44 protein-coding genes, 1 pseudogene and 1 CRISPR repeat array are annotated in these 50,283 nt (G+C 48.2%); of the genes and pseudogenes, 33 read left to right on the top strand and 12 right to left on the bottom strand.

Annotated elements, in window-relative coordinates:
* On the bottom strand, positions 1 to 316 hold a 316-nt coding region (locus J7439_RS18655), incomplete at its 3' end, for a hypothetical protein (protein WP_209203463.1).
* 118 nt (positions 317 to 434) lie between these two features.
* Here J7439_RS18655 and J7439_RS18650 point away from each other — a divergent pair.
* From J7439_RS18650 to J7439_RS18625, 6 genes and pseudogenes are all read left to right on the top strand, one after another.
* Positions 435 to 758, top strand: a pseudogene (locus J7439_RS18650) (IS1595 family transposase); the annotation flags it as partial.
* 64 nt (positions 759 to 822) lie between these two features.
* A complete protein-coding gene (locus J7439_RS18645) occupies positions 823 to 999 on the top strand; it encodes a hypothetical protein (protein ID WP_163370786.1) in 177 nt (58 codons plus the stop codon).
* Entirely contained in the window at positions 989 to 4,108 is a 3,120-nt protein-coding gene (locus J7439_RS18640; protein ID WP_209203462.1) for an ATP-binding protein, read from the top strand. The genes J7439_RS18645 and J7439_RS18640 overlap by 11 nt, the downstream gene beginning before the upstream one ends.
* Positions 4,105 to 5,478: a sigma-54-dependent transcriptional regulator gene (locus tag J7439_RS18635; RefSeq protein ID WP_209203461.1), complete on the top strand. Its 1,374-nt coding sequence runs from the start codon at positions 4,105 to 4,107 to the stop codon at positions 5,476 to 5,478. Before J7439_RS18640 ends, J7439_RS18635 begins: the two co-directional genes overlap by 4 nt.
* Before the next feature lie 597 nt (positions 5,479 to 6,075).
* The gene (locus tag J7439_RS18630) at positions 6,076 to 6,558 is read left to right on the top strand and encodes a hypothetical protein (protein ID WP_209203460.1); all 483 of its coding nucleotides are present in this window, start codon (positions 6,076 to 6,078) and stop codon (positions 6,556 to 6,558) included.
* A gap of 222 nt (positions 6,559 to 6,780) precedes the next feature.
* Complete coding sequence (locus tag J7439_RS18625; protein ID WP_209203459.1) at positions 6,781 to 7,122, top strand: hypothetical protein; 342 nt, start codon at positions 6,781 to 6,783, stop codon at positions 7,120 to 7,122.
* A gap of 92 nt (positions 7,123 to 7,214) precedes the next feature.
* On the opposite strand, the gene J7439_RS18620 is transcribed toward J7439_RS18625, so the two are convergent.
* On the bottom strand, positions 7,215 to 8,624 hold the full coding sequence (locus J7439_RS18620) for an MFS transporter (protein WP_209203458.1): 1,410 nt from the start codon (positions 8,622 to 8,624) through the stop codon (positions 7,215 to 7,217).
* A 255-nt stretch (positions 8,625 to 8,879) separates the two neighbouring features.
* On the opposite strand from J7439_RS18620, the gene J7439_RS18615 reads away from it, so the two are divergent.
* On the top strand, positions 8,880 to 9,068 hold the full coding sequence (locus tag J7439_RS18615; protein ID WP_209203457.1) for a hypothetical protein: 189 nt from the start codon (positions 8,880 to 8,882) through the stop codon (positions 9,066 to 9,068).
* Between the two features lie 420 nt (positions 9,069 to 9,488).
* Here J7439_RS18615 and J7439_RS18610 read toward each other — a convergent pair whose 3' ends face one another.
* The 4 genes from J7439_RS18610 to J7439_RS18600 all read right to left on the bottom strand — a co-directional run bounded on the left by J7439_RS18610 (position 9,489) and on the right by J7439_RS18600 (position 11,050).
* The gene (locus tag J7439_RS18610; protein ID WP_209203456.1) at positions 9,489 to 10,142 is read right to left on the bottom strand and encodes a hypothetical protein; all 654 of its coding nucleotides are present in this window, start codon (positions 10,140 to 10,142) and stop codon (positions 9,489 to 9,491) included.
* A gap of 152 nt (positions 10,143 to 10,294) precedes the next feature.
* Positions 10,295 to 10,600, bottom strand: a complete 306-nt coding sequence (locus tag J7439_RS18605) for an ADP-ribosylglycohydrolase family protein (RefSeq protein ID WP_209203455.1) — start codon at positions 10,598 to 10,600, stop codon at positions 10,295 to 10,297.
* 75 nt (positions 10,601 to 10,675) lie between these two features.
* A complete protein-coding gene (locus J7439_RS26650) occupies positions 10,676 to 10,804 on the bottom strand; it encodes a hypothetical protein (RefSeq protein ID WP_286196729.1) in 129 nt (42 codons plus the stop codon).
* Between the two features lie 36 nt (positions 10,805 to 10,840).
* Entirely contained in the window at positions 10,841 to 11,050 is a 210-nt protein-coding gene (locus tag J7439_RS18600; protein ID WP_209203454.1) for an ADP-ribosylglycohydrolase family protein, read from the bottom strand.
* A 403-nt stretch (positions 11,051 to 11,453) separates the two neighbouring features.
* Here J7439_RS18600 and J7439_RS18595 point away from each other — a divergent pair, with 403 nt between their 5' ends.
* From J7439_RS18595 to J7439_RS18555, 9 genes are all read left to right on the top strand, one after another.
* Entirely contained in the window at positions 11,454 to 12,245 is a 792-nt protein-coding gene (locus tag J7439_RS18595) for a hypothetical protein (protein ID WP_209203453.1), read from the top strand.
* Positions 12,246 to 12,351: 106 nt separating this feature from the next.
* Positions 12,352 to 13,302: a tRNA (adenosine(37)-N6)-dimethylallyltransferase MiaA gene (miaA, locus tag J7439_RS18590; RefSeq protein ID WP_209277865.1), complete on the top strand. Its 951-nt coding sequence runs from the start codon at positions 12,352 to 12,354 to the stop codon at positions 13,300 to 13,302.
* A 330-nt stretch (positions 13,303 to 13,632) separates the two neighbouring features.
* Positions 13,633 to 13,878: an RNA chaperone Hfq gene (hfq, locus tag J7439_RS18585; RefSeq protein ID WP_101745449.1), complete on the top strand. Its 246-nt coding sequence runs from the start codon at positions 13,633 to 13,635 to the stop codon at positions 13,876 to 13,878.
* Positions 13,879 to 14,024: 146 nt separating this feature from the next.
* Positions 14,025 to 15,317: a ribosome rescue GTPase HflX gene (gene hflX / locus J7439_RS18580; RefSeq protein WP_209203451.1), complete on the top strand. Its 1,293-nt coding sequence runs from the start codon at positions 14,025 to 14,027 to the stop codon at positions 15,315 to 15,317.
* 598 nt (positions 15,318 to 15,915) lie between these two features.
* A complete protein-coding gene (hflK, locus tag J7439_RS18575; RefSeq protein ID WP_209203450.1) occupies positions 15,916 to 17,088 on the top strand; it encodes an FtsH protease activity modulator HflK in 1,173 nt (390 codons plus the stop codon).
* Positions 17,085 to 17,960, top strand: coding sequence for a protease modulator HflC (hflC, locus tag J7439_RS18570; RefSeq protein WP_209203449.1), 876 nt, complete (start codon positions 17,085 to 17,087; stop codon positions 17,958 to 17,960). Before hflK ends, hflC begins: the two co-directional genes overlap by 4 nt.
* Positions 17,961 to 18,087: 127 nt before the next feature.
* Entirely contained in the window at positions 18,088 to 18,282 is a 195-nt protein-coding gene (locus tag J7439_RS18565; protein ID WP_209203448.1) for a DUF2065 domain-containing protein, read from the top strand.
* A gap of 86 nt (positions 18,283 to 18,368) precedes the next feature.
* A complete protein-coding gene (locus J7439_RS18560; RefSeq protein WP_209203447.1) occupies positions 18,369 to 19,568 on the top strand; it encodes an ATP phosphoribosyltransferase regulatory subunit in 1,200 nt (399 codons plus the stop codon).
* Positions 19,569 to 19,596: 28 nt separating this feature from the next.
* Positions 19,597 to 20,889: an adenylosuccinate synthase gene (locus J7439_RS18555; RefSeq protein ID WP_209203446.1), complete on the top strand. Its 1,293-nt coding sequence runs from the start codon at positions 19,597 to 19,599 to the stop codon at positions 20,887 to 20,889.
* A gap of 474 nt (positions 20,890 to 21,363) precedes the next feature.
* Here the strand turns inward: J7439_RS18555 and J7439_RS18550 are convergent, their stop codons facing one another.
* Positions 21,364 to 22,413, bottom strand: coding sequence for a hypothetical protein (locus J7439_RS18550; RefSeq protein ID WP_209203445.1), 1,050 nt, complete (start codon positions 22,411 to 22,413; stop codon positions 21,364 to 21,366).
* A gap of 553 nt (positions 22,414 to 22,966) precedes the next feature.
* Between J7439_RS18550 and rnr the strand changes: the two genes are divergently transcribed.
* The 12 genes from rnr to rlmB all read left to right on the top strand — a co-directional run bounded on the left by rnr (position 22,967) and on the right by rlmB (position 34,764).
* On the top strand, positions 22,967 to 25,648 hold the full coding sequence (gene rnr / locus J7439_RS18545) for a ribonuclease R (protein WP_209203444.1): 2,682 nt from the start codon (positions 22,967 to 22,969) through the stop codon (positions 25,646 to 25,648).
* 158 nt (positions 25,649 to 25,806) lie between these two features.
* Complete coding sequence (tnpA, locus tag J7439_RS27540; RefSeq protein WP_209277876.1) at positions 25,807 to 25,944, top strand: IS66 family insertion sequence element accessory protein TnpA; 138 nt, start codon at positions 25,807 to 25,809, stop codon at positions 25,942 to 25,944.
* Entirely contained in the window at positions 25,899 to 26,234 is a 336-nt protein-coding gene (locus J7439_RS18540; protein WP_209203443.1) for an IS66 family transposase, read from the top strand. Before tnpA ends, J7439_RS18540 begins: the two co-directional genes overlap by 46 nt.
* Positions 26,231 to 26,752 (top strand): IS66 family transposase, encoded by a 522-nt coding sequence (locus J7439_RS18535; protein WP_353623084.1) that lies wholly within the window; start codon positions 26,231 to 26,233, stop codon positions 26,750 to 26,752. Before J7439_RS18540 ends, J7439_RS18535 begins: the two co-directional genes overlap by 4 nt.
* 189 nt (positions 26,753 to 26,941) lie before the next feature.
* Positions 26,942 to 28,732 carry a hypothetical protein gene (locus J7439_RS18530; RefSeq protein ID WP_209203441.1) on the top strand — a complete coding sequence of 597 codons (1,791 nt, stop codon included), beginning with the start codon at positions 26,942 to 26,944 and terminating at the stop codon, positions 28,730 to 28,732.
* A gap of 174 nt (positions 28,733 to 28,906) precedes the next feature.
* Positions 28,907 to 30,670, top strand: a complete 1,764-nt coding sequence (locus J7439_RS18525; RefSeq protein WP_209203440.1) for a hypothetical protein — start codon at positions 28,907 to 28,909, stop codon at positions 30,668 to 30,670.
* A gap of 66 nt (positions 30,671 to 30,736) precedes the next feature.
* Positions 30,737 to 31,018: a hypothetical protein gene (locus J7439_RS18520; protein WP_209203439.1), complete on the top strand. Its 282-nt coding sequence runs from the start codon at positions 30,737 to 30,739 to the stop codon at positions 31,016 to 31,018.
* 358 nt (positions 31,019 to 31,376) lie between these two features.
* Complete coding sequence (locus tag J7439_RS18515) at positions 31,377 to 31,586, top strand: hypothetical protein (RefSeq protein WP_209203438.1); 210 nt, start codon at positions 31,377 to 31,379, stop codon at positions 31,584 to 31,586.
* Positions 31,587 to 31,610: 24 nt separating this feature from the next.
* On the top strand, positions 31,611 to 32,273 hold the full coding sequence (locus tag J7439_RS18510) for an RING finger domain-containing protein (RefSeq protein WP_209203437.1): 663 nt from the start codon (positions 31,611 to 31,613) through the stop codon (positions 32,271 to 32,273).
* Positions 32,274 to 32,413: 140 nt separating this feature from the next.
* The gene (locus J7439_RS18505) at positions 32,414 to 32,767 is read left to right on the top strand and encodes a hypothetical protein (protein WP_209203436.1); all 354 of its coding nucleotides are present in this window, start codon (positions 32,414 to 32,416) and stop codon (positions 32,765 to 32,767) included.
* A 283-nt stretch (positions 32,768 to 33,050) separates the two neighbouring features.
* The gene (locus J7439_RS18500; protein WP_209203435.1) at positions 33,051 to 33,629 is read left to right on the top strand and encodes a hypothetical protein; all 579 of its coding nucleotides are present in this window, start codon (positions 33,051 to 33,053) and stop codon (positions 33,627 to 33,629) included.
* Between the two features lie 400 nt (positions 33,630 to 34,029).
* Positions 34,030 to 34,764, top strand: coding sequence for a 23S rRNA (guanosine(2251)-2'-O)-methyltransferase RlmB (rlmB, locus tag J7439_RS18495; RefSeq protein WP_209203434.1), 735 nt, complete (start codon positions 34,030 to 34,032; stop codon positions 34,762 to 34,764).
* Between the two features lie 63 nt (positions 34,765 to 34,827).
* Here the strand turns inward: rlmB and J7439_RS18490 are convergent, their stop codons facing one another.
* From J7439_RS18490 to tamA, 4 genes are all read right to left on the bottom strand, one after another.
* Positions 34,828 to 36,774 carry an AarF/UbiB family protein gene (locus J7439_RS18490; protein WP_209203433.1) on the bottom strand — a complete coding sequence of 649 codons (1,947 nt, stop codon included), beginning with the start codon at positions 36,772 to 36,774 and terminating at the stop codon, positions 34,828 to 34,830.
* Positions 36,775 to 37,033: 259 nt separating this feature from the next.
* Positions 37,034 to 37,939, bottom strand: coding sequence for a hypothetical protein (locus tag J7439_RS18485; protein WP_209203432.1), 906 nt, complete (start codon positions 37,937 to 37,939; stop codon positions 37,034 to 37,036).
* A gap of 222 nt (positions 37,940 to 38,161) precedes the next feature.
* A complete protein-coding gene (gene tamB / locus J7439_RS18480) occupies positions 38,162 to 41,998 on the bottom strand; it encodes an autotransporter assembly complex protein TamB (protein WP_209203431.1) in 3,837 nt (1,278 codons plus the stop codon).
* Positions 41,995 to 43,767, bottom strand: coding sequence for an autotransporter assembly complex protein TamA (tamA, locus tag J7439_RS18475; RefSeq protein ID WP_209203430.1), 1,773 nt, complete (start codon positions 43,765 to 43,767; stop codon positions 41,995 to 41,997). Before tamA ends, tamB begins: the two co-directional genes overlap by 4 nt.
* Positions 43,768 to 44,373: 606 nt before the next feature.
* On the opposite strand from tamA, the gene rpsF reads away from it, so the two are divergent.
* From rpsF to rplI, 4 genes are all read left to right on the top strand, one after another.
* Positions 44,374 to 44,790, top strand: a complete 417-nt coding sequence (gene rpsF, locus J7439_RS18470) for a 30S ribosomal protein S6 (protein ID WP_101745436.1) — start codon at positions 44,374 to 44,376, stop codon at positions 44,788 to 44,790.
* An 87-nt stretch (positions 44,791 to 44,877) separates the two neighbouring features.
* On the top strand, positions 44,878 to 45,102 hold the full coding sequence (rpsR, locus tag J7439_RS18465; RefSeq protein WP_020584246.1) for a 30S ribosomal protein S18: 225 nt from the start codon (positions 44,878 to 44,880) through the stop codon (positions 45,100 to 45,102).
* A gap of 21 nt (positions 45,103 to 45,123) precedes the next feature.
* The gene (locus tag J7439_RS18460; protein ID WP_209203429.1) at positions 45,124 to 45,996 is read left to right on the top strand and encodes a hypothetical protein; all 873 of its coding nucleotides are present in this window, start codon (positions 45,124 to 45,126) and stop codon (positions 45,994 to 45,996) included.
* 25 nt (positions 45,997 to 46,021) lie between these two features.
* On the top strand, positions 46,022 to 46,468 hold the full coding sequence (gene rplI / locus J7439_RS18455; protein ID WP_209203428.1) for a 50S ribosomal protein L9: 447 nt from the start codon (positions 46,022 to 46,024) through the stop codon (positions 46,466 to 46,468).
* Between the two features lie 67 nt (positions 46,469 to 46,535).
* Here the strand turns inward: rplI and J7439_RS18450 are convergent, their stop codons facing one another.
* Positions 46,536 to 48,833 (bottom strand): hypothetical protein, encoded by a 2,298-nt coding sequence (locus tag J7439_RS18450; RefSeq protein WP_209203427.1) that lies wholly within the window; start codon positions 48,831 to 48,833, stop codon positions 46,536 to 46,538.
* A 453-nt stretch (positions 48,834 to 49,286) separates the two neighbouring features.
* On the opposite strand from J7439_RS18450, the gene J7439_RS18445 reads away from it, so the two are divergent.
* Positions 49,287 to 49,439, top strand: a complete 153-nt coding sequence (locus J7439_RS18445; RefSeq protein ID WP_209203465.1) for a hypothetical protein — start codon at positions 49,287 to 49,289, stop codon at positions 49,437 to 49,439.
* A gap of 20 nt (positions 49,440 to 49,459) precedes the next feature.
* A CRISPR array of direct repeats spans positions 49,460 to 49,975; the repeat unit is 29 nt; unit sequence CGGTTCATCCCTGCAGGCGCAGGGAACAC.
* Positions 49,976 to 50,283: the final 308 nt, after the last annotated feature.

The raw sequence follows: 50,283 nt of genomic DNA, 5'->3' as shown, positions 1-50,283 counted from the left end.
CTGCGTCAGCAGACATGGCCGAGTCAGTCTCCATTGGCTCCGGATTACCCTGAACCGAAGTCGAAGAAGAGCGCTCAATACACGAGTTATTGCCAGTAACACGCCTGAGCTTTATGGGGGGAATGGTACCGGATTCAGGTTGCTGTTGATGCGGTGGAAACGCTCCAGTGCCCGTTGTTGTCTGTTCAATCTGGCGACCTGCCATGCTCCGCTTTCTTTTGCGTTTGCGGCTGATTGACGGCTCGTCTCTTCCAGCTTCAGTGGATGTTAACTGGGATACAGTATCTGCGGTTGCTGAGGAGGAAGGTGACTGCATGGTTTGTTTGGAGGTCCTCCCTGTTTCCAATTGGAGAATCGTTTGGGAATGACAACGATAGAGTACGACCTTGTCAGCCCGGTAAAGTTCCAGCCAACCGGTATCAGGGAAAGCTGAATTCCAGTGCAATTGCTGTCGTTGCCAAACCTCGCTTACCAGCAACACCATCTTTGACTCAACAAAGCTGCCTCTGACTACCTGATTTCTGGGTATCTATCTTTTCACCCAGAATAAAGCGGGGATTTCTGCCCTGACGCTTCATCGACAACTTGGCATTTCCTACAATGGCGCATTGCGCATGAAGCACAAACTCATGCAGGTCATGATGGAAGATAACAGCTGGCAGTTGAGTGGTTTTGTTCAGATTGATGACGCCTATTGGGGTGGTGAGCGCCATGGAGGCCGCCGGGGCAGAGGCTCAGAGAACAAAGCTCCCTTAATCTTTTGCGGTTTATCCATATAACCATTACCATGTCCGTCCAACGGCAAAACTGTACAGACGTAATATGTATATCTACCGCCTGGTTCTGCTTCTGGTGATCGGTATTTACCTTTTTTCTCCAGCCATCATGGGCTGGTGGATTACGTTTGGTGAACAGTGGTATCAACCCTGGATACTCTGGTTCATCCTGATTGTCGCGGGCTTTACCCTTCAGATCAGGGGTAACAGCGATGAGCTTTGAACTGGAGTATATCGTTCTGGCCAGTGTTGCCTATCTGGCGGTTCTTTTTCTCTGCGCCTGGGCGACGGATCGAGGCATCATCCCACGCAAAGTGGTTCATCACCCGGCAACCTATGTTCTGTCCCTGGGCATCTATGCCAGTAGCTGGGCCTACTATGGCAGTATCGGGGTTGCCCACGACGATGGTTATGTTTTTCTCGGTTTTTACTTTGGCCTGAGCGGCGCATTTTTATTAGCGCCTGTTCTGCTGGTACCAATCTTAAGAATTACCTCCACCTATCAACTCAGTTCTCTGGCCGATGTGCTGGCCTTCCGTTTCCGGAGCCCCGTGGCGGGTACGCTAAGTACCCTGCTGCTGCTGTTTATCACCTTTCCCCTGCTGGCCCTGCAGATACAGGCCGTGGCAGACGGCGTTTATCTGCTCAGTGATGACACCTCCCCTGACAAGCTGGCCTTCGGTTTTTGTATTATGGTCACGTTACTGACCATGATGTTTGGCACCCGGCACCTGGCCAGCCGCCGCCAGCATGATGGTCTGGTGGTGGCGATTGCCTTTGAATCGCTGCTGAAACTGCTGATCATGGCGCTGCTTGGCGGCGTCGTCATCGTCGAAGTGTTTGGTGGCTTTTCCGGATTAAACCACTGGCTTGAAGCAAACTCCGAAGTCATTATCGGGATGAACTCTCATCTGGAAGATGGTCCCTGGCGAACAACACTGTTGATGTTTTTTGCCTCTGCTGTGGTTATGCCCCATATGTTTCATATGACCTTTGCCGAAAACCGCGACATAAAAATGTTATTCACAGCCAGCTGGGGCCTGCCTTTCTTTTTATTACTGTTGAGTATTTCCACCCCTCTGATTCTCTGGGCGGGTCTCAAAATCGGGAGTCCTTATCCGCCCGAGTACTTTCCACTGGCTATTGGTTATGCCGTGGATAGTCAATGGTTGACCATCATCGCCTATATAGGCGGACTTTCTGCGGCCAGTGGCCTGTTTATGGTGACCTCACTGTCCCTGTCCTCCATGCTGCTCAACCACGTCATACTGCCGCTTTATCAGACCTTCTATCAGACCGGCGAGTCAGCCCAGGTCCAGACGAACATCTACCGCTGGCTGACCAACGTAAAACGCCTGATTATCGCTACCCTGATCCTCGCCTGTTATGGATTTTACCGGCTGTTGCATAACGAGGTGGACATGTACAGCCTGAGCATCGTCGCCTATGTGGGAGCCCTGCAACTACTGCCCGGCACCCTGTCTACGCTCTATTGGGGCAGGGCAAACCATAAGGGGCTGATTCTCGGGATTCTGTCCGGAACCACAGTCTGGTTCTTCACCCTGATGCTGCCTTTAACCATGGGACTTGAGATGTTCCCAATCCGTAGCGTCAACTTCGGCACCATCACTAACGATGGCTGGTATATTGCTGCCGTCTCATCACTGGTGGTAAATGTGCTGGTGTTCTACCTGGTCTCCAGCTTTACCAGGATGCCTGATGAAGAGCGCAGCGCGGCGGCCGCCTGCCTGGTTCGTGAGGTGCGTCAGCAGCCCTACAAAATCCCCAAGGCACGCTCTTCCTACGAATTCCAGGAGATGCTCAGCGCCCCTCTGGGGCCGGTAGCGGCGCAGACGGAAATCAATAAAGCCCTGACCGATCTCAATATGAGACCGGACGACAACCGTCCGCACTCCCTGAGACGCCTCAGGGAGCGTATTGAGAATAATCTATCCGGGCTTATGGGACCCACCATTGCCCATGAAATCGTTAACTCCTTTTTACCGCTGAATGTAGACAATGATTACGTTCCCAAAGATATCCATTTTATGGAATCCCGTCTGGAAGCGTATCACTCAAAACTGACCGGTCTGGCAGGTGAGCTTGATAGCCTGAGACGTTATCACCGGGACACATTGAACAGCCTGCCCATGGCCGTCTGCTCCATTGACGCTGCCATGGAGAGCACGTCGGTTGATCACCCGGAATCGCAGCCATCGAACAACACCGGCGAAGTGATGCTCTGGAATCAGGCAATGGCAGAATTGACCGGCATTCCTGCCGATGCTGTTCTGGGGATGCCCCTGAAGACCATTCCTGCTCCCTGGAACCAGATCCTCAATGATTTTATGCAACTCCCCGACAATCACCTGAACAAGCACTGTGTTGAAATGGAGGGCCGCACCCGCTATTTCAGCCTGCACAAAGCCGCTGTTCAGGCACCGGTTTCCGGTACCGGCGGTAATCAGGTCATGTTGCTGGAGGACCAGACAGAAACCCAAATGCTGGAAGAACAGCTTTTTCACAGTGAACGACTGGCGTCTATCGGGCAGCTGGCCGCCGGTGTTGCCCATGAGATTGGCAACCCGATTACCGGTATTGACTGCCTTGCCCAGGAAATGAGCGCACTATCATCGGACCCGGATATACAACAGAGTTCCCGGCAAATACTGGAACAAACCCAAAGGGTCAGTCGCATTGTGCAAACACTGGTGTCTTATGCTCACTCCGGTCAGAAAGGGGGAGAGCAAAACGGGCATAACGGTGATTCTCCATCGGTAGCCGAACCCGTAGAAGTGTTCAGCACCATTCAGGAAGCCATTAGCCTGTTGCAATTAAGCCATAAGAACAGCAATATCGTATTCCGAAATTTATGCATCGATGGCCTCTGCGTTAGCGGTAACAGCCAAAAATTACAACAGGTGTTTATCAATCTGCTGAAAAATGCCGCCGATGCCTCAGAGGAAGGCTCTGACATTGTGGATACTGTGGACACGGAGAGAGTTGTTTCCGTCAGCACCACAGCCAACCAGCACACGGTCACCCTTCGTTTTGAAGACCAGGGGCATGGCATTCCCAAAGCCGTTCAGGAAAGGCTGTTTGAGCCATTTTTCACCACCAAAGAAGCGGGTAAAGGGACTGGCCTGGGCCTTGCTCTAACCTGGAATATTATCGAAGAACATTTTGGCAGTATTCAGGTGGTGAGTCCGCTGGACCCGCTCACAGGGCGGGGATCCTGCTTCATCATTTCGCTTCCACGCTACGAGACTGAGTCAGTGATGACTTCAGACACAGGGGAGCAGCCGTTGGAATTTCATGGGGACATGGCATGAGTCAGGACCAGATACTGATTGTTGAAGATGAAGAAATTATCCGATCGTCACTGCGTCGTCTTCTTGAACGACAAGGATATGGTATTACTGAGGCTGGCTCGGTTCATGAAGCGGAAGACTTTCTGAAACAACAGTCGTTCTCACTGATCATCAGCGATCTGAGGCTTCCCGGTAAGCCCGGTACTGAAATGATTAACCTGGCCAATGGCATTCCGGTACTGATCATGACCAGCTATGCCAGCCTGAACTCGGCAGTCTCAACCATGAAGCAGGGTGCCGTCGATTATATTGCCAAGCCCTTTGATCATGCAGAGATGATTCAGCGCGTGGCTGAAGCTATTGAAAAGCAGGCAGCTCAGAGTACTGACTCCACACCTGACCAGGGTGTTAATGAAGCGACATTCTCCGGCGATGGCTTTAATGGCATTCTGGGACAGTGTGATGCCATGCAGCTATTGTTCCGGCAAATACAGAAGGTGGCTCCAACCGATGCCACGGTATTAATTCAGGGTGAATCAGGCACCGGTAAAGAGCTGGTTGCCCGGGCCATCCATGAAAACAGTAAACGCATTAATGGCCCGATGATTTCTGTTAACTGTGCCGCCATTCCGGAAACACTGATTGAATCAGAGCTTTTTGGTCATGAAAAAGGGTCATTTACCGGGGCTACAGCCGCCAGAACCGGTCTGATCGAAGCGGCCAATGGTGGCACACTGTTTCTTGATGAAATCGGTGAGCTGCCACTGGAAGCCCAGGCCAGGCTACTTCGCGTTCTTCAGGAAGGTGAAATTCGTCGTGTCGGTTCAGTACAGTCACAGTCTGTTGATGTTCGACTGATTGCCGCTACTCACCGGAATCTCCGTCAGCTCTCTGCACAGAATGAGTTTCGTGAAGACCTCTACTATCGGCTGAAAGTGGTGGAACTGCGCATTCCGCCACTCAGGGAGAGAGGCAATGATATCCTGATGCTGGCGGAAAAACTGCTGGCCAAAACCTGTGAAAAAATGGGTCTGGAAGTCTTCTCAATGGCTCCCGAAACCATGGCCGCCATTTCTCAATATCAGTGGCCCGGGAATGTTCGCGAAATGGAGCATGCCATCGAACGGGGTGTCATTCTTTCCGAAGACAATATCATCACTCCGGAAAATCTGGACATTGACGTTCGTGTGAAACAGACCCTGTTCCGTCAGGATGCCGAAGAGCTGCAGGATGGCCTGACACTGGAAGACTACTTCCAGCGTTTTGTGCTTGAGCACCAGGACCAGATGACCGAAACCGATCTTGCGCAGAAGCTGGGTATCAGTAGAAAAACACTCTGGGAGCGGCGCCAGCGCCTGGGTATTCCAAGAAAGAAAACAGTGGCAACATAGGAGGCTGTCCGAGAATAGCGCCCGTCTAGGCCCGTAGCGAGGACGGCAGAAAATTGAGGATAAAAATTCGGTTTTGTGAGATGAATAGCGGGGTTATTTGCCGAACAAAAGCGGATTTTTAGACCAATTTGCTGTCGCCGCATGGATGCAGGAGTTAGAGCAACGCAGGAGCAGTTGCCGTGTAGGGCAGCCTATTCTCGGACAGCCTCCTGGTACATGGTTTCAATGTAATTGATGGGTTCCTTCTATCAATGACTCCCGGGCTCCGTTCGTCCTGAGCGGAGTCGAAGGGCGTAAATACCATACCCTGAATAAAGACTGTGCCAATCACCCTTCGTCCGTGCATCCTGAGCCGAAGGGCGCTCAGGGTGAACGGAGATTGTACACATCAAACTCATCGAAATGATGTACTGGATAAGCATGTGTGACAAACAGATTACTTGTACTTTAGTACCGTTAACAAGGTGCTATTTTTTATCCCTTTTACCCGAAAAAGATAAATGAATACATTTTATTGAATCTTTTCAGAAATAAGAGGTCATATATAAGTACGAATAATAATATCAATCCCTGTTTGACGGGATTCAGGAGGTTTATATGCGCGTTGAGAGTACCGAAACAGGTTTCTTCTCGGGTGTTTGGAAAGCAGCAAGTGATGATATCCAACCTGATCAGTGTGAACTCTGTTTCAGTTTTAGTTATAGATTGGTGAAAGCATGTGTAGTGGCCGCTTGCTGCCCAAAACCATCGGAAGATTACCTGGCAGGCTTGAGAAAGCGACTTCTGCCTGACACAGGTCAAGGCGCTGTGGCCAAACAACCAAGTCTGAACTACATGTCAGAATCGGGTTCAAATTCGAATACATATGATTTTGTGGAGAGGGATGAAGCTGAGGTAGAAGGGTCTGTCCCTTTCCAGTCTTTTCAGGAAGGCGTACCTTTACCCGATCCACAAGTCCTTAAAAAGTTTTTTCAGGAAGGCGTACCTTTACCCGATTCACAAGTCCCTGAAAAGTTTTTGGCGGACTTGTCCAAACCCGATGTAATAGTCTCTAACGAGCAGTTAAGGGTAGAAAAATAAAAACGGTTTTCATATGGTCATTGTCTGGAGCCATTGATTCAGTGTTAGGGCAACAAAAAGCTGATTCTAAATTGAATAAGATGACCGAAGTTTCTTAACTATAGCCAAGACAGCAATAGGAGGTCTTTGGCTTATTAACTTGAAAAGGTACACACACACTCAAGCCAATATCTGTGGCGGACAATTGAGACTGACTGCCATTCTCAGCCAGAAAACTCTGGTTTGTTACCAGACTATATTTTTGCGACAAGCCTGTATTTGTCGAAAAACCCGATAAAGCAACAGGTTGTGTTTCAGGTGAAACCCCAAGTCACTAAGGTAATCAATAAAGGGAATAACTGCTGCTCTAAAGACTTCATCTTTATTGGAGCTGTCTCTAAGCCTGTTTTTCAATGCCGCTTTGGAAAGCAAACTCAGAAGGCTAAAAATAAACTTATCTTCGGATATCATTTGTTCAGCCTTCCCCGAAAATTCATAGTTGGATTGCAACATTCGGTAGATATCACGGCAAACTTCCCTGATAGTCAGCCTATCGGTATATCTGTGAACACTAAACTCAGATGACTGTTGCTGGATATCAAAAATATCACGCCAATTATGAATAAACTCCCTGGAGCTTTGATGGATTTCTCCTGCCAGTTGAACTGTTCCAGAAATCAAGCGGGTTGTCCGCTCAAGTCAGCGTCACTTTCACTGGCTGATTTGATCTTGGATTCATCCCACATCACAAAGTAGATAAGCGCACATATAAACAGTGCCACAGCAGGCAAGAGGAACATTAGTGCATCGATGCCGAGCAATACGGAGGCTGGCTGTGTTTCCAGTTCTGCCTGGTAGCCGATAAAAGATAACCCCGTACCCGCGATGAAACCTGCCAGTGCCTGCCCCATCTTACGGGCAAATGAATAGCTGGAATAGATGACACCTTCCTGACGCTGACCAGATAAGTAAGAGTTGTAGTCAATACTGTCAGATACATTTGCCCAGATCAGCAAATTAGGAAGTAGCATCAGTGGAATGCCCACAAAGAGCCACAGGAACATGACATAAATAGAGTCAGGCAGTAAAAAGCAAACGGTAGCTGTAATACCGGCCAACAAAAATCCGGTAATCATAATTTTCCTGGTACCGAACTTTAAGGCGAGCTTTCCGATAAACGATGAAATGATAAGGATAGCAAGAACACTGACCGCTGAGCTTAAGGATATGAACCACAGTTGGCCATCCAGGTTCTCAGTCAGGTAATAGTAGGTAATGGCACTCTGGGCCATAAATGCTGCCAGCATAAATGCGGAAGATATACTCACACAGAGAAATAAAGAGTTTTTCCGCAGAGAGGTGATGCCCTGAAAAATGTTAATGTTTTCGGTTGAAGGCTCATGTCGTATATATTCAGCAGTATGCCGATAGGATATAAGATAGGCGATCATGGCAAAAGTGCTGACGAAGACAGCAGAGTACAAATAGCCTTTGGCAAAGTCATCAGCGAAAATCGACAGGAAAAGTGGTACGACAATGTTGCCTACGACATTGCCAGCCATGCTACCGACACCTCTGGCGGCAGAAAGAGAGGCTCGCTCACCTTTATCGTTGGTCATTACCGTCGCCAGTGAACCATAGGGAATATTGATAAAAGTATATGTCATGCCCCAGACAATGTAGGTGGCGTAAGCCCAAATCAGTTTTTGTGAGTCACTCAGGCCCTGTGGTGCCCAAAACACAAAAATGGCTGCCACCGCAACAGGCCAGCTGCCTTTCACCAGAAAGCCGCGAAACTTGTCCCCGGTATGCTTGCGGGTGAAGAGTTTATCACAGATAGCACCCATGATCGGGTCATTCACCGCATCCCAGATTCTGGCAACGAGAAACAACGTCCCCGCTGCAGCGGCAGTAATACCCAGTACATCCGTATAATAGGCCAGTAAGAAAGTGGACATCATACCGAAGGTAAGTGTGTTGCCCAGGTCCCCCATGGCATAGCCAACTCGATTGAGTTTGGTAATAGTCTTCATTGTGTCGCCTTTTTTAATTGTTTTTGTTCTATAAATTTTTTTGGCTTGCCTCAAGAGCTCGAGTTCAGAGTTCGTAATGTACGACAGTACATTACAATGAGCAAATAAGGGGCTCTTACTGGAACTGCTCTGGGATACCGGTGTATCCATCTCAGTAGCCTGTTAATCAAAGGCTATTGCCTTCCATGCTGAAAAAGATGAATTGCTGGCCATAGGATCCCGTTATCTGCAGACAGACGACACCGGAGCAAGACTCTGGCTCAATATCTTGATGTTCACTTTCTGAGCCGGGAGTCGAGGGAAGAGTTTATGAAAGATATTGGCCTTGATGGTCCGAGGTTACAGCAAAAAGCCACCGAAAGCGTATTATACGGCAGCCTGATTCATCATGGATTCAATCGTCAGACCGTCGCATTCAGCAATGGTGCTCAGCAATTTGATGTATACGACCATGCCCAGTGCTGGCTGCATGCAGGAAGACCACTTGGGATTATCTGACAGACAGGCTAACTGGTACTCTTAGGGTAGACATTAAACGCCTACTCCCCCGCTTGGGTAAGTTAAAGATCGAACCACGAAGAGCACAAATGCCCATGGTGAGTGAAAATATGTTCATAGTTTTTTCGGGCGGTCGTCATGTTATTTTACTGGTTACTGGGTATATGTGCTTAATGCCCTTAAAAGGCTCCTGAGGAAAAATGGATGGTGTGGCCGATTAGTTAATTTTTTGGGTGTCCTTTATTTTGTTTTAAACTCACACAGGTTTGTCGAGGTCAGCCTTTTTGCCCGTAAGTTGAACGATAAAATCTGGGGTCTTTCTTTTTGAAAAACAAATTAGTCAAATTTTTAGGTGTCCTTTATTTTCTCATAAACAAAAATTTGTCAGGGCTGCGTAGTGTCCGGAAAATACTTGCCATATCAAGCTTTGCTGGACTGTATTTCTCTAAGCTTGGCTTTTGCATTGTCAATATTGATAAGTAGTCCATCAAGTTTTTCTAAACGCCTTTTATCCAACAATGTCTTCAACGTATCTTTTTGCATAAGCACGACAGCTTCCTTCATTACTTTGAAAACATCTTCTACTTTACTTTTGACATCAACTGGAGAAATAACGGCACCATTGTCCAGATCTTCAACGATTCTGTGTAGATTTTTCAGGTCATTAACTTTGTTAACTAACTGTCTGACATTAAAACGTTGTTCAGCGGTTTGATTATCCCGCTCTTGCAAAAATACTGATAATCCGTCGATTTTTTGCTCTGCTGCCATCAGATCAGTTGAGAGAGCCTTAATTTTCGCAATTTTTAATTCGTTCTGCTCTGACGTAGGTGCGGAAGTAGATGTGCTTACAGTTGGTTCTGACACACTGTCAACTGAACGTTCGCTGACACATGTTTCATTAGGCACCTCGCTTTGGTTCTCAGGTTTAGATGACCCAAAAAGATACGTTTTAACGGAAGAAAGTACTGAAACTGTTCGATTAAATGCCCATCGAAAGGGGTAAGTGACACAATCAAACACTGTTTTAAAGGCGCTGCCTATGGATGAAGCGATATCTGATATAGAACTCATTGTTATCTTCCTCTACTTAAATAATTTCAATTTCTACGTTTAGATGCATAATTGATACAAAAGTTCAATTTTGGGTTATCGCCCTATTTATTAAGTACTTACCTCGACCTTGTCCTGAAGCATCTGCCGGAACAGTTGATTCACGTTCCACTTCAGCCCCGGGTCATTGGCAAACAAGGCCAGATAACTCTGGGGCTGCTGCATGTAGAATCAGAGTCACCACTACGGTTCACGGCAATAATGAGTGCATCTTCCAGGCTCGAACTCACGAGCACCGAGTAAACCCCAATAGCCAGAGCCTCTTCCGCAACCCAGCCTTCACCGAGTTGTGAGATTGCCACGGGAATGGTGACTTCAGAATGAGCCAACTGCTCCGGTTGTTCCAACGCCGGCAGTGTTTCCTCATGAAATGAGTAAAGGCCGAGTTCCGCTTTAACTAATTGCAGTGTAGTCTCCAAGAGACTGCATATTTTTCAATCTACTAATGCAGGTATTTCCGGGAGCTCGTCTTGAGAACAAGGCAGGGAAAGTCATTAGCCAGCCATCGCCAACCAGCCGTCGCCAAATTGTGGTTCCATTCGTTCCATTGCAGGGCTGGTTTCTCCCTGAGTTTTTAACCAGCGTTGGTAAGCATGACAAACAACCGCTTCTACAGAACACATTCCTTTACTTTCAGCTCTAACGACAGCTCTAAGCGATCACTCACCAGTAAAAAGCATCATTTGGGTGTCGTCTGTAATCGCCCCAACACGTCCATAAGCAGTTGCATACCGTTGAATGCCATCAACACCAAACTGGGCAATGATGTCTTCACGACGCATAAACTCTATCGGTGCACCTAAAGCATCTCTCACGGAACCTGCCAACAGGCACCCGGAAAATCGGTCAATTTGTTCGATAGTTTGCACACTTTTTTTAATCGTTTTTGTTCTATAAATTTTTCGGCTTGCCTAAAGGGGGCGAGTTCAGAGTTCGTAATGTATGACGGTGCATAACAATGAGCAAATAAGGGGCCCCTACTGTAGAGCCGATAAATGTCAATAAATGAACAAAGCGGCAGCATTTCCAGAAAAATTTCTGGCAAATTTTGAATTTCCTACCATCATAGAGTGTCAATTATCTGCCTTTGATTCATGAATTAAAATATAAGACTGCTCTGTACCGTTTTCTCCCTGGTTCAGATACGGATCAGATATTACGTTGGTGTTTTAGCCAACCGTCAATCGCTGGATTAACGATGCTCTGCTGGACACTTTTTTATGGCAATTTCAGACGGAAAAAGGTTGTCGGGTCAAGAAGAGGGGTAATATTATGGATCTTGCATCATTGTCTAATACATTAAACTCGTTATCCATTACGAATACCACCAATCAAAGTAAAGTGGATACAGAGGAGCCATCGGACACCGGTAATCTAAAAATAATGGATGCCAAGGTAGTTAAGAATGAATTACCACTGAAAGAAGATGTTTATTCTCAGGTATTAAATAATCAAGACATCAGTGAACGATTCATTCAATACCTTGGACTTGATGACCTTCGCCGATTGGGTGCTTCATTAGTAAGCAGTTCAGAATGCAGGCCTTTATTTTTCAGCACTAAAGAGGAGGTGAGAAATATTGTGTTTACTCCGGTGGAAATTGACGGCTCGTTCTGGGAGGGTGATTATGCATGGTCTTCTTATTTATCTGATTTGGGTTCCTGGGAAACCCGGGGGACACCACAGCCCGGTATGGTGGAATACACAACTGAGTGCAGGGAGATTGACAAAGTCTTCTCATATCATGAGGGTGAAAATGAAGGAGAAAACTGGATCATGTTTGGCGAATTAAAGGATGGTAGTGTTTATAAGTTCGAGGGGGGGTGTGATAATACAGGATTTGATTGTATAGGTGGCGGGGAGTTGATATTGGCACCTGGCTGGAGAAATTTATTTGATCATCTTACTGCTTATGAAATTGGCAGTTTTATCGATAATTTGAACCAGGGGGCAGTAGAATTAAAACAAGCCTTGAATGATATTTCTGATTCTAAAGACCTGAATGAAGTATTAGCGCAGTTGTTTTCCGATAAAATTATCCCGGACTGTTTGCAACTAAGGTAGATCAGTCTGGCTTTTGAAAAAATAAAATATCTGGTCTCCCTGCATTGCAAAAAAAGACCTTCCCTATAGAATCACATTTTTATTATTTTCAGGTACACATTCTCCTATGTCCGCGCATGAGGAAAAGCGGCTCCCTCCCGCTGTATTTTTGATGGGTCCTACCGCTTCAGGCAAAACTGACCTTGCGGTAGCGCTCAGCAAAGAGCTGCCTTTTGAGATCATCAGTGTTGACTCGGCACTTATTTATAAAGGGATGGATATTGGCACTGCCAAGCCGGAACCTGAGGTTCTGGTGGAAGCGCCTCATCACCTGATCGACATTCTTGATCCGGCGGAATCTTATTCAGCCGCCGATTTTCGACGGGATGCCCTGGCGTTGATGGCCGATATCACCGCCCGTGGGAGAATACCTCTGCTGGTTGGTGGTACGATGATGTACTTTAAGGTGCTCAGGGACGGTATGGCGACCATGCCCGCTGCCGATGCCGGAGTTCGTCAACGGCTGCTGGATAGCGCACGGGCGCAGGGTTGGGCATTTTTACACCAGCAGCTCTCAGGCGTTGATCCGGAAGCGGCACTGAGAATCAAACCATCGGATACCCAGCGCTTGCAGCGCGCCCTGGAGGTTTATGAGCTGACAGGTAAACCGCTTTCTCAATGGCACAGGGAGCAGAAAGAGCAACGTTTACCCTATGGTATTGTCAGCCTGGCGATGGCTCCAGAAGATCGTTCTGTGCTCCATGAACGCATTGCAATGCGTTTCAGAATGATGCTGGAGAAAGGTTTTCTGGAGGAAGCAGCCCGGCTTTATCAGCGTGGGGACCTGAATGTTGCCATGCCTTCTGTCCGTTCCGTTGGTTATCGTCAGGCCTGGTCGTACCTGGCTGGGGAACTAAGCTACGATGAGATGGTCGAAAGAGGTATTATTGCGACCCGACAACTGGCTAAAAGACAGTTAACCTGGCTCAGAAGCTGGCCTGATATTCACTGGCTTGATACGTTTTCCAACAACCTGCCGGGTGATGCCTTGAAAGTTTTGGAGGGTGCCCTTAAATAGCATCAATGTATTTTATAGTCATGAGGTAAAGTGCATAGCCCTGAGGAATGCCCGGGGTGTAAATGTAACTTTCTTCCATAAACCATTGGCTGTTAAGACTTATTGCTTAATAAAGTAGTACCTTAGAACCTCTAATTGTTCCGGCAGGACTGGTGGGAGTAGCTAGTATTACTTATTGAGTGCGGTGTTGGGTTAGCTTAATGTGAGTCGGCATTTCATAGGCTGTACATATATTGAACAATGAGTACTGGCACAGCCGGTCCAGCGAATAGTCCTCCCCAAAGTGATAAAAGGCTATTCAAAAACCCGAGAATTAAAAGGAGTACAGAAATGTCAAAAGGGCATTCTCTACAAGACCCTTACCTGAATGTGCTGCGTAAAGAACGCGTGCCGGTTTCTATCTACCTGGTTAATGGTATTAAGCTTCAGGGGCAGATTGAGTCTTTCGATCAGTTCGTTATTCTTCTCAAGAATACAGTGAGCCAGATGGTTTACAAGCACGCTGTATCAACTGTCGTTCCCAGCCGTCCGGTTCGTTTGCCGATGCAGGGTACTGATCAGCCTGAGAATGAGTAATTCTGTTGATGCATCTTGAAGGCACCTGAGGTGCCTTTGGGTGTTTATATTTATTTTAAAAATGAGCCATGTGGCGCAGTCTTGTTTTCAGGTTTCTGTTAGCTGGTTCCCAGCTCCTGCGGTTCGTGGCTGTTTAGGAGATCTATTTGTTTTTTGACCGCCATGAGGGTGGTGAAACCGCAGTTCTTGTTCATCTGGAATTGAACGATGAGCGTGAGCGGGAAGACCCCCAGGAATTTATGGAGCTGGTACGCTCCGCTGGCGTTGAGTCTGCCGCATTTATTACCGCAGGCTGCAAACATCCCAATCCCCGTTTCTTTGTCGGTCCCGGCAAGGTTGAAGAAATCCGTCAGCTGGTTGTCCTGCACGATGTCGATGTTGTGCTGTTTAATCATGCCCTCTCTCCAAGCCAGGAACGTAATCTGGAAAAAGAGCTGAAATGCCGGGTTATTGATCGTACGGGACTGATTCTGGATATTTTTGCCCAGCGTGCCAGAACCTTTGAAGGTAAACTTCAGGTTGAGCTGGCTCAGTTGCAACACATGAGTACACGACTGGTTCGCGGCTGGACTCACCTTGAACGACAAAAGGGTGGTATCGGCCTGAGAGGACCGGGTGAAACCCAGCTGGAAACCGACCGTCGTCTTCTCAGGGCGCGTATCAAAAGCATTAGCCGCCGTTTGGAAAAGGTACGCAGGCAGCGGGAGCAGGGGCGACGTTCCAGACAGCGGGCAGAGGTTCCCCAAGTATCACTGGTTGGCTATACGAATGCTGGCAAGTCGACACTGTTTAACCGCGTGACCGAGTCTGTGGTTTATGCGGCTGATCAATTGTTTGCCACCCTTGACCCAACGCTGCGGCGAATTGATTTGCCGGATATCGGGCCTGTCGTACTTGCTGATACGGTGGGTTTCATACGTCACCTGCCTCATAAGCTGGTGGAGGCATTTCGGGCAACGCTTGAGGAAACCCGTCAGGCTGATCTTCTGCTGCATGTTATTGACAGCCATGATCCGGAGCGTCTGGAAAACATGGATCAGGTTCATTCGGTACTGAAAGAGATCAATGCGGATGAAGTGCCACAGTTGGAGGTCTATAACAAAATTGACCTGTTACAGGGGGTAGAGCCGAAAATCCAGCGCAATGATGAAGGGCGTCCTGTGCGAGTCTGGGTTTCCGCAGTGACCGGTGCGGGTGCAGATCTGCTGCAGGACGCCATCAAAGAGTTGCTTTCCGATGATATGCTGCAGGGACAGTTAACCCTGAAACCTGCCCAGGGACGCATTCGTGCCCGTCTCTATAAACTCGGCGCTATCCAATCTGAAGCCTACTCCGATAGTGGTGATGTGGTACTGGATATTCGCCTGCCAAAGTCTGACTTTGAGCGCCTTTCCAAGCAGGAAGGTCTGAGCGAGAGTTGCTTTAATTCCATGCTTTAAGCTCCTGTGTTTTGTACGTGTTGATTCAGGTCGGTACGTACGACGTCTTTTATCTTCATTATTACCCTCTTGCTGCCTCTGCTGGCTGTGTGCCAGTAACAGTATTTTATGTGGTCAAACGTTGTAGCCGCCAATTTATAAAAAGCGTTCCTGGCTGGACAAAATATTTCATCAGGACAGATGGATGAAATTTGGGCGAAACAGCTCTGATTTTGTCTTTGTAAAGAAAATCCGTTGCGGTCTTTACCAATTCGGCTTGCGCTATTCGCTATCCAAACTCTACAATCTGGCTCAGGAACTATCTTTACCGGGTACGTCTTATTGAGTGCCTGTAAAGGCTGGTCAGGATTCCGGACGGTACGGATACATTGCATTTTTTACGCTCCTGTGTTGCAGTGAAGGGCGAAGTGGAAGTTGATGACTGCTCTGGAAATTTATCCTGCGACGTCATGTCATACCTGGGACTCTCAAGGTCTGTAGGTAACTATGGTATGCACATCCTCTGATGGACCGGCAATGGATTTAATCGCCTGTTGTCCCCAGTAACAGGGATGCTCAAACCAAAATTCAATCTGATGCTGACTCTACGGAGACATATATGGCCTGGAACGAGCCGGGTGGAAACAACCAGGATCCATGGGGCGGTGGTAACAAAGGCGATAAGCAAGGACCACCGGACCTGGATGATGCTTTTCGCAAATTTCAGGAAAAACTGAATTCCATGTTTGGGGGAGGCCGCAAAGGCGGTGGTGGCTCCGGTGGTGGTGCTCAGGCAGGCTCCTCTTCCGGTATTTTTATTGGCATCCTGATACTCGCTGTTGCTGCCTACATCTGGAATGCGGTCTATACCGTTGATGAAAAAGAGCAGGCTGTCATCCTGCGCTTTGGTGAGTATGCAGAGACGGTCGGCCCTGGCCTGCATATGTACTTCCCTCCCATTGAAACCAAGTTTCAGGAACGGGTGACTGAACTTCGGACCTATAACCTTCTGCAGCAAATGTTGACCGAAGACGAGAACATCGTCGAGGTGGCCATGTCGGTTCAGTACAACATTGATGATATCAAGCACTATGTTCTCAACGTTGCCAAGCCGCTGGTCAGTCTGGAAGAAGCGACACAGAGTGCATTGCGTCATGTTGTCGGTGGCTCCGAGATGTACCAGGTGTTGACCGAAGGTCGTGAGGTGATGGGTATCGAAGTGCGTGATCGCCTTCAGGCTTATCTGGATAGCTACGGTACCGGTCTTAATGTTGCCAAGGTAAACATTGAGAGCGCTCATCCTCCTAAAGAAGTGCAGGCAGCGTTTGATGACGTTATCCGGGCCCGTGAGGATGAAGAAAGGGCCAAGAACAAGGCCCAGGTGTATGCCAACAAGATCATTCCGGAAGCCCGTGGTCAGGCTCAGCGTATTATTGAGAGTGCCAACGGTTACCGTGATGAGGTAGTAGCCAGGTCAGAGGGTGAAGCGGATCGTTTCGTGAAACTGTTGGGTGAGTACCAGCAGGCACCTGAAGTAACCCGCGAGCGTCTGTATATTGAGGCGATTGAAGACGTGTTCAGTAAATCCAGCAAGGTACTGGTGGATGTTGAAGGTGGCAACAACATGATGTACCTGCCGCTGGATAAACTGACACAGTCCCATGGTAGCAGCAAAGTGCCATCCAGACAGTTATCTGCCCAGGAATTAAACGAGATTACCACCCGGGTGACAGAAGAATTGAATAAACGCGTCAATAGCTCGCGAGTCAGTGGGGGGAGGGTAAGTCGATGAGTCAGAAAGCCTTCACTGGACTGATTATTTCTCTGGTTGTTGTAATACTGGCGTGGGGAAGTTTATTCGTTATCTCCGAGCGGGAGAGGGCGGTGCAACTTCGTTTTGGTCAGGTAGTACGTGACAGTATTCCTCCGGGCCTGCATGTGAAAATCCCGCTGGTTGACAAGGTTAAGGTGTTCGATGGTCGTCTGCAGACTCTGGATGTGCCATCCGAGCGCTTCCTGACCCTTGAGCAGAAGGCCGTGATTGTGGATTCCTACATCAAGTGGCGCATTCACAACGTCTACGACTTCTACCGTGCAACGGCAGGCGATGTATTCCGTGCCAGCAACCTGCTTGCCCAGCGTGCTGAGTCCAGCATGCGGAACCAGTTTGGTAGCCTCACTCTGAACGAAGTGGTGTCCGGCCAGCGTGATGAGATGATGGAAGAGCTGACCACTACGCTGAATGAAGTTGCCCAGGATGAGCTGGGGGTCAGTGTTATGGATGTACGTATCAAGCGGATTGACCTGCCTCCCCAGGTCAGTGACTCGGTATTTGAGCGGATGTCATCCGAGCGTGAGAAAGAGGCTCAGGACTATCGTTCCCGCGGTCAGGAGATGGCAGAAGGTATCATGGCGAATGCCGACCGTGAGAAGCAGGTGGTTCTGGCCGATGCCTACCGTCAGTCTGAAATGATCCGCGGTGACGGGGATGCCAGGTCAGCTGAGATTTATGCCAAAGCGTATCAGCAGGATCGGGAATTCTATGCCTTCTATCGTAGCCTTCAGGCCTACAAAGAGAGTTTCGGAGAGACGGGTAATGTCATGCTGATAGAACCAAAAGGTGATTTCTTCCGCTATTTTAATCACGATAAGCAAGGCAAATAATGAACTCTTGCTGTCAGCGTTAAAAAACCGTGGTAATATTATCAAAACCGGGCTTCGCCCGGTTTTTTCGTGTGTGGGTTCATTGAACGTGTGGCCACGTCGGGATCTAAACAGCGGAGAATGGACAATGGACTTTGCGCAGCAGTTGTTGATTGCTTTCAGCCTGATGCTGGTGCTTGAGGGCGTTGTGCCATTTCTTTACCCTCAGCGTTGGCGACAGTTAGTGCGTCGGCTGGCTGACATTGCTGACCGGCAACTTAGAATGGCCGGTCTGATCAGCATGCTGGTGGGTGTGGCTTTACTGTATCTGATCAATAGTTAGCCACTTCGCTCTGGACACTTGCCAAGCACCGGGTGTGGGCAGGTAGCGAAGAAAAAACTTCCACAGTAACAATAAGAGAGGCTGTTATGACCGTCGCTGATCGCTGGCTGCTGCCCGATGGAATTGAGGAAATTCTGCCCGGCAGGGCCCGTTGTGCTGAAAAGTTAAGGCGCGACATACTCGACCTGTTTGACCTCTGGGGTTACCAACTGGTGATTCCTCCCCATCTGGAATTTATTGAGTCACTGACGGCAGGTGTCGGTCATGACCTGGATCTGCAAACCTTCAAGGTAACCGATCAGCTGACCGGTAGAACCATGGGATTAAGGGCAGATACAACACCGGCGGTAGCCAGAATTGATGCCCATACCCTGAAAGTGGATGGGCCGGTAAGACTTTGTTATTCAGGCAGTGTCTTTCATACCCGCCCCGCTTCCCTCGGGGCTTCAAGGTCACCCATCCAGATCGGTGCAGAGCTGTATGGTCACTCTGGCGTTGCAAGTGACCTGGAAGTGATTTCCCTGATGCTGGAAACCCTGGCTCAGGTGGAGGCCGACTCAGTCAGTCTGGATCTTGGGCATGTGCAGATTTACCGTTTGCTGGCATCTCAGGCCGGACTATCCGGTGATCAGGAGCTGGCGCTTTTTGATGCCTTGCAGCGCAAGGCGATCTCTGAGGTTGAACAGCTGGTCAATCAGTGGGATATCAGTGCAGGGTCTGCCCGAATGCTGAAAAGCCTGCCCAATCTGGCCGGTGGTCCGGAAATACTGGAACGGGCCAGGGGTGAGCTGGCTGATGGTCCTGAGGGCGTCGCCACTGCTCTGGATGAACTCGGGTTGATTGCCAGAGAGATTACCAGTCTCTATCCGGGTGCTGACTTCTATTTCGACCTGGGCGAACTCAGGGGCTACAACTATCATACAGGTGTCGTTTTTGCGGCTTATCTGCCCGGTCAGGGGCAGGCAATCGCCAAAGGCGGGCGCTATGATGGGATCGGTGAAGTCTTCGGCCGATCACGCCCTGCGACCGGTTTCAGCACTGACCTCAAGACGCTTATGGAGCTTAAGGCGTTGCTGGAACTGAAAACAGAAAGTACAGATGACTGTACCGAAGGCAAGACCATTTTTGCGCCTGTTGATGCAGATGCTGCCTTGGTGCAGTCCCTGCGTCGGCAGGGGGAACGGGTAGTTCGCCAGCTGCCCGGGCAAGCGACAGAAGCAGCGGGCATGGGGTGCAACCATCAGCTGATCTGCCGTGACGGCGAATGGTTGGTTGAACCGTTATAAATTGCATTGAAACTAAGAGACCGATTCCATGGGTAAGACTGTTGTCGTACTTGGCACCCAGTGGGGTGATGAAGGTAAAGGCAAGATTGTCGACCTGCTGACCGAGCAGGCGGAAGCTGTTGTTCGCTTCCAGGGCGGCCATAATGCCGGACACACCCTTGTTATTAATGGTGAGAAAACCGTTCTGCACCTGATTCCATCCGGAATCCTGCGGGAAGATGTGGTTTGTTACATCGGTAACGGTGTTGTGCTCTCTCCTGAAGCGTTGCTGAAAGAGATGAAGCAGTTGGAAGAAACCGGTGTTCCTGTGCGTGAGCGCCTGAAGCTCAGTCCCGCCTGTCCTCTGATTCTGCCTTACCATGTGGCGCTGGATCAGGCCCGTGAGCTGGCCCGTGGCGAAGCCAAAATCGGTACGACGGGTCGTGGTATCGGTCCTGCCTATGAAGACAAGGTAGCTCGCCGAGGTTTACGTGTTGCTGATCTGCTGCACCCTGAACGTTTTGCCAGAAAGCTGAAAGAAGTGATGGATTATCACAACTTTGCCCTGCAGAACTACTACAAGACAGAAGCCGTAGATTACCAGACTGTTCTGGATGACACACTGGCCATGGCCAGGGAACTGATTCCGATGATTGATCGTGTATCAGACCGTCTGCATGAGCACCATGGGCGTGGTGACCACATTCTGTTTGAAGGTGCCCAGGGTTCTCTGCTGGATATCGACCACGGCACATACCCGTTTGTCACGTCATCCAACACCACCGCAGGTGGTACCTCTACGGGAACTGGTTTTGGTCCGCTGTACCTGGATTATGTACTGGGTATTACCAAGGCTTACACCACCCGTGTGGGTTCAGGTCCCTTCCCGACAGAGTTGGATGACGAAAATGGCCGCCATCTGGCCAAAGTCGGTAATGAGTTTGGTGCTACGACCGGTCGTCCACGCCGTTGTGGCTGGTTTGATGCCGTAGCTCTGAGACAGTCTATTCAGATCAACTCGGTCAGTGGCCTCTGCCTGACCAAACTGGATGTGCTTGACGGTCTGGAAACAATCCACATTTGCGTGGATTACAAGAACGCTGATGGTGAGTCCATTACCACGCCTGTTGATGTTGAAGAGTACGAGTCGGTTCAGCCTGTCTATGAAGAGATGGCGGGCTGGAGTGAGTCAACGTTTGGTGTGAAGAGCCTTGATGAGCTGCCTGCCAATGCGCTGGCTTATATCAAGCGTCTTGAAGAAGTAACCGGTGCACCGATTGATATTATTTCCACCGGACCGGACCGTGTAGAAACTATCGTTCTGCGTCAGCCGTTTGCCTGATCATCAGGATTGGCCTCTGTGAAAAAATCGCCGGTTTATCATTGGATAAATCGGCTCTTAGGTAAAATATTGGCAGTAGTTGTGGTTTTGACTTGAACTTCTGCACTGCTGGAAGCCCGCTCCAAAACGGTATTTCAGTGAACCTTTCCGGGTTAACCTTGTCTAATTGATCAATGAACTTTGCTTTGGCTGTTAATTCAGCAAAACACAGTAATCATTATCTCAAAGTGGCTTGATTTAATTGGTGAAGCTGAAACACATAAAGTTCTGATCGTTAACTGCAAAAAAAATCCTGGTTTTGGGGCTGGCACCGGGTCTCATTAGAGATGACTCGAAGCGACTGGCAGATCGTCAAAATAGTGCAGCTGTTCAAAAATGAGTGGAGTGTAACTGCTCAAAAAGACTCTCAAACCTTACAAAAATCTACCGGATTTCAGCCATTGCTGAATAAATCAAGCATCAGGCTTAACGTTTTTAAGAGTCATAACCCGGTAGTGGATTTGGATAAAGACGGTGATAATCGGGCGGAGCTTCGTAAGATATGTTCAAAAATAAGTCCAGGATTTTATCGTTTAGTTGATCGCAGTTAAGATGTTGAAAATCAGCAGGTGATAGGTCATACCTGTCCTGGTGCCTGATAGCAAACAGTGTGAGAAATTGTTGTTTGAACAGCTTGTTTTCACTTGCCAAAACTTGGTTGCGAAAGGCATTAGAGTTGGCAATTTTGTCCCTCAGAGCGTTGAGTAAAATATCAAAACGCTGGTTTAATTTGTGAAAACATCCTTTAGAGTATTTGTCCATAAAAATAATCAGCAGGTTTTCAGCGGCTCCAGTGCCGATAGGTAAGCCGGGGTCCAGAGTCTGGTCTGTAAGCAGATGCTCAGCCAGGCCGAAGTTATCAAACATCAGGGTCTGGCCAAGAAAATTTACGTGTACGAAAGTGCTTCGTGGATGTTGATAAAAACTCTGATTTACTTTGCTGGATAGAGCGAACGCACCCGTTTGGTAAAAAGATATCTCCGTGTTCACATCGACCTGATCGTGACTGACAAGCATTTTACAGATTTCTTCCCTGTTCTTATTGCCAGGGTTGCTGTTTATTAATTCCTTTGGAGTAAAATGAAGATAATGGCCCTCGGTATCCCCAAGCCTGATGGTGACTTCAGGGAAAATATGAACATTATTAAGCAATATTCTAACTATTTCTGGTGTCAGTTTTTCTGTAACATGATGCTGGCGATGGCCTCCCCGCTCATCAAACATTCTTTTTGGGGGGATCAGCAAATTTTCACCCGCTAAGGCATTATTCGGAAAGGCCCCAAACTCAAGCAATAATTCCAGTGCTTCTGCCTTGCCGTGTGCCGCCGCTTTGGCTGCCGCATCTTCCAGCTCTACCCCAACCCCAACAGTATTACTGGAAACTATATGGTGGTGGCGAACAAGGCGTCTGATCAGTGGCACATCACCGGTTGCCGCAGCCCTTAACAATATCGCTTCTCGACTCTTGAATTTCAGAGAAATCAAGTTAATGGCTTGATGGCAACGGAGGGTGAGCCTCTGACGAAAAGTCCGCCGGGTTGCTTGATACGGTGGTGCATCAGTGGCATTTGACGATTGATTGCCAGTCCGGATGGGGGAGGGGGCAGGGCTGCTACTGTGTATCATGCTTCTGACTTCGTTGAATTTATGATGTTTCGGGATTGGTGCTTGTAAACCCCGGAGTTCCGGTAATTAACAAATTGGACTTACCTGCCGGTCAATAAGTTCCCGGTCTCAAGCCGTTTTTCTGTTTATCTGTCCGGGGGAAATATGATTTGCCTTCAGGGATCCGGCTTGCATTCACTGTTGCCGCCGGTTGTTTTGGCATAACACTGAGATCGGCTATTCTTTTGTTATGCTCTCTTTTCACTTTCTCCCTTTGCATTAATAGTCTGATGCATGTACTAATACAGAATGGATTCAATGTTGACTTCTCCCCCCTCCATGGCCTTTGAAGAAAGATATCATGATAGTAGATTTTCATTTTCACCAGGCAGCCCCGGGCTGCCATACGCCATAAAAGAGGTGCAATAAGCCCATGTCAAAAGGGTGGAAAAGCCAGGATAGTCAGGCATCTCTCGAAGCAGAGCGCTATGAAAACCCGATCCCCAGTCGTCTGTACATTATGGAATACCTTGAGCAGCGAGGGGCTCCGGTCAGCCATCGGGCGTTATGTCGTGCACTGGGTATAAACGACGAAGAACAGCAGGAAGCGCTGATGTTCCGCCTTAAGGCGATGATCCGCGATGGTCAGCTGCTGCAAAATCGCAAGAATGCCTTTGCCCTGATCAGTAAGCTGAATCTTATTAAAGGGGTTGTTCAGGGCAATAAAGAGGGATTTGGCTTTTTAATGCCGGATGGTGGTGGTGAAGATCTCTACCTTTCCCCCCGTGAGATGCGCCAGCTGTTTGATGGTGACCGTGCGGTTGTGCGTGAATCTGGTGTCGATCATCGTGGCCGCAGGGAAGGTCAGCTGGTTGAGGTGATTGAGAGAAATACGACACAGGTTGTCGGTCGCTACTATACCGAGTCTGGTGCGGCCTTTATGGTGCCTGAAAACCCCCGTATCAGCCGGGAGATTATTGTTCAGCCGGGCCCGCTGATGCCCACGGAGGGACAATACATTCTGCTGGAAATTACCCGGCAGCCCGGCCGTCGCAACATGCCTATGGGCATTGTTAAGGAAATTCTCGGTGGCAGAGCCGATGCCGGTATGGAGGTCGAGGTTGCTGTTCGCACCCATAATATTCCCCATGACTGGCCGGAAGCGGTGGAAAAACAGTGCAAGGGTTTTACCACTGAGGTCGCAGAGTCGGACAAAGATTGCCGGGTCGATTTACGGGCAACGCCGTTTGTCACTATTGACGGTGAAGATGCCCGTGATTTTGATGATGCGGTTTATTGTGAGTCAAAAAAAGGCGGCGGCTGGCGACTGTTTGTTGCGATTGCCGATGTTTCCCACTATGTGAAACCAGGCTCGGCCCTGGATAAGGAAGCGGTTAACCGGGGGACCTCAGTTTACTTCCCGGGGCATGTGATTCCCATGTTGCCAGAGGTGCTGTCCAATGGTTTGTGCTCCCTGAACCCCGAAGTAGATCGACTGGCAATGGTCTGTGAAATGACCATCAGTGGCAAAGGCAAGATTTCCGGCTACAAATTCTATGAGGGTGTTATCCGCTCCCATGCCCGGCTGACGTATACCAAAGTCTGGGATATGTTGTCCCTCAGTGATGAGGGGCGGGAGCTACGGAAGCAGTACCAGCCATTAGTGCCACACCTTGAGCATCTGTACTCGCTCTACAAGACATTGGTATCCGTACGGGCAGAGCGTGGCACGATTGATTTTGATACGGTGGAGACCCAGATTATTTTTGGTCGCCACCGCAAGATTGAGCAGATTGTGCCCAGGGAGCGTAATGACGCCCATAAGTTGATTGAAGAGTGTATGCTGTGTGCCAATGTGTGTGCGGCAAAGTTCCTGGAAAAGCACAACCTCCCGGGGCTTTACCGTGTACACGAAGGGCCGACGCTGGAGAAGAAGCTTAACCTGAACAGTTTTCTTGGCAGTCTGGGTCTGGCACTCCCCTCAGGAAAAATCACCCCCCGTGATATTCAGGCATTGTTGCTTACGGTAAAAGATCGTCCTGATTACCATGTGATTCAGACCGTGGTACTGCGCTCAATGAGTCAGGCGGTCTACAGTGGTGATAATCAGGGGCATTTTGGCCTGGCCTTCAAGGCTTATGCACACTTTACCTCGCCCATCCGGCGTTACCCTGACCTGCTGGTGCACAGGGCGATTCGTCATATTATCCGCTCAGAGAGTCCCTCCCGGCATGTGGTTCGTGTGGGGGCCAGCCCCATACCTGAAAAGCGCATCTACCCCTATAACGCCGGCGATATTCAGGCACTGGGAGAGCACTGTTCCACCACAGAGCGGCGGGCTGATCTGGCAACCCGCGATGCCATGGACTGGCTGAAGTGCGACTATATGCAGCAGCATATTGGTCAGACCTTCAGCGGTATTGTCTCTTCAGTGACCGGATTCGGGTTGTTTGTTGAGTTGAAAGATGTCTATGTCGAGGGATTGGTTCATGTGACCAGCCTGCCGGATGACTATTACATTTACGACAACGTCCATCACTGCATGCGCGGTGAGCGGACAGGCCGCCGGTTTGGCCTGGGCGATGAACTGGAGGTGATGGTCAGTAAGGTGGATCTGGATGATAAGAAGATCGACTTTGAACTGCTGTCAACACTTAGCAAGCCGGGAAGAAGAAAATCCTCCGGTAAATCCGGTTCTGCTAAAAAATCCCGCTCATCCGGAAGCGCCGCGCTTGGCAGTCGATTTAAATCGGCAGCAGCCAAGGCAAAACTGCTCAGAGAAGCCAGGGCTGCGGAAGAGGCGGCAAAAAAAGGAAAAGGCTCTTCATCCGCTAAGGGCTCTTCATCCGCTAAAGGCTCTTCATCCGCTAAGGGCTCTTCATCCGCTAAAGGCTCTTCATCCGCTAAAGGCTCTTCCGAAGACGGCAAGCCATCCGGTCGTAAGTCGAAAGGCAGGAAATCGACCAAAACAACGGCTAAAAAGGGTAAGCCAACCGCTTCCGGTAAAAAAAAGGTTGCTGGTAAGAAGAAAACCAGCAGCGCCCGGAAGTCTGATTCTGCCAAAGCCTCAAAGCCAACGGGTAGACAGCCTCGTAAACGGAAGATCAGTCAATAAGCTTCGCACCACAGGGATTATCAATCATTGCTTCCTGGCTCCATGGGTTACTCCGAGAGCCTTTCACTTTATTCAACGTAAGCGCTTATTTAAGGACGTCTTCAAAACCCATCACCTGCCTGCCACGCTAACCCCTGTTTCAAAAACAGGAGCGAGCCGTGAATCAAAAACAACCTAACCGCCGCACTGCTCAACAGTGGCAAGCCCTCATCGATCAACAGCGGGAAAGCGGCGTCAGCCAGAAAGCTTTTTGCCTTTCCCGCAATATCTGCCTGTCCACCTTCACATTGCGCTGACCAATCTGGAGCAGCGTGCTGGACAGTTGTTACAACCTGTCGCCCATGAAGTACTGAATAGCTGCCTTGAAAGTCACACCCTGGCACTGGATGAAACACCGTCAAAAGCCGGGCTGAAATGCAAGGGTAAAATGGAAAAAGGCTACTTCTGGTGCTTTTATGGCGACCACGAAGAAATAGCCTTTGCTCGAAATACCCAAAGATCACTCATGCCGAGTGCTGGACACACAGCCGACGTTATTTTGTCAAGTAAGAAAAAGCGGAACCCGAAGCGACCAAAGAAGCCCTGAAACAGATCGGCGCACTGTACAAGGTTGAAGATGACATCCGTCGTCAGGGGCTGGAAGGCGATACACTGCGTGATTATCGCCAACAAAAAGCCAAACCCTTGGTTGACCAGTTCTTTGAGTGGAACCGGGAACAGCTGAGACGGCTTGACCTGGTTCCCGACAACCCTCTGAGCAAGGCACTGGGCTATGTTCACAAGCGGGAAAAAGAGCTTCAGGTTTACCTGAACGATCCAACGGTAGCGATAGACACCAATCATCTTGAACGTGGCCTTCGTTGCATCCCGATGGGAAGAAAGAACTGGATGTTCTGCTGGACAGAAGAAGGCGCAGACAATGTTGCCGTGTTCCAGGCGCTGATCACCAGCTGCCTCCTGGCGGGCATTGATCCCTACAAATACCTGGTTGATGTGCTTCAACGCATCAGCCTCCACCCGGCCCGTGATATCAGGGAATTGATACCGCGACTCTGGAAAGAGAAATTCGGGGCCAATCCATTAAAAGCCGATCTCGACAAGTAGGGGGAGTCTGCCCCCTGCTTGGACGCTTACACTGTAACTCTGGAAACTATTGAAAAATAATCGGTTGACCCGGGAGCGCCAGAAACAGCGAAGAGTAACTTCTGTGGCTTATGGCCCGGAACTTTTTATTCTTTACCGGGTCTAACTTATAATGCTTGACGAAAAAAAATTAACAGGGAGGTTAGTATTATGACCCCTTCTTATATTGCCGGGGCAAGCGGATACCCGGCGTCTTCAAGGTCCGAAAATACTGCGCCAAGTCGCGTTAGTGCTATCTGGCGCACCATTACCGGCTCATTCAGATGTCTTAGCAGTTCGAGTGCTGATGCTGTGTTGACTGACAGCCAGAGATACTCAGCAACTCCCTCAACGGATTTGAAGGTCAGAGACGTCAAAAGAACATCTTCAAGCCCCCTGGATTTGCCAGGCACTGATGAACATGCAAAGACCTTTAAAGAAGTTGTTCGTAGAATTGAGACAGACCAGCAATCGTTGATCATGGAAAAGGTTAATACCATTACCGAAGAGCATCTCAAACAAATTGCCCAATGTTGTAGCAAACCAGAACAAATCACTAAAGAACACCTCAGCTTTTTTCAAACTGATACCTTTGCCTATGCAGTGCTCCGTGCATTTCGGGAAAAGAAAATCAGCAGCAATGAATTTGCAACACTGGTTACCCTGCAGGGCGTTTACCTGGAAGGTATCCAGAATATAGATTCATTTGAAATTGTGCATCACAATCTGTTTGACGGAAAAGGACAAGCTAATAAAGTCAACTGGGAGATCATAGCGCTTTCACTAGAAAGCTCAGAATGGTTTTTTTCCGGTTCTTTTTTTGATGTAAGTTCCATCATCGAGAAAATGAAGCGTTTGTTTGAAAATGCACCTCCGGTTGAAGCAAGTTTCTGGAGCTGTAAGCGCCCGGATTTCTCAGATGAAGACAAAAGGCAGCGTACGATGTATAAAGTCCTGTCAAGCAGAAGCTTCAAAGTTTTATTTGATGACGACTGGTGGTCTGGGTGGCTGATATGCCCATCCATCACGTTGCGACAGGCTTTCATTGACAGTTTTTGTCAGGAAGAAGCCCATAAAGTCAATCCAGTGATCGGGACCAGTTCGCTTGAAGATATTAGAACCGGCGGCCTGAAAGGATGCAGAGACATGGCTATTCCGTTTCCTGGTCACCCTTTGCCAAAAACTGCTGATCACATAGCTGCTCGATGGATTCTCGAGTTTATGCAGCATGATTTTTATCATGCAGTGCGAGCCAGCATGTTAAAAAATGCGGATATCCATTTAATCATTGCCATGGCCGATGTTGTGAGAAAGATTAAAGCGTCCTTCCATGATGAGTACATCAGGGTGAAACAGCTGTCTGACCAGCAGCAAGAAAACTTTGAACGTTCTATTTCCAGTTACTCATGGGCAAAACGAAGCCAAATGAGAACAAAATGGCAGAAGGACGAAGAGGTGCTCAGTATAAAAAATACACTCGAATATCTGGAACGTACCACAAAAGCCCTGGGCCAACTTGCATTTAACCTTGATGATCTTGATACCCATAAACCAACGTGGGTTATAAGTTCGTATAATCATGATGAAGATCGATGCAGACATCACTTGTCAAATATTCTGCTTCAATTGAACAGCTCTGCGGGAAAATCGTGGCGTGAGTTACTGAGTGAAACCGATGCTGGCATTGTCGGCCAGTGCGTTATTCCGATGATTTCCGGTAATTTGTCTAATCCCCTGGAGTTGTATAATCATTTCTGCCGCACGATTGATTCGGAAATAAATTCTGGTGCCAGAGATCATCTCTCAAAAGAAGAGAAACAGAAATACGTAGGCAGAAGTAAAAAGTTGATTGAGCCGCTGAATCCATCGATTAAGCTGGATCAATCACAATGGCCGACTTTCCTTCGGGAAACAATGAAAAGTGTAGTGCCCATTTCAGGCAAAGGGGTATTTAATGAATAAATGAAGTTATGCCATTTACTGCTCTTTTTTGATGGATCGCACAATCAATTAAAGCCTCTTTTAAATAGTTATTAACTTGGGGCGTATCCACTGATTTATGGCCCGGAACTTTTTGTTGTCTATCGGGTCAAATATTCTAATAGCAAATAAAAAAATAACATGGAATTTAGAATTATGACCCCTTCCTGTATTGCCAGGGCAAACGGATACCCGGCGTCTTTAAGGTCCGAAAATACTGCGCCAAGTTGCGTTGGTGCTATCTGGCGCACCATTACCGGCTTATTCAGATCTGTCAGCAGCACGAGTGATGATGTTGCGTTACCTGACAATCAGAGATATTCAGCAACTCCCTCAACCGATTTGAAGGACAGAGACGTTAAAGGAACATCATTAAGCCCCTTGGTTTTGCCAGGCACTGATGACCATGCAAAGACGTTTAAAGAAACTGTTCGTAGAATTAAGAAAGACCAACACTCATTGATCATGGAGAAGGTAAACGCAATTACCACACCGCAGCTTGAACAGATTGCCCAGTGCTGCCGCAAACCAGAACAAATCACCACAGAGCAGCTCAGTTTTTTAAAATCTGAGACCTTTGCCTATGCAGCGCTCCGTGCATTTCGGGAAAAGAAAATCAGCAGCAATGAATTTGCAACTCTGGTTACCCTGCAGGGCGTTTACCTGGAGGGTATACAGGATATTGATTCATTTAAGATCGAGCATAACAAGTTGTTTGATGATAATGGAGAAGTTAATGAATACGCATGGAAAGTCATAGAGTATTCACTGAAAAGGTCGCAGATGTTTTTTCCCGTTTCTTCTTATAATGTAAATTCCATCATCCGGAAAATGCAGCTTTTGCTTAAAAACGCACCTGCGGTTGAGGCAGGCTTCTGGAGCTGCGAATTCCCTATTTCTAAAGACGAAGACCAAGGGCAGCGTACGATGAAAAAAGCCTTGTCAGCCGTAGACTTCCACGTTTTATTTCTTAGCTACGGCTACGGTGCGGGTTGGATGTTATGTCCGTCCATCACGTTGCGACAAGCTTTCATTGATAGTTATTGCCAGGAAGAAGCCCATAAAATCAATCCAGTGATCGGGGTCAGTTCACCTGAAGATATTAGAATCGGCAGCCTGAAAGGATACAGAGATATGGCTATTCCGTTTCCTGGCCATCCCTTGCCGAAAACGGCTGACCACTTTTCTGCTCGATGGATTCTCGTGTTTATGCAGCATGATCTTTATCATGCAGTACTAGCCAGCATGTTAAAAAATGCGGATATCCATTTAATTATTGCCATTGCTGATGTTGTGAGAAAGATTAAAGTATCCTTCAATAATGAATACCTTAGGGTAACACAGCTTTTAAAGGATCAGGAAGAAAGTTTTGAACACTCTATTTCCAATTGTTCACTGAAACATCAAAAGCGAATGAGAAAAGATTATCAGAAGAATGAAGCGGTGGTCAGTATAAAAAATACACTCGAATATCTGAAACGTGCCAGAAAAGCCCTGGGCCAACTTGCATTTAACCTTGTTGATCTTGATACTCATAATCGAGATTGGAGGATACATCCGAATGAATATGATAGACGGCGATTCGATTATCACTTGTTAAACATTCTGTATCAATTGAACAGGTCTCCGCATGCCCCGTGGCGTGAGTTTCTGAGTGAAACCGAAGCAGGCATTGTTGGCCAGTATATTATTCCAATGATTGTCGGTAATTTGTCTAATCCCCAGGAATTTTATAGTTATTACTGCCGGGAGATTGAGAAGGAAGTAAATTCTTATTCCGATGAAGTTCTCCCAAAAAAACAGAAAAATGAATACATCGCCAGGAGTCTGAAGTTGATTGAACCGCTGAAGCCATCGGTTAAGCTGGACCAATCACAATGGCCGACTTTTCTCCGGGAAACCATGATAGATGATAAATGAAGTGCGCATTCCACACTTCGAAATTGATTAATGAATAAATGAAATCATGCAATTTGCTGATCTTTAATGGTTAACTCCGCAGGGAAGAAAGTTCGCTGGGCCCGGAAGTGCCCGGACCGATTCAAGTACAGGATACTCAAGTTGACCAGTCGTCGCTGGGGTGTCTCAATGCAATATCGGTTACACAAACTGGCGCAATATACCCGGGGTTGGGGGGGGATTTCCGATTATCGGAATATTACCGACCAATTCCCCTGCTGGATCAATGGATATGTCGGCGAATCCGTTGCTGTTTTCTCAAGCAATGGCGCAAGCCGAAAGCCCGTTTCAAGAATCTGGTCAGGTTAGGCGTTGATAAAATTAACGCCGCCAAGATCGCAGCCAGCAGCAAAGGGTATTACCGCCTGAGTAAAACCTATGCGAACAGGCACTGAGTAACAGTTACTTCGCGAAAATTGGGCTTGTTTCATTGAAAGACTTATGGATCAGGTTTCACCATCTTCGCTGAACCGCCCGGTGCGAACCCGCATGCCGGGTGCTGGTTTGCCACGCGAGCAGAGTCAGTCTGCTCGCAACTGCAATTGACATGGAGGTGGGCCCTCCGGTGACGGCTTCTGGAAGCAGCTATCAAACCACTGTGAGCTGCACTGATTAAGAGTCAGGGTGGTGGGCGTTACAGAAAAGGCGCAACAAGATTGCGTCAGGTGTGAAATCCAGAGATGAGCGAGAGCAAACCAATCAAGCCTGGCTGAAAGTGAAGGCCAATAAGGGAGTCGCTGGAGTTGATGATCAGTCTATTGCTGATTTTGAGGTCAATTTAAGCGGCAACTATTCAACTATATTCAACTATCACCTTCCAGGAGAGGAAAAACATCCTGGGAACCTGCCGGACTCAAGCGTCCGTCCAGGAGGCTGACCGAGAATAGACTGCCCTGCTGCGGTGGCAGAATTAGTTAAAAATCTAAGTATTCATAGGGAACTAAAACCAAAAATAAATATCTTAATAAGAATATTAATGAAGTGTTTTGATATGAACAAAGTTGACGGTTTTAAATGCCCAATATGTTTTGACTCAGCAGAATGCGATAACATCAATCTAAAATGCGGTCATGCCTTTGGTAGATCATGCATTAGGGAATGGTTGGAAAGTTCTAACCAAATTAACTGTCCTGTTTGTCAAAAGCAATTTACTGATGATGATATAAAACAGATAACAAAAATCTCATTGCAGGAACGTATGTCTATCATTTCGAAAAAAACTATTAAAATGTTTAACCCAGCTATTTTGACGCACAATTCCCCAGTTGCTCCCTCGTTTGCTGCCGGGGGTGCCGTCGGGGTTTTTGGGGCTGCTGCTGCCGGGGTTGCTGGTGCCGGGCTTGCTGGGCCTGCCACGACTGCCTTGGCTGGTCTTACTGTCGGGACTTTCTGGGCGTCTGCCGGGACCGAGTTTGGAAGGGCTACCGGTGTTGCTAACGGTATTGCTACCGGTGTTGCTACCGGTGTTATTTTCGGGACTGTCGGTTCTTTCAATTTAGCTGTATGGTCTGCTGTGGGGGCTGCTGTTGGGGCTGCTAATGAGTACTTCGAAAAAAACTATTAGCAAATGAATTCAGTAGCGCATAGATTATGCTTATTCCGGCAGCCGTCGTTTAAATATCAGCAATAATCCCTGCCCTCCCGTTTTTGCTATAATCCCCGTTTTGCCGCCTGTTAAACATTTACGACAATGTACATCATTGCATGTGCGGTGAGCGGACAAGTCGCCGTTTTGGTCTGGGAGATGAGTTGGAGGCTATGGCCAGTAAGGTGGATCTGCTGGATGATAAGAAGATCGACTTTGAACTGCTGTCAGCGCTTAGCAAGCAGGGAAGAAGAAAATCATCCGCTAAGGGCTCTGCCGAAGACGGTAAGCCATCCGGTCGTAAGCCGAAAGGCAGAACATCGGCCAAAACAACGGGTAAAAAGGGCAAGCCAACCGCTTCCGGCAAAAAGAAGGTTGCCGGTAAGAAGAAAAGCAGCGCCCGGAAGTCTGATTCAGCCAAAGCCTCAAAGCCAACGGGTAGACAGCCCCGTAAACGGAAGATCAGTCAATAAGCTTCGCACCACAGGGATTATCGGTCATTGCTTCTTGCCTCCATGGGTTACTCCGGGAGCCTGACTACTTTATCGATATGTCTTTTGAAATCAGGCCAGTTCGCAGCGGCTTTTTTGTTCCGGGTTGATAAGAGTTTTTATTCAACTATCACCTTCTGGGAAAGGAAAACATCATAGTGGCAGAATTAGTTAAAAATCTAAGTATTCATAGGGAACTAAAACCAAATATAAATATCTACTAGCTGTAATAAACATAAATTAAATTAAACCGGAGGGTTTTGATATGGATAGTGTTGACACTGTTAATCCCAAAATAGACTATGGTCCAACAAAATTTAGAAACACCGATCCAAAATGTGGACGTTTTTTTGGTAGTTCATGCATGCGGGAATGCGTGAAAAGTCCTAACCAAAATAACTGCCTCTCCTGTGAAAAACAATTAACTGACAATGAGACAAAAAGCATCACATTTCAGGATCGTATAGTAACTATTTCGAAAAAAACTACTAAATTTCTTTGCCAGGCTACTTTGACACTTGCTCCCCCGGTTGCTCTCCCGGCTGTTGCCGGGTTTGTTATCGGAGCTACCGGGTCTGCTGCTGTTGGGGTTGCTGGTGCCGGGCTTGTTGCCGGGCCTGCCTTTACTGCCTTTGCTGGAATGGGTATCGGGATGTTCTGGGCTTCTGTAGGGGGTGAAAGGGCTACCAGCGGTGTTGATACCGGTGTTGCTAAAGGTGTTGCAGCAGGTGTTGCTACCAGTGTTTGTATGGGGGCTGCCGGGGCTGTCGGTCTTGCTACCATGTCTGCTATCGGGTCTACTGTCGAGGCTGTTGGTAATTATTTTATAAAAAACGACGATTAAAATGTTTGGCCGAGCTATTTCGATTTTGACTCATGCTCGCTCGGCTGCTCAGGCTGACCGAGAATAGGCTGCCCTACTGCGGTGGCAGCAAATTGGTCTAAAAAGTCGGAGATTTTTAGCAAATAGAACCACTATTCACTAAAAATTTCCGACTTTTTATCCTCAATTTTCTGCCATCCTCGCTACGGGGTCGCCTGGACGGGCGCTATTCTCGGTCAGCCTCCTAGGCGACCCCGTAGCGAGGACGACAGGAAATGAGTCCAGTAGCCCATAGGCCATGCTTATTCTGGCCGATTTCGTTAACATATCAGTGTTAAAACATCAGCAATAACTCCTGCCCTTCCAGTTTTGCTAAAATCCCCCTTTTTATGGCCTGTTAAGGCTTTCAAATGAGAAATCAATGAGCAATGACGTAGTATTTGGCCTGCATGCGGTGCAGAGCCTGTTTGAACGGTCGCCCGAAAGAATACTGGAGCTTCAGATCCAGAAAGGTCGTACGGATAAGCGAATCAATGCCTTGGTTGACCAGGCCAGAGATCAGGGCGTTTCCGTCCGATTTGTTGAGCGCAACCGTCTTGATGCCAAAGCGGAGGGTGTGCATCAGGGTATTATGGCCAGAGTCTCTGCCGCCCGGGTTTACCGGGAAGAAGACCTGGAGGATATTCTTGATGGGCTGAATGAACCACCATTTCTCCTGATTCTGGATGGGGTTACTGACCCTCACAATCTGGGTGCCTGCCTGCGGACTGCCGATGCAGCGGGAGTACATGCGGTTATTGTGCCCAAGGATAAGTCTGCCAGTCTCAATGCCACAGCAACCAAAGTGGCCTGTGGTGCAGCAGACAATATACCTCTGATTCAGGTGACCAACCTGGCACGGAGTATGGAGTGGCTCAAGGAGCGAGGTATCTGGATGATTGGTACCGCAGGCGAGAGTTCCGGCAATATTTATCAGTCAGATTTAACCGGTGCTCTGGCTCTGGTCATGGGCGCAGAAGGTAAAGGGATGCGCCGCCTCACCAGAGATCTGTGTGACTCGCTGATTTTTATTCCAATGGCCGGTTCTGTCAGTAGCCTCAATGTGTCGGTTGCTACCGGGGTGTGTTTATTTGAGGCGGTTCGACAGCGACGATAATTGTCACCACTCTGATTTCACTGAAACTCTCCTTTGGATAAATCACCGATTCAACAAGCCAGTTCAAAAAGACTGGCTTTGGCTCAGTGAATTATTCAATTGCCTCTCTTGATGTTCCAGTTGATGTGCCAGGTAATGACGATACGCAGCTAATTGCGCCTTAACCCGAATTAACAAAGGATCGCACTGATTCACCCGAAAACCCATCCCTTGACAGAAGTTATCAAAAGCAGCGGCAACTTTAAACAACTTGAATTCAGTATTTGTTGTCATATCCTGCTCCTTATATTCCTCGGCAAGTCGGATGAAGAATCGTGGCAATATGTTGACAAACACGGCTTCTGATGGAACTGAAGCCCCTCGATCAGAATGTTGCCCTTTGTCTTTTAACCAATGATAAAGCTGCCTGCAAATTTCCCCAATGGTCGCTTGTCCCTGAGAGGGTTGTAAATCCTCAATGGGGGGGATGATCTCTTGTCCAAAATTTATACGGTAAGATGTAATTACTTCTGTTAAGCGTTCCTGTTGTTGCAAAGATAATGGCGTGTAAACCAGATCATGAACATCAACATCAATGGCTGTATCCGTTGAGCAAGGGATATTTTGCTCTTCTACCTGACCATTCCCGGTAGCACGGTTATGAAAGAACAGGAACATTCCAGTAACAAGTTCACAATGAATATGTTGATTTATTAAGCTCAGAAAATCTACATTGGCGATACTGTTAGCGTGATCGATGCTATAAATACTGATGCAATCACTCTCCAGTTTCATCATAAAATTACCTACTTGGAAGTCGGTATTTAAAAAACGGGATTTCCAGGCTGATTCCAAATAAACGGATAGCACAAGTTTATAAATACCGATGATAATGTTACTTAACTCTGCTTCGTTTAACCTCTCACCATTCTTCCATTCCGGCTGCCATGCAGTGAGTCGGTCTCTTAACGCTTTTTGACGATCAATAGAGCAGCCATCAATATATTCCATTACAAGGGCATCAGGGCTGGATAGTTCTTCAGCTACCTCAGGCACCCTGAATTGAACAGGCACCTGATGACCTGAGCCGGTATCTACATGAAACTGTTTGACTTCTGTCAGATTATTTAATGCCTCTGACGCCTTTTTGGTGTATTCAAGTTCTTTTGATAAGTCGCACTCCAAACTAAAACTCTTTGCTGCTCTGAAAAGAACGTTAAATTCCGACTGTGAAATAATGCCTATGTTATGAATAGTGGAAAGCAGGCCAGTAATTATCGAAACATCCCTGTTAATGCTTTTTAACGATTTTCCTGAGAACGATTTAACAGCATAATCCCGTTCATCAATAGTAAAACGATCTATCTGGCAAATAGTCCCGCGCCCAAGCGTTTCAATATGCCGAACAGGTACTGCTGAAACTGCTTTGTTGGCAATGAACTCACTGCCGCTGTCGATATCGGCTGTGCCTGATCGATCCAACATGGCACCTTCAGAGTGCATCCGGGCAGTAGCCACATTGCGTTCGACAATCTTCTTTATTTCCTCCGGATCAACCTTACCTGCCGAATACTCACTGGCGGTTTTTACCATGGCAGCTACATAGTTGGAATAATCGCTACTGAATTTACTCTCAAGTGACTCAAGTGGTGGGTGGAATAAAGCCAGGTATTGACCTATTTTTCCGCACAATCCACCATTGTCATGAAAAAATTGAGCGAGAGGCTCAGGAGAGCGTGAACTAACGACCTTCAGAACAGAAGTGGTGCCACTGAAAACCAACCCAAGCACTCGTGCTGTCATGTTTAAAGTGTTGGTGAATGAGTCAACTGTCACTGATATCGCCCTGGAAGCTAAGGACTCACCCGCGTTACAGGAATCTGATGCAGGGCGTTCATGCGCTGATTGCAATTGCTTAACAGGGCTACTGATAATGGTGCATCCTGATGGTGAAGTGACAGGAGCAGCCTTAAAATCCATACTGCCAGCACCGGAAATGGCCGCCGCCCTTATGTTAAAAGTAGAATCCATGATCATTCACTTTGATTTATTTTAATATGCATGAATTTTAGACTTGGATAACATAAAGAAGTTCACCGGTACCAATTATTTTGGTCTGTTTCAATTTCAAATTGATGAAATTTGCTTACAGCCTGATCGTAAATACTGATCGCCTGACTGTAGAAGCTAATATCCCTTCTTAGGGTGGAGATTAGGCTTACCCCTCCATTTTCAATGGCTTTCGGCGGATGGAACCACGAAGGCCAAGAAGAACACAAATAAGAAATAGTTATTCCCATTTGGCATTATTGAGTAATGCTTCATCAAGATAATTCAACTTCCAACTATCATAGCTTCCCCAAGACATCCGATCTTTATAACTACGAAGAATCTCCGGAAGATCGTTGATTGTCGCTTTTGAGTTCAGTATATTCTCATAAGGAGTAGAGAGTTGTTTCTTCATCTCTTTGATAGATGCATCGAAACTTTTTTCCAAAATAAATCTTGCTTCCTCAGGGGAGATATCTTTCAGGAAATCTTTATGAGTAACAATACGTAGAAGTGAATTATTTTCTAAATCATATTTTGGTTGTAATTTATTAAAGACTGACCGTTCAATCAAATTCATTGTTTCATGATCGTTCTCGTTCTTTTTTTCAAGATTTATGCAGAAGTTATCAACAATCCAACAAATTTGATTAAGGGAGATACCAAACAAATCAGAACTGTAAGGTGTTTCTTTTAATGATGGTATAGATTGAAAAACGCAAGTATGGAATTTTCCCTTCAGATCGTCTAATTGGAATTTTGGTTTCCCGATGGCCAATATGTTGACAGCTCCATCACCATGACGATCATCCGTTACTACTGCATAGAGATCCATATATTTGGATAGTATATCCCTGAAGTCTCCGTGTGTCATAAGGTGTTTTTCCGGAAAAATAAGAGGTTCTTTATCCTTGGGATGGTAAAATGTTTTAGTCAAGTGGACTGTAGGCGCATCGGATAAGGGGCTGGCAGCCTGTGCAGAACTCGATACAGCTACACCCTCTGCCGAAATACATGTTCTGTGAGCAATGGGATTAGTGGTTCCACTTTCCCCTTGCGACACTTTAGTATCCATTTTTTGACTTTTGTTTTCCTGCTGGGGATTATAAGTGTTTCTTGAAACATCACCGCTATTTACACCGTGCATGACTGCTAACCTCAATTTTGGAAAAAAACAAAGACCATCGTCATATAGTTCTTGATATTTACCCCATATCTGACCATTTTTCTAAAATTAAGTTTCTTCCCTTCAAGTAGCCAATGCATTTTTTTTACCAATTAAAAATGAATGCTTACTAAAGCTGTTAATAACGATGCAAAATTTTCGAAAGTCAGTACCTTACATTGAATTCATTAAATCTGAATAGATCTATTTTTTTTCAGTCGCAATTGTAAACTGGTAGAAAAGATCGATAGCCTGGGCAATGCCGCTAACGGCCTGAAGGTAAAGTCGCGGCATTAGTTCGTAGCGCACCTTAACTTCAGCGATAGAGTCAAAAACACCTGCGCCATATTGCACCCGCAGGCCCGGCGCAATCGTCCCGCCAATGGTGACCCGGGTGTCATCACCACTGCCCTGGGTGTCGAGCGTGACATCCGAGAGGCCGATTTTTTCGCCAATGGAAGTCACTACGCCGCCAAACTGGCTGACACCGAAACCGATCAGCATGGATTGCACGGCCGAACTGTCACCATCTTCGAGTCCCCGCCCTCTGAGCAGATAAGACCATTGTTCCTGCTGTGGCATGGATGGGTCCGAATAGATAGAAAACTCCGGTCGGGATGGTGCTCCGCTCACCTGCATGCCTACTGATACATCGTCTTCTATGCTGTCAGGGTTGCGAATAGCGTTCACCGACAGGTATGGGCTGGATAGCGGGCCGGAGAAAATAATATGGCCCTCTTTAATCAGCAGATCCTGACCGAATTGATGATAGCGGCCGTTGGTCAGTTGAATAGAGCCATCGGCTGTCATTGGTTTTCCGGGCTGCAGATCCAACAGCAGTTGGCCGCCAAGGTCTGATTTCAGCCCATAGGCGTCGATCTTGATGTCTTTGCCTAAAATCACATTCACATCCATGGAGAAGGGCGGACCGGCATGCAACAGTGCTTTTCTGGTTCCCGGAGTGATAATCAGCACATCGTCAGAGGGGGTGACGGCCTGTCTGGGCAGTTGTTTGATGTTCGCTCTTGCCCAGGGAATGGTGATGTTCCCGGTCAGGGTTTGCGCGGCTCCAATGGTCAGCCTTAAATCGGGTGAGGCTTTCAGCTGGAGGATACCCGGCACTCTGGCTCCCAGGTTTTGCCCTGTTATATCGATAACACCGGAAGGGGGCATCTGTTGCCAGTCAAGATGACCTGACAGCTTCATTTCACCGTCGTCTATCTTCATGCTGCCACTGACTTCACCTTTATTGCCATCCACATTCAGCTCAGTGATCAGATGGCTGACTTTGACCATTTCCTGTTTAGCGGCCAGCTGTCCTGCACGGAGTTTCAGGTTGCCAAACAGCAAGGGATATTTCAGGGTTCCACCCATGCGTGTGTCAGCGGATAAAATACCATCAACATGACGGATATCCGGAATCAGTGGTTGCAGAAAGTACAGGCGCATATCCTGTAGTCTGGCTTGTCCACTCAGGGTCTGGTCACTGTGCATGTTGTCGATGGCCAGATGGATGTGGGCGTCCCCCAGCTGTTTTGAGTCAAAGTCAAACTCTGCCTGCAGATCATCCTCGTTCAGATTAATCACGGTGGAGAGTGTTTGATAGTTCACTGATAAAGGATTATCTGAGTTGCTGGTGATTTCACCTGGCGTCGTCTGGATTTGGATATGGGCTATGGGCTGACCGCTATCCCATTGGATATCGCCACTGCCCGACAGTATGGCCTGCCAGTTAAGGTTGCCTGGCAGGAGTGGTTTCAGGGTTGACAGGTTAAAGTCTGATAGCCGGAAGCGTGTTGTTCCACGGTTGGCTGAAAATTGTGATGCATCAATACAGAGCCTTGCCGGTTTGGCAAACCAGCATTGATTCGTCAGTTTTACTTCTTTGTTGGTGGCATTCAGCCCGATGGTAACAGGCTGCTCCAGAGACCAGGTATCCACCGGTGTGATTACCCTGGCACTGGCTAACTGCCCCTGCCATTTGCCACGGCTGTTATCATGATGCCAAGCTCCGTTAATCTGTAACTCACCGGATACCGGCTCACCCTGAGTTTTCAGGGATATTTGATGATTTCGTTCACTGCCATTGGCATTTAGCAGCACGTTTTTCAGCTGAATATTGCCACTGCTGAGAGAGTCCGCCTTAACTGTGGTTTTACCTTCCAGTAAGGTGGCTCTGGTCAATTCGCCGTTCACTTGTAACCGGTTGATACTGGTCTGTTGAACCTCTATGGATGGGCTATCAAAGCTGAATAAAAGCTTTGGATGTTTATCGCTCCCTGATAGCTGAACGCTGCCTTGTAACGAGCCTTTCAGCTCCGGGGTAATCCTGTCCAGAGAGCTGGCATCAAGTTTGGCGCTCAGGGATAACTGTTCTGCGATTTGTCCATTGATGTTCAGGCGGTTCTCGCCAAACGCTGCATAAAAGCTGTGAATATTCACGTTGAAGGGTAAAGCGGCCATGGGCCTGACCTGGTTGTCGGATGCCAGTTTTCCGGTCAACTCAAGGGGATTGTTCAGTAATGAGCCATTGATTGTCAGTTCCGGAATGTTTAGCTGCCATGAACCATCTGTCATCATAAATTGAGTGGTTACTTTGCCGCTCAGCGTGCCGGGAAGTTCCCTTAGCCATAATTCTGGCTTTAGTTTTGACAGCAGAGTGTGTCCTTGCCAATGAATTCCATCTTGCCAGCTAACTGTCCCGGTCAGTTCCAAGGGTTTTTCGGAAAGATTGCTTTCATCAACAGGGCTAAGCGACAGTGTTTCAATAGTTAGCTGCTGCAAACTACCAGAGGCATCCAACTGCAGTTGGGTGGCTGGCTGCTCAGCCACTTTAATGGATGTGTTCAGTGAGAGCTGGTACTGATTCAGATTTCCCGTGATCCTGGCTAAGCCATTGTTGGATGAAACCACGGGTGCATTTTCTTGCAGCGGCCATTGGAATTCATGCCATTTCAGGGCAACGTTTAGCGGGAAGTTGGGGGCAAGAGGGCCAATATTTCCTTCCAGTGATGTATTGATGGAATCCTGTGATGCAAGCCGCAATTGCAGTTGACCAAGATCGCCCGAGGCTTCCAGTGATAGCTTATCCCCTTTTATGGCTGCCAGCTCAGGCATATTGAAATTATCCAGAATGGTGACATCCAGGTTCAGGCTTAATGGATAGTTTTCAGCTAGCTGTATCTCACCGTTTAAAAGAATATTGGCCCTGCTTTGTTCTGCCTTAAGTGTCAGGTCGGTGATATAAGTCGCTTGCCAGTTGAAACTCAGCTCCAGCGCTTTAAGGGTTTCATCAATATCACCCTGCTGGTAGCGGGCATTGGTCAGTGTGAAATTTTCCAGGCTGACAGGGATTGGGAGTTTTACTTCCGGCAGTGTGATGGTTGAGAGATCAATGCCTGCCGACGCTTGTTGGTTGGGCGTTAAAGCCTTTAACACAATCTGAAGGTTGTCTGCCCGAACCTCAGGGATAAACAGCTTGCTATTCTGTATACGGGCATTTGCTGTAAAGGTTTCCAGGGAAACCGTGGTTCCTGAAAAGGTGACTTCAAAATCCTGGATATGGATCTGACTGATCAGAATATCCAGAGGAATATTGATTGCTGTATCGGTAGAGGGCGGTGCTGACGGTCTGGTTTCTTCCACCGTTGGCTGAATCTCAAGGTTGCCGCCTTTGACGGCTACCAGTTGGACCGGCAGCTGCCTTGTTAACACTTTTCCAGGCTGCCACTTCAGCGTTATATCATCAGCCTGAAACTTGATCCGGCTATCTTGCCAGTGCAGATTCTTAATATGCCAGCCCGTCATCAACTGGCCTTCAGTCAGCTCCCCATCAAGCGCCGGAAGCGCATTGCTCAGTTGTTGCCAGAGCAGGGTGTTGCCGGTGTGAGTAAACAGCAGCAGTGAGATCAGGGTAAGCAGGAAGACGGCTGTGACTGATAGACACCGCTTTATCAGAGAAACTTTTTTCACTGGGCGTTGATCTGGCATTCCCGGGGCAGACCCGGCCTGTTCAGAGTTATGGTTTGGGGCGCTGCTCATAAATCCGGCCCCATGGAAAAGTGGATTCGCCAGGGAGAGCCGGGCTCACTGATCGCAAAGGCAAAATCCAGTTTTAACGGACCTAAGGGGGTCACCCAACGGATGCCCGGCCCAGCCCCTGTTTGCCATTCAACCTGACCTTTTTTGTAGGAGTTGGTTGCGGTTCCGCTGTCAACAAATAAGGCAACCCGCCAGTTTTCAACAATTTCATAGTCATATTCAATACTGGCGACCGAAAGGTACTGGCCGCCAACCAGCTGGCCGTTGCTGTCCTCTGGGGATAAGCTGTCATAGCTGTAGCCACGGACCGTCTGGTCACCACCGGTAAAGAAACGAATGGACGGTGGGATATTCTGAATGTCATCCACCCAGATGGCACCTTGCTCAATTCGGCTGATCACCCGGTGATGCTTGAAGAACGTGGTCAACCATTTGGCCCGGCCCCACACTTTGATAAAGTCAGCATCAGATTGCCAGGCTTTGGCAGAGGTTTCGATTTTCAGGTTGTAGAGGTGTCCGGAGCGGGGATCCGTTGGATTGCCAACCAATTTCCGGCGGTCAAATGACATACCGGGTATTAGCAACAGATTACTGCTGTTCTGCTGCCCCTGGGTGTAGTTCTCATAATCTACCCGGATAAAAAAGTCCTGGTCCCAGTTACCTGGTCGCTTTTTCCACTTATTAACAGAAGCGGAAATAAGCTGACTGTCGGTATCCTGGACCGAAGTTCTCTGGTAACCGCTGTCCAGGCTGTAGTATTCCAACAGAGGGTTGCCATAGGGGATTTTATAGCGCCCACTCAGCTCCTGTCCTGTTTTGGACACTCTGATATCGCTGGTAAAACTGTGTCCTTTTTCATCCAGCCATGGGTTATCAACACTCAGGGATACCCTCGGACCTTCATCCGTAGAGAAACCGATACCGGTCTCCAGCTCCCAGGCTGTTTTGGGTATCACACTGATGAAAATCGGAACTTCACCATCAACGGCTTTATCCTTGAGAGGGCGGACCTCAATGGATTTAAAGTATCCGGTGGCAGAAAAGTCCATGTTCAACTGACTGAGCTGTTCAGAGCGATAGGGTTGCCCCGGCTCAAAATTGATCATGGTGTTCAGCAACGCACGGGTAGCTTCGCTCACCGGGGCGTCATAAATAACCGGTCCGAACCGGTATCGTCTGCCGGATTCCATGGTCAGGGTAATGTCAGCCCGATGTTGGGCCGGGTAGACTTTGATCTGGTGTTCACTCAGGTCTGCATCAAAATAACCACGGGTCAGGGCCAGTTTACTGAGCCCTGTTTTCAGCGACTCATATTCACCATCATTCAGGATCTCGCCTGTTTTCAACCGGCTCTGACTGATTAACCGGGTAAATGCCCGGTCTTGTCTGGCATCACCTTCCAGATTGATGTGCAGGGACTGGACAATCACTGGCTGACCCGGACTGATAGTAATGATGAGCTGACTGGCAGCCTTTTTGCTGCTGTGAAAGTCAATGGTGGGCTGGTAATAGCCCAGGGCCATCAGTGATTTTTGCAGGGCCTCCCGGATGTCATGCCGGTATTCATCCAGTTGTTCGGGTTTGATGGCAGGCAGGTTATCAAGGTAGAGCGTCGCATTTTGCAGTAATGCTTTGTCGAGCCCATTGATTTTATAGGTCAGAGGTTTTGTCGCCCAGGCAGATGCAGATAAAAACAGGATGATCAGCAACCACAGGCCGATTCGCCGTTTCGGTGTATAGATAAGTGCTGTGCTTTCGTGATCGGCCATAATTCAATGATAGTGGGTACGCATTCCCGGCAATAAAAACGGTAAATTGGAGCGGTCTCTGGCTATATCGACCTTTAGAACATGACGCTCATCGTTGAATGGATTTGCCACACGGTCATTTGAGCAGCCATCCTTTGCATAACTTATTGTTTCATATTGCACGTTTAATGCGTTAAAGCATTGTTAGCCAAATGGGGTGGGTATGTTACCAGCTTTTGCTGATCACAGAGGACTTCCTGTTTATTTTCACCACATCTGCCCAATACCTGGCGGATTGATGGTTTGATGACAGACCTGAAGTGGTAAATCACCATATCGACACCGGATATTACCAGTGCGGCAGACCTTGTCTCCCCTTGCAACCAACGCAACAAATCTCTAAAATTCCCGCTCTTTGTATGCTCCGGCTAATTTGTCCGGCGTATATTTCATTCTCAGTGGGGCTATTTTGGTCAAAAGTCGATCAAGAGGGTTGTCCATTGTGAATGTAGTAACCGGTGAGCGCCTGCGCTCACACTCTCCTTGCCTTACTGCTTTACAGAATCTTTTCGACGGATGTCGGAGGTAAAAATTGCAGGAGGCTATTTAACCCGTAAGGAGCAAATAATGCGTCATTACGAAATCGTTTTCCTGGTCCACCCTGACCAGAGCGAGCAAGTACCTGCCATGGTTGAGCGCTACACTCGCGCTATCACCGAAAATGGTGGCAAGGTACACCGTCTTGAAGATTGGGGCCGTCGCCAGCTGGCTTACCCAATCAACAAGATCCACAAGGCTCACTACGTTTTGATGAACATTGAGTGTGGTAACGAAACTCTGGATGAGCTGACGGAAAACTTCCGCTACAACGACGCGGTTATCCGTAACATGGTCATTCGTCGTGATGAAGCCATCACTGAAGCTTCTATCATGCTGCAGTCTGAAGAAAAGCGTGATCGTCGTGACGACCGCCGTGAAGACCGCCGTGAAGAACGTGCCTCTGAAGAAGCCGTTGAAGACGAAGTAGAAGAGTCTGAAGAGTAAGACCTGATGCTCAGTCGTTACGACTGCTAAGGTTCCTGCTTTAACCTGCTCTTTACCATACAAGCATAAATCCAAGGAGGCGTTGCCATGGCACGTTTTTTCCGTCGCAGAAAGTTCTGCCGTTTTACCGCTGAAGGCGTGAAAGAGATCGATTACAAAGATCTGAACACTCTGAAAGCTTATGTTTCTGAAACCGGCAAGATCGTTCCTAGCCGTATCACCGGTACCAAGGCTCGTTACCAGCGTCAGCTGGCAACAGCGATCAAGCGCGCTCGTTACGTGGCCCTGCTGCCATACACCGATCGTCACTGATTTATTCATAGGGTATAGCTGATGCGTGGACTGGCGGAACTGGTAATGCGTGGCCCGAAACAGGCAATGATTCTGGCCACTGTGTTTGCCTGTATTCCCATGCTGTTCTGGGTGAGTGCAGCCATTATTTCACTGGTGGTACTGCGTCGTGGTACCAGTGAAGGGCTGAAAATACTCACCTGGGCTGTGCTGCCGGGTATTGCCTGGGCAGCCATGGGACAGTTCTCCACGATCATCGGTTTGACAACTACCGTGGCTCTGGCCCTGGTATTACGCCAAACGGTTTCCTGGCAGAAAACACTACTGGCGCTGCTGCCAGCCGGAGCTTTCATCGCTCTGGTTATGGCGCAGCTGGCTCCACAGCAAATCGCCCTGATCAGCGAACTGGTCATGACACTGGTTCGTGACTACGTTCAGCAGGCAGGGCAGAGTACGGACGACTTAGTAGCGGGCATCGGGCCGTTGGTAGAATACGGGGTTATTGGTGTGATCACCTGGTTTAACCTGGTGATCTGCATCCTTGGGTTGGTGCTGGCCAGATCCTGGCAGGCGCAGCTTTATAACCCGGGTGGATTCCGTGAAGAGTTTCACCAGATCCGCCTGCCGTTATCGGTAGCCATGGGGCTCCTGGCATTTACCCTGGTGGGAGCAACCTTTGTTCCTTTCCTGCTGGTGCTGGTTCCTGCAGCGACGCTGCCATTGCTGGTGGCGGGGCTTGCCATGATCCACGGGCTGGTGGGGATGCGACAACTGGGAAGCTTCTGGTTGGTAGGGTTTTACATCCTGTTGATTTTTGTCACGCAACTGGCGTACCCGGTCATTGTTTTAACTGCATGTCTGGACAGTCTTTTTGATTTTCGCGCCCGCGCGAATAACCGACTGCATCAGGGATGACAGGTACTAGATAGAGGCTAGCGAAATGGAAGTAATCCTGCTCGAAAAAATTGCCAAGCTTGGTAAGCTGGGCGACAAGGTCACCGTTAAGAACGGTTATGGCCGTAACTTTCTGATTCCTTTTGGTAAGGCTCTGCCTGCCACTGAAGCGAATCTGGCGACTTTCGAAGCTCGTCGTACCGAGCTTGAGAGCGCAGCTAACGAACAACTGAGCAACGCTCAGAAGCGCGCTGCAGAAATGGCTGAAATCGAACTGACCCTGACCGCCAAAGCAGGCGACGAAGGCAAACTGTTCGGTTCTATCGGTCCTCGTGACCTGGCGGAAGCCATCACTTCTGCCGGTGTTGCTGTTGCCAAGAGCGAAATCCGTCTGCCAGAAGGCCCGATCCGTGCCGTTGGTGAGTACGACGTTGGCATCCAGCTGCATTCTGACGTTGCTGCAACTATCAAGGTGTTTATCGAAGCTGAATAATCAGTTCGGTTAACGGATGGACTAAAAACCGGAACTCTAACGGGTCTCCGGTTTTTTTAACCCGGTTTTATGGCAATTCATCAGTTGTTTTCCCTTCTAATGGGGAGAAAGACTGATCGTCGAGCGTTGCAATAAGTTGCTCAAAAAACTCTGGACAGCGAGTCCTTATCTCTTTCACGTCAATCGCTGCTGATGTTAACGGATGGATAGGGTGTTTATGAACCCATTCAAACAGCAGATCATGCTCAAAATACACGGTCTGTGGCCCACCCTGGTTTTGCTTTTTGTCTATTGCTGCCGGCCATGAAATTAAATTTCCGCCAATGGGGCAACGATAGGCTGATGACTCGTTATCTCCCGACTCACTCAGAAGGTCTTTTGCCCGCTTCAATTGCCCGGACCACTCAACAAGCTCTTTAACCCTTTGTGGTGATGGGGATTCTCCGGCTGCCAGAAGGTAACGGATGAGGTTCCAGCCAGGATCACAGGAGATAGGAATATGATCAAATTTCCTCCTGGGCAAGCCGATTTTGCAGGCAATTGGCAAGATCCATTCAGTTCCATCGGCTGTGGCGGGGATCTGGCGGAATGCTGAAATATAAGCCATTCCCTGTTGGATGTTATTAATGGTCTGCTCAGGCAGACAACTCAGGAACTCATCGGTTTGTTGTTGCGGGAAATAGGCCAGCGCATCCTTGTCATCCAGCCATTGCAACGCCTGATAAAGATGACCCGTTTCAAGGCCCCGTTCGGTTTCAGTCAGTTTCTTTGACAGGCGATAAGCCAGGAGCTGCGGTTCGTCTTCGGTACAAGTTTGTAACGCATCTAACTCATCAAATCCAAGTCCCGTACACATACCAATTCTGTGCACGTTATGGCTGAGCAGTAGATTACCCAGGAAATCCATGGTTAAGGGTATGGAGCCTGGTTTTCGGGGGATTTCATCTTGCTGGCCAAGGACTACCGGCGGTAATGGTGTGCCGGTGATGGATTGTAATTGCGGAAAAGTACTCATATTGCACACGCTGTTCACAAATGAGGCCGGACAAGTCTGATTCAAAGCGTACACGACATTTTCGGGCGTGAGCCTTCCCAACTTATTGGCCGCAGAGAGAATGTTATAAGTAATTTGGCGTAAATTTTTTGCATACTCCCCGGAAATAATCAACTTTCTTTTATGGTCGGGTAGACCCAGCATTTTTGCCAGAGGTTCTGCCTCAAAATCCGGAATCTGAATCAACATGTCGGCCAGCTTGAACCATAGTGATGGCTCAAATACCGGGCTTGCCTGTTCAGAACCACCGGCGGTCATGTTACTCAATAACCGGTTGGCTACTCTGAGCTCCATCACCTCCGGTTTATTAAGGATGCGGACAACGTCAGTAATGGATAAACCGCCTTTGCTATTTCCACGGTTTTGCTGGTAAATCAGTTCCAGCAAAATCATTCTTTTAACAATATCAGGAAAAAACTTGAATTTTTTCTGCATCGTCATCAACAGGGGGTGTTTAAGAAGCTCGGAATAACCACAGACCTGTGCCAGATATTCTGGGAGGATGTGCATTTGATTACTAAAAACGGAAACCAAATCCCGTATACTTAACAACCGGTCGGGCTCGCTGTTATTTTCTGATAACATCCTTTTGGATTGGTATTCTGGGAGCTGATGATAATCCAGGCCCAATCTGGGACAAACTTTCGTCTCGACTGCCCAGCGATTGCCACTTTCACAAATAACAGCACACAAATTGGCGAAGGTTAGCAGTTGCTGTTCGTCTGCCCGCCATAACAGCTCTGCGAAATAGACATTCCATTCTCCGTCCAATAGTGGCAATAAGGCTTCCCGGTCAGCGTCAGGCAGATCTAATCTGGCGGCAAGAGAATAACGTTCTGCTTCAACCACGTGCTGATTAACGATCAGGTAAGCATCTCTGGGTGAAATCCTGTCGTACCAAGACCGATTGTCATTGTTATAGCAGTCAGGCTCCGCCGGGGAGAGACATCCGCAGTCAAAAAAGCTTTTTGCGCTGGTAACAATTTCCTGTTTTTTATTCAAAACGTATTCATCCAGGAAGATGTATTTAAGAATGTTGCGTAAGTCATTTCTGAATTCTTTACGCAGCGCCATATCCATGAGTTCGCTGACCCCTTGAACCAACCTTTCTGGTATCAAAAGGTTTGATGTTTCGGCGCAAGTGAGTAATTCGCACAACTTGCTCTTGGGGTTGCTCAATGCAAGGTTTGTATCGATGCTTTTTATCATGTCATAGGGAACCTCCAGTACTAACCCGAGCCCCTGCCACTGTTGTGCGTCTATACCTGCATCTTTCAGACATTTCAGGGCATTTTTGACAGCGTCTGTCATCGGTACCCGGCTACCGTATGTGGGTGCTTGTGAAATATTTCTTGATGTAACTGACGATGTAGTGGTGTGTGGATGCAGAGCTGAAGTACCTTGCGGGATCTGTGGTACTGTTATCTCAGAGAGCGGCCTGACAGGGCATGCTTGATTAGATGGTATGGTACTGTCAGATTCGGGCGAACGGTCCTCTCGGGGGGGCAGGATTGGAGCATGTGATTGAGTTGGAAAATTATTCATGGGAACATTGCTTTCGCTAGCCTGTTTTTTTTGGACTCGTTAATTGAATAAAAATTCCAGATAATCCCTTTGTTAATAGAAAATCACTGATTTTTACGATGTTTCCAGTTCGTGGCTGAACGCTGTGCCATAGCACTGATGAATGAAAATCGTTATTCCTTCTGAACGTCGGAATCAGGTATCCTGACCTGCCACTAGTCTTTTCCGCAGAACGTTAATATGCTGGATCTAAGTCCTCGCGAACTGTCGCTTCCCCTTAATGAAGCGACGGTTGCCATTAAAACACCTCCCCACTCCATCGAAGCGGAGCAGTCCGTTCTGGGTGGTCTGATGCTGGGTAACCAGGTCTGGACCGGGTGGCTGATAAGCTGACGTCGGATGGTTTAGGATCGCGGTTCATCCCTGCGGGCGCAGGGAACACTCACCAAAAACTTTGCCATTCAGTACCGTGACCGGTTTATCCCTGCAGGCGCAGGGAACACTACTTTTGTTCGTGGTTGTACTGCTGCTTGAACGGTTCATCCCTGCAGGCGCAGGGAACACATATATGGCTCTGATGATGTACGAGAGTGTCGGTTCATCCCCACAGGCGCAGGGAACACTACCTACTCCGCTGCTTTTGAGTCCGCTGTCGCGGTTCATCCCTGCTGGCGCAGGGAACACATCACCCGGGTACGGCCCACACCGGTCAAAAACGGTTCATCCCTGCAGGCGCAGGGAACACTCTTACACTCATTTGTCACACCTTTATCAGTTCGGTTCATCCCTGCAGGCGCAGGGAACACACGGGAAATGGTTGATCTGGACACACCTACCTCGGTTCATCCCTGCAGGCGCAGGGAACACCGGCCATATCTGCAAACTGCTGATGATTGATGCCGGTTCATCCCTGCAGGCGCAGGGAACACTTTTGGTACGCCCGGCATGGGCATGAACTGATGGGGTGAAAGTCCCCTGTGGGAGAACCTACATCTGACTGGCGGTAAAGACGCCTGCTGATGACAACCACTAGCTTAAGGCAAGTGCAGTCCCGCGAGGGGCTGTGCGGAGGCAGTCTGAGTGCAAAGGTGCGAGCCGACGTACAGAAATCGCATACAAGGCTGAGTCTCTGGGCGAGTGAGCCAAAGATTACGAAGCCCCCAGGTTCGTGAGACACGGTAAATGCGGCGGTTGTGCACTGAAAGTTCATGTCCTTATCCGGGGAGATCTGTCCAAC

It is taken from the genome of Salinisphaera sp. G21_0, from assembly GCF_017744115.1.
In the GTDB taxonomy this organism is placed as follows: Bacteria; Pseudomonadota; Gammaproteobacteria; order Pseudomonadales; family Endozoicomonadaceae; genus Endozoicomonas.
Note: the sequence above shows the minus strand (reverse complement) of the source record. Positions and strands in the feature narration are given on the sequence as shown.

Coding starts and splice junctions, on each gene's coding strand:
- J7439_RS18525 (WP_209203440.1), top strand. CDS start 28,907: ATGACCCCTTCCTGTATTGCCAGGGCAAACGGATACCCGGCGTCTTTA.
- hfq (WP_101745449.1), top strand. CDS start 13,633: ATGTCAAAAGGGCATTCTCTACAAGACCCTTACCTGAATGTGCTGCGT.
- J7439_RS18490 (WP_209203433.1), bottom strand. CDS start 36,774: ATGGATTCTACTTTTAACATAAGGGCGGCGGCCATTTCCGGTGCTGGC.
- J7439_RS18460 (WP_209203429.1), top strand. CDS start 45,124: ATGCGTGGACTGGCGGAACTGGTAATGCGTGGCCCGAAACAGGCAATG.
- miaA (WP_209277865.1), top strand. CDS start 12,352: ATGTCCGCGCATGAGGAAAAGCGGCTCCCTCCCGCTGTATTTTTGATG.
- J7439_RS26650 (WP_286196729.1), bottom strand. CDS start 10,804: ATGTGTTCTGTAGAAGCGGTTGTTTGTCATGCTTACCAACGCTGGTTA.
- hflK (WP_209203450.1), top strand. CDS start 15,916: ATGGCCTGGAACGAGCCGGGTGGAAACAACCAGGATCCATGGGGCGGT.
- J7439_RS18520 (WP_209203439.1), top strand. CDS start 30,737: ATGGTTAACTCCGCAGGGAAGAAAGTTCGCTGGGCCCGGAAGTGCCCG.
- tamA (WP_209203430.1), bottom strand. CDS start 43,767: ATGGCCGATCACGAAAGCACAGCACTTATCTATACACCGAAACGGCGA.
- J7439_RS18645 (WP_163370786.1), top strand. CDS start 823: ATGTATATCTACCGCCTGGTTCTGCTTCTGGTGATCGGTATTTACCTT.
- rplI (WP_209203428.1), top strand. CDS start 46,022: ATGGAAGTAATCCTGCTCGAAAAAATTGCCAAGCTTGGTAAGCTGGGC.
- J7439_RS18610 (WP_209203456.1), bottom strand. CDS start 10,142: ATGAGTTCTATATCAGATATCGCTTCATCCATAGGCAGCGCCTTTAAA.
- J7439_RS18450 (WP_209203427.1), bottom strand. CDS start 48,833: ATGACAGACGCTGTCAAAAATGCCCTGAAATGTCTGAAAGATGCAGGT.
- rlmB (WP_209203434.1), top strand. CDS start 34,030: ATGAGCAATGACGTAGTATTTGGCCTGCATGCGGTGCAGAGCCTGTTT.
- rnr (WP_209203444.1), top strand. CDS start 22,967: ATGTCAAAAGGGTGGAAAAGCCAGGATAGTCAGGCATCTCTCGAAGCA.
- J7439_RS18500 (WP_209203435.1), top strand. CDS start 33,051: ATGGATAGTGTTGACACTGTTAATCCCAAAATAGACTATGGTCCAACA.
- hflC (WP_209203449.1), top strand. CDS start 17,085: ATGAGTCAGAAAGCCTTCACTGGACTGATTATTTCTCTGGTTGTTGTA.
- J7439_RS18505 (WP_209203436.1), top strand. CDS start 32,414: ATGTGCGGTGAGCGGACAAGTCGCCGTTTTGGTCTGGGAGATGAGTTG.
- J7439_RS18530 (WP_209203441.1), top strand. CDS start 26,942: ATGACCCCTTCTTATATTGCCGGGGCAAGCGGATACCCGGCGTCTTCA.
- rpsF (WP_101745436.1), top strand. CDS start 44,374: ATGCGTCATTACGAAATCGTTTTCCTGGTCCACCCTGACCAGAGCGAG.
- J7439_RS18555 (WP_209203446.1), top strand. CDS start 19,597: ATGGGTAAGACTGTTGTCGTACTTGGCACCCAGTGGGGTGATGAAGGT.
- J7439_RS18560 (WP_209203447.1), top strand. CDS start 18,369: ATGACCGTCGCTGATCGCTGGCTGCTGCCCGATGGAATTGAGGAAATT.
- J7439_RS18445 (WP_209203465.1), top strand. CDS start 49,287: ATGCTGGATCTAAGTCCTCGCGAACTGTCGCTTCCCCTTAATGAAGCG.
- J7439_RS18630 (WP_209203460.1), top strand. CDS start 6,076: ATGCGCGTTGAGAGTACCGAAACAGGTTTCTTCTCGGGTGTTTGGAAA.
- J7439_RS18635 (WP_209203461.1), top strand. CDS start 4,105: ATGAGTCAGGACCAGATACTGATTGTTGAAGATGAAGAAATTATCCGA.
- J7439_RS18595 (WP_209203453.1), top strand. CDS start 11,454: ATGGATCTTGCATCATTGTCTAATACATTAAACTCGTTATCCATTACG.
- tamB (WP_209203431.1), bottom strand. CDS start 41,998: ATGAGCAGCGCCCCAAACCATAACTCTGAACAGGCCGGGTCTGCCCCG.
- J7439_RS18615 (WP_209203457.1), top strand. CDS start 8,880: ATGAAAGATATTGGCCTTGATGGTCCGAGGTTACAGCAAAAAGCCACC.
- J7439_RS18565 (WP_209203448.1), top strand. CDS start 18,088: ATGGACTTTGCGCAGCAGTTGTTGATTGCTTTCAGCCTGATGCTGGTG.
- rpsR (WP_020584246.1), top strand. CDS start 44,878: ATGGCACGTTTTTTCCGTCGCAGAAAGTTCTGCCGTTTTACCGCTGAA.
- J7439_RS18485 (WP_209203432.1), bottom strand. CDS start 37,939: ATGCACGGTGTAAATAGCGGTGATGTTTCAAGAAACACTTATAATCCC.
- J7439_RS18640 (WP_209203462.1), top strand. CDS start 989: ATGAGCTTTGAACTGGAGTATATCGTTCTGGCCAGTGTTGCCTATCTG.